General features: G+C 46.4%; 50 protein-coding genes and 1 tRNA gene (2 of these 51 cut by a window edge). 22 read left to right on the top strand and 29 right to left on the bottom strand.

Annotation, left to right across the window (positions count from 1 at the left end; all coding sequences use genetic code 11):
- The 9 genes from WB308_RS00920 to WB308_RS00960 form a co-directional block, all read left to right on the top strand.
- Positions 1-279, top strand: partial view of a hypothetical protein gene (locus WB308_RS00920; protein WP_424188070.1) — the 3' portion only. Its footprint begins 237 nt before the window's first position; the window shows 279 of its 516 coding nt (coding positions 238-516); its start codon lies beyond the left edge, outside the window; it ends in the stop codon at positions 277-279.
- Positions 263-1,078: a PDZ domain-containing protein gene (locus WB308_RS00925; protein WP_424188072.1), complete on the top strand. Its 816-nt coding sequence runs from the start codon at positions 263-265 to the stop codon at positions 1,076-1,078. The genes WB308_RS00920 and WB308_RS00925 overlap by 17 nt, the downstream gene beginning before the upstream one ends.
- Positions 1,062-2,660 carry a secretin N-terminal domain-containing protein gene (locus WB308_RS00930; RefSeq protein WP_424188074.1) on the top strand — a complete coding sequence of 533 codons (1,599 nt, stop codon included), beginning with the start codon at positions 1,062-1,064 and terminating at the stop codon, positions 2,658-2,660. The genes WB308_RS00925 and WB308_RS00930 overlap by 17 nt, the downstream gene beginning before the upstream one ends.
- A 1-nt stretch (position 2,661) precedes the next feature.
- A complete protein-coding gene (locus WB308_RS00935) occupies positions 2,662-4,173 on the top strand; it encodes a GspE/PulE family protein (RefSeq protein WP_424188076.1) in 1,512 nt (503 codons plus the stop codon).
- Positions 4,173-5,390, top strand: a complete 1,218-nt coding sequence (locus WB308_RS00940; protein ID WP_424188078.1) for a type II secretion system F family protein — start codon at positions 4,173-4,175, stop codon at positions 5,388-5,390. The genes WB308_RS00935 and WB308_RS00940 overlap by 1 nt, the downstream gene beginning before the upstream one ends.
- A 93-nt stretch (positions 5,391-5,483) precedes the next feature.
- Positions 5,484-5,915 carry a type II secretion system major pseudopilin GspG gene (gene gspG, locus WB308_RS00945; protein WP_424188080.1) on the top strand — a complete coding sequence of 144 codons (432 nt, stop codon included), beginning with the start codon at positions 5,484-5,486 and terminating at the stop codon, positions 5,913-5,915.
- Positions 5,906-6,454, top strand: a complete 549-nt coding sequence (locus tag WB308_RS00950; RefSeq protein ID WP_424188082.1) for a type II secretion system protein — start codon at positions 5,906-5,908, stop codon at positions 6,452-6,454. Before gspG ends, WB308_RS00950 begins: the two co-directional genes overlap by 10 nt.
- Positions 6,441-6,881, top strand: coding sequence for a type IV pilus modification PilV family protein (locus WB308_RS00955; protein WP_424188084.1), 441 nt, complete (start codon positions 6,441-6,443; stop codon positions 6,879-6,881). Before WB308_RS00950 ends, WB308_RS00955 begins: the two co-directional genes overlap by 14 nt.
- A gap of 1 nt (position 6,882) precedes the next feature.
- Entirely contained in the window at positions 6,883-7,377 is a 495-nt protein-coding gene (locus tag WB308_RS00960) for a prepilin-type N-terminal cleavage/methylation domain-containing protein (protein ID WP_424188086.1), read from the top strand.
- 29 nt (positions 7,378-7,406) lie between these two features.
- On the opposite strand, the gene WB308_RS00965 is transcribed toward WB308_RS00960, so the two are convergent.
- On the bottom strand, positions 7,407-9,599 hold the full coding sequence (locus WB308_RS00965) for a hypothetical protein (RefSeq protein WP_424188088.1): 2,193 nt from the start codon (positions 9,597-9,599) through the stop codon (positions 7,407-7,409).
- A 74-nt stretch (positions 9,600-9,673) separates the two neighbouring features.
- Between WB308_RS00965 and WB308_RS00970 the strand changes: the two genes are divergently transcribed.
- Entirely contained in the window at positions 9,674-10,336 is a 663-nt protein-coding gene (locus tag WB308_RS00970; RefSeq protein WP_424188090.1) for a response regulator transcription factor, read from the top strand.
- Positions 10,337-10,338: 2 nt separating this feature from the next.
- Here WB308_RS00970 and WB308_RS00975 read toward each other — a convergent pair whose 3' ends face one another.
- The 12 genes from WB308_RS00975 to WB308_RS01030 all read right to left on the bottom strand — a co-directional run bounded on the left by WB308_RS00975 (position 10,339) and on the right by WB308_RS01030 (position 27,517).
- Positions 10,339-12,033 carry an ATP-binding protein gene (locus WB308_RS00975; protein ID WP_424188092.1) on the bottom strand — a complete coding sequence of 565 codons (1,695 nt, stop codon included), beginning with the start codon at positions 12,031-12,033 and terminating at the stop codon, positions 10,339-10,341.
- Positions 12,034-12,036: 3 nt separating this feature from the next.
- Entirely contained in the window at positions 12,037-12,456 is a 420-nt protein-coding gene (locus WB308_RS00980) for a hypothetical protein (protein WP_424188094.1), read from the bottom strand.
- A 9-nt stretch (positions 12,457-12,465) separates the two neighbouring features.
- The gene (locus WB308_RS00985; RefSeq protein WP_424188096.1) at positions 12,466-13,449 is read right to left on the bottom strand and encodes a hypothetical protein; all 984 of its coding nucleotides are present in this window, start codon (positions 13,447-13,449) and stop codon (positions 12,466-12,468) included.
- A 71-nt stretch (positions 13,450-13,520) separates the two neighbouring features.
- A complete protein-coding gene (locus WB308_RS00990) occupies positions 13,521-13,946 on the bottom strand; it encodes a lytic transglycosylase domain-containing protein (RefSeq protein ID WP_424188098.1) in 426 nt (141 codons plus the stop codon).
- Between the two features lie 63 nt (positions 13,947-14,009).
- Entirely contained in the window at positions 14,010-14,687 is a 678-nt protein-coding gene (locus WB308_RS00995) for a hypothetical protein (RefSeq protein ID WP_424188100.1), read from the bottom strand.
- A 219-nt stretch (positions 14,688-14,906) separates the two neighbouring features.
- Positions 14,907-16,553, bottom strand: a complete 1,647-nt coding sequence (locus WB308_RS01000) for an ABC transporter substrate-binding protein (RefSeq protein WP_424188102.1) — start codon at positions 16,551-16,553, stop codon at positions 14,907-14,909.
- Positions 16,554-16,719: 166 nt separating this feature from the next.
- Positions 16,720-18,177, bottom strand: a complete 1,458-nt coding sequence (locus WB308_RS01005) for a response regulator (protein ID WP_424188104.1) — start codon at positions 18,175-18,177, stop codon at positions 16,720-16,722.
- Positions 18,178-18,318: 141 nt separating this feature from the next.
- Positions 18,319-24,090, bottom strand: coding sequence for a protein kinase domain-containing protein (locus WB308_RS01010; RefSeq protein WP_424188106.1), 5,772 nt, complete (start codon positions 24,088-24,090; stop codon positions 18,319-18,321).
- 32 nt (positions 24,091-24,122) lie between these two features.
- Complete coding sequence (locus WB308_RS01015; RefSeq protein WP_424188108.1) at positions 24,123-25,556, bottom strand: HD domain-containing phosphohydrolase; 1,434 nt, start codon at positions 25,554-25,556, stop codon at positions 24,123-24,125.
- A complete protein-coding gene (locus WB308_RS01020) occupies positions 25,556-25,852 on the bottom strand; it encodes an ATP-binding protein (RefSeq protein WP_424188110.1) in 297 nt (98 codons plus the stop codon). Before WB308_RS01020 ends, WB308_RS01015 begins: the two co-directional genes overlap by 1 nt.
- A gap of 227 nt (positions 25,853-26,079) precedes the next feature.
- Positions 26,080-26,155 (bottom strand) — tRNA-Ile (locus WB308_RS01025).
- Positions 26,156-26,407: 252 nt separating this feature from the next.
- Positions 26,408-27,517 carry an FtsW/RodA/SpoVE family cell cycle protein gene (locus tag WB308_RS01030; RefSeq protein ID WP_424188112.1) on the bottom strand — a complete coding sequence of 370 codons (1,110 nt, stop codon included), beginning with the start codon at positions 27,515-27,517 and terminating at the stop codon, positions 26,408-26,410.
- A 63-nt stretch (positions 27,518-27,580) separates the two neighbouring features.
- Here WB308_RS01030 and WB308_RS01035 point away from each other — a divergent pair, with 63 nt between their 5' ends.
- The 6 genes from WB308_RS01035 to WB308_RS01060 are packed head-to-tail and all read left to right on the top strand — an operon-like array spanning position 27,581 to position 33,613.
- On the top strand, positions 27,581-28,558 hold the full coding sequence (locus tag WB308_RS01035) for an RluA family pseudouridine synthase (RefSeq protein ID WP_424188114.1): 978 nt from the start codon (positions 27,581-27,583) through the stop codon (positions 28,556-28,558).
- A complete protein-coding gene (locus WB308_RS01040; protein ID WP_424188116.1) occupies positions 28,503-29,756 on the top strand; it encodes a fibronectin type III domain-containing protein in 1,254 nt (417 codons plus the stop codon). Before WB308_RS01035 ends, WB308_RS01040 begins: the two co-directional genes overlap by 56 nt.
- Positions 29,757-29,759: 3 nt before the next feature.
- A complete protein-coding gene (trmB, locus tag WB308_RS01045; RefSeq protein WP_424188118.1) occupies positions 29,760-30,935 on the top strand; it encodes a tRNA (guanosine(46)-N7)-methyltransferase TrmB in 1,176 nt (391 codons plus the stop codon).
- Complete coding sequence (locus tag WB308_RS01050) at positions 30,928-31,599, top strand: cell division ATP-binding protein FtsE (RefSeq protein WP_424188120.1); 672 nt, start codon at positions 30,928-30,930, stop codon at positions 31,597-31,599. The genes trmB and WB308_RS01050 overlap by 8 nt, the downstream gene beginning before the upstream one ends.
- Positions 31,586-32,398: a cell division protein FtsX gene (locus WB308_RS01055; protein ID WP_424188122.1), complete on the top strand. Its 813-nt coding sequence runs from the start codon at positions 31,586-31,588 to the stop codon at positions 32,396-32,398. The genes WB308_RS01050 and WB308_RS01055 overlap by 14 nt, the downstream gene beginning before the upstream one ends.
- Positions 32,399-33,613 (top strand): murein hydrolase activator EnvC family protein, encoded by a 1,215-nt coding sequence (locus tag WB308_RS01060; protein ID WP_424188124.1) that lies wholly within the window; start codon positions 32,399-32,401, stop codon positions 33,611-33,613.
- 85 nt (positions 33,614-33,698) lie between these two features.
- Here WB308_RS01060 and flgH read toward each other — a convergent pair whose 3' ends face one another.
- A complete protein-coding gene (gene flgH / locus WB308_RS01065) occupies positions 33,699-34,415 on the bottom strand; it encodes a flagellar basal body L-ring protein FlgH (RefSeq protein WP_424188126.1) in 717 nt (238 codons plus the stop codon).
- 57 nt (positions 34,416-34,472) lie between these two features.
- Between flgH and WB308_RS01070 the strand changes: the two genes are divergently transcribed.
- Positions 34,473-34,916 (top strand): GatB/YqeY domain-containing protein, encoded by a 444-nt coding sequence (locus tag WB308_RS01070; protein ID WP_424188128.1) that lies wholly within the window; start codon positions 34,473-34,475, stop codon positions 34,914-34,916.
- A gap of 50 nt (positions 34,917-34,966) precedes the next feature.
- Here WB308_RS01070 and WB308_RS01075 read toward each other — a convergent pair whose 3' ends face one another.
- The 5 genes from WB308_RS01075 to WB308_RS01095 all read right to left on the bottom strand — a co-directional run bounded on the left by WB308_RS01075 (position 34,967) and on the right by WB308_RS01095 (position 40,207).
- Entirely contained in the window at positions 34,967-36,985 is a 2,019-nt protein-coding gene (locus WB308_RS01075; protein ID WP_424188130.1) for a diguanylate cyclase, read from the bottom strand.
- 124 nt (positions 36,986-37,109) lie between these two features.
- Positions 37,110-37,895 (bottom strand): indole-3-glycerol phosphate synthase TrpC, encoded by a 786-nt coding sequence (gene trpC / locus WB308_RS01080; RefSeq protein WP_424188132.1) that lies wholly within the window; start codon positions 37,893-37,895, stop codon positions 37,110-37,112.
- Entirely contained in the window at positions 37,895-39,151 is a 1,257-nt protein-coding gene (locus tag WB308_RS01085; protein WP_424188134.1) for a tetratricopeptide repeat protein, read from the bottom strand. Before WB308_RS01085 ends, trpC begins: the two co-directional genes overlap by 1 nt.
- Positions 39,144-39,524, bottom strand: coding sequence for a YkgJ family cysteine cluster protein (locus WB308_RS01090; RefSeq protein WP_424188136.1), 381 nt, complete (start codon positions 39,522-39,524; stop codon positions 39,144-39,146). Before WB308_RS01090 ends, WB308_RS01085 begins: the two co-directional genes overlap by 8 nt.
- Complete coding sequence (locus WB308_RS01095) at positions 39,509-40,207, bottom strand: tRNA1(Val) (adenine(37)-N6)-methyltransferase (protein ID WP_424188138.1); 699 nt, start codon at positions 40,205-40,207, stop codon at positions 39,509-39,511. Before WB308_RS01095 ends, WB308_RS01090 begins: the two co-directional genes overlap by 16 nt.
- A gap of 53 nt (positions 40,208-40,260) precedes the next feature.
- On the opposite strand from WB308_RS01095, the gene kdsB reads away from it, so the two are divergent.
- Together kdsB and WB308_RS01105 are read left to right on the top strand one after the other, a co-directional pair.
- The gene (kdsB, locus tag WB308_RS01100; protein ID WP_424188140.1) at positions 40,261-40,983 is read left to right on the top strand and encodes a 3-deoxy-manno-octulosonate cytidylyltransferase; all 723 of its coding nucleotides are present in this window, start codon (positions 40,261-40,263) and stop codon (positions 40,981-40,983) included.
- 131 nt (positions 40,984-41,114) lie between these two features.
- Positions 41,115-41,783: a response regulator transcription factor gene (locus tag WB308_RS01105; RefSeq protein ID WP_424188142.1), complete on the top strand. Its 669-nt coding sequence runs from the start codon at positions 41,115-41,117 to the stop codon at positions 41,781-41,783.
- On the opposite strand, the gene WB308_RS01110 is transcribed toward WB308_RS01105, so the two are convergent.
- Positions 41,784-42,890, bottom strand: coding sequence for a methyl-accepting chemotaxis protein (locus tag WB308_RS01110; RefSeq protein WP_424188144.1), 1,107 nt, complete (start codon positions 42,888-42,890; stop codon positions 41,784-41,786).
- A gap of 9 nt (positions 42,891-42,899) precedes the next feature.
- Positions 42,900-43,280 (bottom strand): PAS domain-containing protein, encoded by a 381-nt coding sequence (locus tag WB308_RS01115; RefSeq protein ID WP_424188146.1) that lies wholly within the window; start codon positions 43,278-43,280, stop codon positions 42,900-42,902.
- Between the two features lie 282 nt (positions 43,281-43,562).
- Between WB308_RS01115 and WB308_RS01120 the strand changes: the two genes are divergently transcribed.
- A complete protein-coding gene (locus WB308_RS01120; protein WP_424188148.1) occupies positions 43,563-43,904 on the top strand; it encodes an alpha/beta hydrolase in 342 nt (113 codons plus the stop codon).
- Between the two features lie 10 nt (positions 43,905-43,914).
- Here WB308_RS01120 and WB308_RS01125 read toward each other — a convergent pair whose 3' ends face one another.
- The 8 genes from WB308_RS01125 to rpsO all read right to left on the bottom strand — a co-directional run bounded on the left by WB308_RS01125 (position 43,915) and on the right by rpsO (position 55,233).
- Positions 43,915-44,853 (bottom strand): M14 family metallopeptidase, encoded by a 939-nt coding sequence (locus WB308_RS01125; RefSeq protein WP_424188150.1) that lies wholly within the window; start codon positions 44,851-44,853, stop codon positions 43,915-43,917.
- Positions 44,850-45,788, bottom strand: coding sequence for a M14 family metallopeptidase (locus WB308_RS01130; protein ID WP_424188152.1), 939 nt, complete (start codon positions 45,786-45,788; stop codon positions 44,850-44,852). The genes WB308_RS01125 and WB308_RS01130 overlap by 4 nt, the downstream gene beginning before the upstream one ends.
- 8 nt (positions 45,789-45,796) lie before the next feature.
- Positions 45,797-46,498 (bottom strand): alpha-E domain-containing protein, encoded by a 702-nt coding sequence (locus tag WB308_RS01135; protein ID WP_424188154.1) that lies wholly within the window; start codon positions 46,496-46,498, stop codon positions 45,797-45,799.
- Positions 46,495-47,859 (bottom strand): circularly permuted type 2 ATP-grasp protein, encoded by a 1,365-nt coding sequence (locus WB308_RS01140; RefSeq protein WP_424188156.1) that lies wholly within the window; start codon positions 47,857-47,859, stop codon positions 46,495-46,497. The genes WB308_RS01135 and WB308_RS01140 overlap by 4 nt, the downstream gene beginning before the upstream one ends.
- Positions 47,860-47,979: 120 nt before the next feature.
- Positions 47,980-48,873, bottom strand: a complete 894-nt coding sequence (locus WB308_RS01145) for a transglutaminase family protein (RefSeq protein ID WP_424188158.1) — start codon at positions 48,871-48,873, stop codon at positions 47,980-47,982.
- Positions 48,874-48,876: 3 nt separating this feature from the next.
- A complete protein-coding gene (locus WB308_RS01150) occupies positions 48,877-51,342 on the bottom strand; it encodes a circularly permuted type 2 ATP-grasp protein (protein WP_424188186.1) in 2,466 nt (821 codons plus the stop codon).
- 45 nt (positions 51,343-51,387) lie between these two features.
- Complete coding sequence (locus WB308_RS01155) at positions 51,388-54,759, bottom strand: DUF2126 domain-containing protein (protein ID WP_424188160.1); 3,372 nt, start codon at positions 54,757-54,759, stop codon at positions 51,388-51,390.
- A 198-nt stretch (positions 54,760-54,957) separates the two neighbouring features.
- A complete protein-coding gene (rpsO, locus tag WB308_RS01160; RefSeq protein ID WP_424188162.1) occupies positions 54,958-55,233 on the bottom strand; it encodes a 30S ribosomal protein S15 in 276 nt (91 codons plus the stop codon).
- 164 nt (positions 55,234-55,397) lie between these two features.
- Between rpsO and WB308_RS01165 the strand changes: the two genes are divergently transcribed.
- Together WB308_RS01165 and flhA are read left to right on the top strand one after the other, a co-directional pair.
- Positions 55,398-55,802 carry an RrF2 family transcriptional regulator gene (locus WB308_RS01165; protein WP_424188164.1) on the top strand — a complete coding sequence of 135 codons (405 nt, stop codon included), beginning with the start codon at positions 55,398-55,400 and terminating at the stop codon, positions 55,800-55,802.
- Between the two features lie 3 nt (positions 55,803-55,805).
- On the top strand, positions 55,806-57,671 hold the 5' portion of the coding sequence (gene flhA, locus WB308_RS01170) for a flagellar biosynthesis protein FlhA (protein WP_424188166.1). 330 nt of this gene lie beyond the right edge of the window; only the first 1,866 of its 2,196 coding nucleotides appear in the window; its start codon is at positions 55,806-55,808; the stop codon falls past the right edge of the window.

Here is a 57,671-nt window from a genome sequence, read left to right on the forward strand (position 1 = left end):
AACCGTGCGACGATCACAGGGGTCGAATTTAGCGGAGAGTTTTCTTCGCTCTTTCCAGAGGGGATTGAGCATGTGAGTTTTACCTATACGCTGCTGCATCCCCTCACGGTTGCCATCACCGGCGAAGGGGGATTCGGTCCGCTCCAAGGAGAGATCGATTTGACACAAAATCGGCTTACCCTCCTCTTTGAACCCTCTGCGGTAATGCGTTCTTATCCGCTGTTGTTATCCAAGCTGCGCAAATCCGATGAAGGACTGGTCTATGAAACTTCTTTTTAACGACCACACGCTCCGTACGCTGAATCGTGTTGCCCTCCCCATCGTCATCGCGATGAGTATCTCGACAGCCCTTATCCCCTTTTTAAAAAGTACCTCGAGCGAATCTCCTCAAATCGAGGTTCTCCCTTTTTACGATCTCTATCATCTGGGATCGCTGTTTGCCCTCCGCGCGGATGCAAACGGTGTCTCCACGAAAAAAGTGGTCCGTGACGTTCTCACCCCCGTACCGCACCGTCTCAATGCAGTTTACAGCGATGGTTCGCATGCTTTTATTGCAATTAATGATAAAACATCAACAACCTTTGTCGATTACGGCACCCTCTACAAAAATCTGTATCGTCTGGTTGGTATCACCGCATCCAGCGCCATTTTTTCAGCGTACGGAAAACGGATGACCCTCCGATTGGGCGATGAGGGATCGCTTAGTATCAAAGAGAAGGTCACAACCTATGTTCCTGAACAAAATGCCGCAGCTCCGTCCAACTATGTCCTTGAGCGTTCAACGATCGAGCGTTATACCGACAATATGGGTGAAACCTGGAAAAATATCAGCATAGACGAAGTCGTTAAAGAGGGAAAAATCACCGGATTTCGCGTATCGAAAATTACCGAAGGGACCGCTTTTGCTCTTCTCGGGATACAAAAAGGGGATATCATCACTGGTATCGATAATAAGCCTCTAAACTCGTATGCTGCCGCATTTGCGGCTTATCAGAGCGCATTACGCCGTTCAGCTATCAAAATTACTGTTCTACGAAACAACCAGCCAAAGGATCTTGAATATGAAATCAGCCGCTAATCTTTTAATCGTTTTTCTTTTCGCCCTTACTCCGCTTCAAGGCGTCGGAACCTTACAAAATCAAAAAGCCAGTATCGCGATCGACGGAATGGAGTTAAACGATTTTGTCAAATTAGTGGCGAGAATCAGTCATAAAAATATTTTTATGACCGAAGAGCTGAGCGGGAAAATCAGCTACGCCGGAAATCGTCCGATTCGCAAAGAAGAGCTTTTTGGCCTTTTACAGACGACACTTGAAGCGCGTGGAATGACCATGCTCGATTCGGGAGGCGGATATTATTCGATTGTTAAAATTGCCGATGCCGCTACTATGAATGTCCCCTATCTGACCAAAAGTGATATTCCGCAGCTGCAGACCGAAATCCTAAAACTCCACTATGCCGGCGCCGAATCGATGGCACTGAAAATTAAAAACTATTCCAGTAAAAACGGAAAAATCGTCCCTTCCAAAGAGTCCAATTCACTCATCGTAACCGATCTTCCCGCCAATATCCGTACCATGCGTCAGCTCGTAAAAGCCCTCGATGTACGGGATGAAACAACCGCCAATTACACCCACCTGATACAACTCAAAAATGCCGATGCCAAAAACCTCGTCACGACACTCAACACCGTTATTGCCAAAATGACCCTCTCTCCGGGGCAGCAGCCTCCGAGCATTACAAGCGACGATACGACCAATTCACTCATTATCATCTGCAGTGATGATTTGTACACTATCCTTTTACCGACCATCAAAGGTCTCGACGGCGACCGTCAACAAGTGTACGTCAAAGCAAAAATCATCGAAATAAGCGATAACAAAGCTCAAGAAGTCGGGTTAAAATACGGCCTCTCCGGCGGAACTGTCGGATCAAACGGAATGCTTTCGTTTGACTCAAAACTCGGAGATGGAAAAATAGGGGCGATCAATCTGGATCCGCTCCTCCTCTCGAGTATCTCTATGCCGACAATTACGTCAGGGATTGCCCTGGGAGCAAGCATATCGCTGTTGAATACCAATGGAGCCGCCGATATTTTATCCGAGCCCTCTATCTTGTGTATCGATAACCAGGAATCCTCGATCTATGTCGGTAAAACCGAATCGATCAGCTCCGGTACAACCCTCTCGGGCAGCGGACTCTCACAGTCAAGTTATACCCGGCAGGATATCGGTTTGACCCTCAAAATCAAACCCCGACTCTCCAACGACAATAAAGTACTTTTGGCCGTCGAAACCCGCCTCGAAGATATCGATGCATCCAATACAAACCTCCAACTTCCCAGTACTACCAAGCGTGAAGTGAAAACATCCGCAATCGTCAGCAACGGGGAAAGTGTCATTATCGGAGGTTTGATCAAAGATAAATTTGATCGTACGAATACCAAAATTCCTTTCTTGGGAGATATCCCCGTCCTCGGAAATCTCTTTAAAAACAAAGCAACATCTCATGAAAAAATTAATCTTGTCATTATTCTGACCCCTTACATCCTCGATAAAAGCAGCGATTTGGCAACACTTCGTACCCAGCTCGATGAGCTGGATAAAATCCAGCAGCGCTATATCGATGATATCATCAAGAGTGTGAAAGCAGGCAATTAAGATGCTCAATATCCCTCTGCTCAGTGACGTCACTCCCCTCCCCTTGGTTCCCGCCGGGGTAGATCCGTTTGAGACGATACGCAACGGATTGTTATTTGCCACCATTGATTCACACGACTATGCGATCCTCTCATCGCGTGATACGGCCGCAGCCCTCTCGGCCTATAATACCCTCGGGCTGGAACTCCCCCTCGCCCATCTGGAGGATCAGACCTACGAAACCCTCTATCTCAAATTTTTGGAGCTTAAAACCGATCGGGAGATGGCGCGAAACGCATCGCAGGAAGAGCCGTTTGAAGATGAGCTCTCTCTCATCGATTTTCTCAAAAACTCATCGGATTTGCTGACCAGCGAAGAATCAGCCCCGATTATCAAGTTTGTCAATACGATTTTTTATCAGGCGCTCAAGCGGCGTGCCAGTGATATCCATATCGAAACCCATGAAAAAAAAGGGGAAGTCCGTTTCCGTATCGATGGGGTACTCTCCAAACATATCGATCTGGACAAATCGATCATCAATCTCGTCATCAGCCGGATCAAGGTCATTTCCAACCTCGACATCGCGGAGAAGCGTTTGCCGCAAGATGGCCGTACCCAGATAAAAATCGCCGGCAAATCGCTCGATGTGAGGGTTTCGGTATTGCCGACCTATCACGGTGAGCGGGTTGTCATGCGTTTATTGATGCATGCGGCTTCCATACCGGGGCTGGAAGAGCTCGGTTTTAATACGGCAACAACAGCACAATTTTATGAGCTTCTCAAATTTTCGCATGGGATCATTCTCGTGACCGGTCCGACCGGAAGCGGAAAAACGACCACCCTCCACTCCTTCCTTCAAAAGCTCTCGGGGCCTGAGAACAATGTGATGTCCATCGAAGATCCGGTCGAATACGATGCTGAACATGTCAGCCAGATCGCCGTTAATTCCAAAGTCGGCCTCACCTTTGCCGAGGGGCTCCGCTCGATTTTACGCCAGGACCCCGATATTATTCTTGTGGGTGAGATTCGTGACGGTGAAACGGCTCAAATCGCCATTCAAGCCGCGATGACGGGGCACCTCGTCTTCGCAACCCTGCATACGAACAATGCGACCTCGGCGATCACCCGCCTTATCGACATGGGGGTTGATAAGTTTATGGTTACTTCGACCCTTTTAGGAGTGCTGGCTCAGCGCTTGGTACGTAAAGTGTGCTTGGAATGCCGTGAGCTTCAGCTGATAGACCCAAGCGATGCGCGTGATTTAGAGTTGCCCGCAGATACCCTTGTGGCAACGAGTGTCGGATGTCCGGCCTGCGGAGGAACGGGGTATCATGGCCGGATTGCGGTAGGGGAATTGCTGATGATGGATGATAGCGTCCAGGCACTCATGAAACAATGTGATAATGATGTTGAGCTTCGCTCCGGGATGAAAGAGCGTGGAATGCCCTTTTTGGCCGATCAGCTCAAAGAACTTTTACTCCTTAAAGAGACCACGGTCGATGAGATTATCCGCGTCGGTGTTAAAGAGGCATAATGGAATTTGTATATCAAGGGCTTCGCACGGAGGGGACAAAGATCAAAGGGAAGCTCGAAGCATCCTCACTGGATGAAGCCAAGCGGCAACTCAGAGCACAAGGGATCATCTACTCCTCACTCCAAGTGCAGCGAAGCTCACTCTTCGAAGTATTCGGAATATTCGGTACCCGTCCTATCCCTTCTGCTTTACTGACCCGTATCAGCCGTGATTTAGCGGTTTATTTGCGGGCGGGAGTCCCCTTAACCCGCGCCCTTTCACTCCAAGAACGGCAATATCGCCATGAGCCTAAAACGGAGCGTTTTTTTGCTACCTTGATCACGTTGCTGGATGAGGGAAAAAGTTTGTCCGCCGCCCTCGAGGGGCAGAATATCTATAAAATTCCCCCCTTTTATCTGGGAACCCTCCGCGCCAGTGAAGATCGAGGAGTTCTTGCTGCTGTTTTGAGCGAGCTGGCTTCGTACATTCAAGTGGGTGAGCAGATCCGCGCACAGCTGACCAAAGCCTTTATCTATCCGGGCTTTATCGTCGCCGTATCGATTCTGACGGTCTCCTTTATGCTCACCTCCGTTGTACCGAAACTTACCGCAATTTTCGATACGATGGGACAGGAACTGCCGGCTCTTACCCGTGGGGTTTTAGCCTTTTCCTCTTTCTTTGCCGTCTCATGGCCATGGCTCCTTCTCACCTTTGGAGCCCTTATCGTCATGATGGCCCAGGCGCTGCAAAATCGCCCCGTGTTTCGTTATCGCGTTGAGCGGATGCTCCTCTCGCTTCCCCTGATCGGCAAAATCATTCAAACCAGCGATTTGGCACGCTTCTGTGCCGTTGCCTCCCTTTTGATCCGCTCCGGTATCCCGATTGTCAAAGCCATCTCGCTCGCCGGAGCCACCCTCTCCTCCTCCGTTTTAAAAGCCCAATTTGCCTACGGAGCAGAACGGATCGTCGAGGGGGGAAGACTCTCTACCTCCCTTGCATCCGGAGAACACATTGATTTGGATGAAGCGTTTATCGGGGCACTGGCCGTCGGTGAAGAGACGAGCGAACTGCCCACCATGCTCGAGAGTCTTTCCGAGCTCTATATGGAGCGTAACCGTGAAACGATCGGTTTATTTCTCTCCTTACTGGAGCCGATGCTGATTTTAGTGGTAGGGGGAGTCATTGGGGTTATCGTCACCGCAATGCTGCTGCCGATTTTTTCACTGAGTTTGGGCTAAGGGTTCAGTATAATGCCTATAACAGAAAAAGGAAATGAAAATATGAGCACAATCAACACGGAATTATTACCCCATTTAAACACAGGAGATACAATGAAAAATTCTCAAAAACGGAGCGGGTTTACCCTCATTGAAATCATGGTCGTTATTATCATTTTGGGAATGTTGGCGGCATTCGTCATCCCCAATATTACCGGCAAGAGTGAAGAGGCAAAACAAAAGCTGGTGTGCATCCAGATGAAAAGCCTCTCCGAGGGGCTAAAAATGTTTAAAATCGACAACGGTTCTTACCCGACGACCGAAGAAGGTTTGGCGGCGCTGATTGCCAACCCCTCCGAAGAGAGCTATCCCGCGTACAGCAAAAACAGCTATATCGAAGGGAAAAAGCTCCCGAAAGACCCATGGAATCACCCGTATATCTATCTCAATGACGGAACCGCGTTCGACATCGTCTCTTTGGGTGCCGACGGTAAAGAGGGGGGAAGTGATGAAGGGAAGGATCAAAAACTCTCCGAATGTCAGTAACCCTTACCCGTAGAGCTTTTACCCTCATCGAACTCATCATCGTCATCACGATCATGGGGATGGTCGCGAGCTTGGTCAGCTCGCGTCTCTCTAACCTCGAGAACGACACTAGTGTTGTCCTTACCCCCGCGACTCTGAAAAACTATCTCAGTGCTTTACATTCCACCCATCGCCTCGATCTGTTGTGTTATGAAAATTGTACACAATGCGATCTGTGGGAGGGAAAGAAAAAAATTCGTACTTCCCTTGTATTGGAGAATAAAACGCCGATCACGCCCCATCGCTTTAACCGTTACGGCCATCTCATCCCCGCTGATCCAGCCATACGACAAGACTCGGAGGGAATGAGAAACGGATGTTTTCAATTTTCGCTTTACCCGGACGGAACAACGACCCCTCTTATTCTTGAATCGGAAGGACATTTTATTGCCTATACCCCCTTATCCAAAGGTGTCGTCAGCGGCAACGAAGAACAACTGCGTGCAAGGTTGTACGATACGACTCTCATGAATACAGGGAGCTATTATGGCAGCCGCTAGAAGAGGATTCTCCATGATCGAAGTTCTCATGGCGGTCGTTATCGCTTCGATTGCCGGAATGGCGTTGATGGAATCTTCCGCACAGGGACGACGGGCATATGAGACGGCGGTGGCGCATCAAAACACCGCGGAAGCGGTTGCATTGGTCGCCCTCTCTTCGCATGCCATGGGAGGGGTCGGACAAAGCGATGCGGCAACGCTGCTTGCCTCACGCTATCCGATCAACAACTCACGTATTAGTGAAAAGCTCAAAACACATTATTTTATTTTAAAAACCGAACGCTCAACCCGTTGGGACGGATCGAGCGAGGGGAATGCGACACAAAAAGCGATTGCTTCGATCTCTGAAAATGCGATAGAAGAGACGATCATCGAAACCAACGGGGTTACGACCTCCTTATACGGACTTAGCGGAGAGGGGTGGTAATATGCGGCGCGGATTTACTCTGATTGAATTGCTGGTAAGCCTTCTGTTGTTTAGTCTCATCGCCATTTTTTTGTACGGCGGAATCGATCAGATTCGCCTTATGCAGCTTTTTTATACCGAAAAAGGGGAACGGTTCAGTGAGCATGAACGGATACGCTCCCTCTTGTATCGTGATCTCGCGCAGGCCGATACCATGAAAATAGTCGAAGGGGACAGTGAACACACCCTTATCATGTTGGAGCCAACCCGTCAAACACTTCACCAGATTGCCCTCCCCCATGTCGCATGGTTAGTCATGCGCCAAGACAATGCCCTGATTCGTCTCGAATCGGCTGAACCGATCCATCTTCCCCTCGATCCTACCAAATTTTATGGTGTTCACAAAGACACGATTGCAACCGGATGCACGACTTTTCGCGGGTATGAATCGGCTACAGGGCGGTTTGCGGCCCTGTTCTGCGATGATCAGGAAATCATGGTGGAAGTGCCGCGTTAAGGGCTCATTGCAAACCCCGCAGGAGAAAATCAATCCCCGTTTGGACCGTTATGACAGTCGTAACAGGTCACCATCTGACCCGCTTTATAAGTTTTTGTTTTTCCTTCTACACTTAGCGTTCTTGCCGCCCATGTTTTCGAAAGGACACTGCCCCGATAATCAGAACCGTGACACGCGGTACAGCTTGCCTTATTCGCTTCAGCCACTTTTTCATGAGCACTGACGGCAGCTTGCCCTACCGCGTGCATACCGTGGGGACCTTTCGCAAAGCTTGCCGAATCGGTCGGCACCGTTGTATGGCAGGTCGAACACTCCGCAATGGTTCCGGTATGCCCCTGCAGCTGTACACTTTGAACATTGTCATTGGCATGGCTGCTCGGATATTCGGCATGGGTCGAACCGTGGCAGGACTCACACTGCAGATTTCCGTGCCCTTTACTGAATCGGTAGAGCGATTTACCCGTCATCGGCGTATTGGCATTGGTCGCAAATCGTGTATCCAGTGTCGTCCGCAAGGTCGTTCCGCTCGAAAAAACCGTCGTAAAGCGGGCAAAATTTGCGGTAGAGGATCCGTTTCGGTCATGACACTGTTGACAGTTTGGCTGATCGAGCCACCCTTCCCGTGTTGATGATCCGACCGTACTCATGCTGCCGTGGCAGCTTTGACAGTCGATGGCGTTGGAACCATCCGCTTTTTTAGCATTCCCCATCGTACCGCGCAGACACTTCGTAACCGAACCCGGATGGCATTTGTAACACGAATCACGGTTCGTACTGCTATTCATCGAGGTACCCGTATCCGGATCGATCACATTCGCATGTTTCGAATGCAACGCTTCGGTGAGGGGTTTGATACCTGCTTTCAACCCTGTTCCCAAGGCGTTGGATTTGTGGCATGAAGCGCACAAGATCGGCTGCCCCGCATTGGACGTTGCCAACAGCGTACCGCCCGTGTAGGTTCCCCCCATCCCTGCCGTAGCGATTGCATTGGGGTGTTTGTCATCATGCAGTTTCAGGATATTTTTCTTCCAGTCTTTTTCGGCATCCGTATCATTGACCCAACCGGCTGAGGGTTTTGCCGCCGCTACGCTGTTGGAGGCATGACATTTCGTACAGCTCATCTCATCGGAAACGGGAAGCACCACTTTGGTCGTTGCCAGTACATTACCGCCGCTGTCTTTCGCCACCACTTTGACCATTGGATAATAATTTTTGATCCCCTTGTCATCGTATGGGACGACGGGAATCCCTTCGGCTTCCCACCATCCGTGCGTGCTGTTGTACGCCATAGCTTCCGGTGTAGCGCTTTGTGTTTTTTTACCGGTCAATCCGGTATCCATGCCAAAAACGGAACCGAAGAGTTTTTGGATATAGCTCCAGAAATTGGTTTTACCCGAACTCGTCGTATTGATCGATCCCGTAGTATCGGCAACCGCTTCATACGTAATCGTTACCCCGCTTGTGATACTTTTCCCGCTCGTAAGATCTTTATTGATCAGATGGGCGTGAATATTGTTGTACGGAGGGAGGATACTGAACACCGAGTAATCTTTGCCATCCACACAGTGCATCCCCAAATCATTCCAGGCCACCAGCGTATATTTTCCGCTGTTTCCGATATCACTTCCCGTTGTTCCTCCGCCCGTCGTTGTACTCGGCGGGGTATACCCTTTCTCTTTGTTCGACGGAGCATCCGGGGTAAAATTGCTCTTCGCGGTTTCACCGTCAACTTTGAACGCACCGATGAGGGCGGTGACATTATCATCGGTCGTGGCAACCTCATCGAGATCGACACGAGGCTGGGTTTCGAGCGTCTTGACGATGACCGGATCAACCGTGATACCGTTGGTTGCGTTACCGTCACTGTCAAGCGATTGGAGCGTTCGTAAAATGCGGACGACGCGCGCATCGTTCATATCCGCAGTATTGATAATATCGAGCGGGGTTATTTTCCCCTCTTTAGGCTTGGCGGTTCCGACATACAGATTTCCGATGTGGAAGGTAACGCTCTCCCCCTCTTTGTAGGCGAAATTCCCATATCCGTCCGTGATCCCTTTTTGTGTGGCACTTTCAAATTCCAATCCGGATACGGGAGAATCAATGAACGTCGCCGTAGCTACTCCCGTCGGTGTCGTACTGCTATCGCTTCCACCGCCACCGCCGCAACCTGATAAAATGAGGGCGGCCATGGCCGATGATATAAGTCCAATCGCGTGACGCATGTTGACTCCTTTTATGATACTTTTGCCGTTATGGTAAACTACGTTTATGAATTTTTGATGAAAAGGGGTGATCAATGCATATTTTAATTATTGATGATAATGAAGAACTCCTTTTTGCCCTCCGGCAACTTTTGAACGATGCGGCCTATCACGTTGATATTGCCGAAACGCTCCGCAAAGGAGAAATCTCTATTTCCCAAAAAAAATACGATCTGATTTTATTAGACTGGATGCTGCCCGATGGAAGCGGAATCGATCTGCTCACCCGGCTACGCCATGAAAAGATGCTAACCCCTATCTTGCTTTTTTCATCCAAAAAAGAGGTCGAAGAGAAGGTAGAAGCTCTCGATTGCGGAGCCGACGATTATCTGGAAAAACCGTTTTCGAATATCGAACTGTTGGCCAGGATACGTGCCCTTTTACGCCGTGAAAGCAGCCAAAAACAGACGCACCTCGTATTAGGCGGACTGATTATCGATTTTTCTTCGCGGAGCGTCCTTGTGGAGAATGAACCGGTCAAACTCTCCGCAAAAGAGTTTGAGTTGCTGGAATTGCTGGTTCTCAATGCAAACATTGTCTTGACCCGCTATCAAATATCCGAGCATTTGAGTCGAGACTTTGACCATCTGAGTGCGAGCAATATTGTCGATGCCCATATCAAAAATCTCCGCAAAAAGCTCAAAGCCGATGAACTGATACAGACCGTACGCGGAGTGGGCTATATGATTTCCCGCTAACTCTAAAACGTCCTGAAATGAAACGAAGCGCTTGCCCCTTTCCCCTCTCCCGGACTGGTGATCACCAAATCTCCTCTGAGCAAAAGGGCAATCCGTTTGCTGATCGCAAGCCCTAATCCACTTCCCTCCAACGACGTTTGACCGTTACTGCGTACTTGATAAAATTCATCAAACAGATGGGCCAACGATTCGTGTGCGATGCCGCATCCGCTGTCTTTGACCTCCAGCATGTAAATACCTCGGTAGTAACGAAGCGATAGATCTATCGATCCGTGTTCCGTAAATTTGATCGCGTTGGAGAGGAGGTTGATAACCACCTGCCCAAAAAGACGCGGATCGCTTCTAAACACTCCAACAGAAGGCTCAAATTTCGTCGTAATCTGCAGCCCTTTATCCTCCGCCAGAGGGGAAACCAACTCCAACGCCCCCTCGATGAGGGCAATAGGATCGCACTGTGAAAGATGTGGCTCCATTTTCCCCGATTCTGCTTTGGCAAAATCCAAAACATTATTGATCACCCCCAGCAAATGGTGGGCCGAATTTTCGATTTTTCCGAGCGTTTCGTACATCGGTTCGGGGGTTTGCGGCTGTGTCATCAGATATTGTGTCAAACTGAGGATTGATCCTAGCGGTGTCCGCAGCTCATGCGACATAGCGGATAAAAAGGACGATTTGGATCGGAGTGCAGCCTGCGTTTTTCCCAACAATTCGATCCGCTCCATACTCAGGCGCGTGGTCGACATAAGGGCATTAAACGTTTTCGCCATCATCCCCACCTCATCATTTCCCGTCTCAGGAACCGTTTGCCTATAATCCCCCGTCATCGCAATACGCTTCGCCGTATCCGAAAGAGAACGAAGCGGAGTGACAATACGAAGGACAATGATCCATACCAAAAAAGCGATAATGACGAGTCCGATAGCAAATCCGCTCAACAAAAGGGTTTGAAAATGGTACAACAGGGCAAGCGTCTCATTTTTCGGGATGGCAAAATGGAGGACCCACCCCTCCAATATCCCCTCCAGGGTAATCGTATCATGCAAATAGTCCTTGGCATCCGAGAGGGGAGAATCACTTTTATAAAAAGGTGAGAGAGATGCCGGGGGGGTCAACCATCGATAAAAGCTTTGATCACTTTTCAGCTGGAGCGCAAAGTTTTTCAACGGATACGACAGCACCAGATACCCTAAAAAATCGTTCGTATTAAAAGATCCGTAAACCGGTGTAATGAGATACAGATTTTTTCCCAGAAAAAAATACGGCTTTTTATTTTTAACCGCAGGGGCAATAGCATGCGCTTCGGTAAAAGCGGTGTTGATCTGATTGACGTTGGAGGAGGCATAGACGGTAAAATCGGGTCCGACCATAAACAAAGAGATATCTTCCCCCAAATCGTCCCCTTTTTGTTTCAGGAGGCTCGTGATGCGTCTGTCCATATCCCGCACGATCATATCGTCCATCACTTCGAGACGGGACAAGAAAAGGATCTCTTTTTGCAATCTTTCGATATGGGTCTTTAAATCTTTTGCTGCAGATACCGACTGGAGATGAAGAATATCCTGCTCTTTTTTGAGCATGAGCTCCGATTCATACCCCCACAAATACGAGAGCAAAACGATAATAATCACCGCGATACTGCCAAAGAGTGCTAAAAACAGCTTATAAACGATCGGTAAATGATTCCATCGGCGGCTCATCGTTTACTCTTTTGAACGAAAAAGGATTTTGAGATGGTATTTTTGGGCCGTCTCTTCTTCGACATATCCCAGAGTATTCTCTACTTTTGATAAAAATTCAGCAACACTCTCCTGACTCTTAAACACCTTGGGGGTATGATGCCCGAGATAATGGGCACGAAGCCAATGCTGTGCCAGCGTATTTCGCTCTTCTTCCAAAACATTCTGCTCAAAGTGACGGCGCAGCGGATGATCAATCCCCAGATTCAGAGGGATCACTTTTTTATTCCCCAAACGAAACCGTTTCCCCAAATAAATTCCCCGTATCTCCTCAATCTCCAATGCGTCAACACTGAAGTTTTCGCCCGCAGCAACCACCAGGGTTTCCGCTTCCAACTGGAGCAATCCGCCGCAGATCAGCGCAATAAAAAGTGATTTTCGCATCCCCGTCACCTAAAAAAGGAGCGACAAAGAGAAGAGCCAGCGGTTCAAACGGCTCTCCTGATGGGCTTCATATTCCCCCTTTAACGCCACATTACTGAGGGGACGGTAGGTATAGCCTGCAACAACCGTAGTGTCATGGAACCGGGTTAGCGGGGCTTTTTCAACTTCCGTCCGAAGAATGGCATCGTGCTCCGCCCTCCAATGCCAAACCCCCTGCGCGTACACATCGTAAGAGAGTTTATCATCGTCCGTGTCGCGCCGTACAATCGATTCGAAAAGAAAATCCCACCCCTTTTTCTCCATCCTAAACGCACCAAGAGCATACAACGCTTCGTGTGCCGGGAGGTATCGAAAATACCCCCCTCCAAAGCGCCATAACGTCTCTTTCTCCCCCACATCGCAGGCAAACGCATAGTGCCGATCAACCGTAAAATTGTTGTATTCACGATCAATATCAGCGTTGTGCTGCAGCGTCAAGGAGAGACGACGGATCGCACGCTCCGATTGACGCGATTCGTAATGGATACCGGTTGTTAATTTCGGAAAAAAATCTTTGACGAGATTGGGGCTGGAGGTCGTGTCACGCAAGACATTAATGGGCATCTGATTCCAGAATCCGACATCAGAGTTGAATTTTCCGACCCTTAGCTGCTCATTCTCCCCGAAATAATAATCACCGTAAAGCCGCTCGATGTGAAACGTACTATTGCTGCTCTCATCCGCATGGGCACCGAACTCTTTTCGATAGAGATCGGTCGCTTCAAACTCAGCCAGAAAATCATACTGATCAAATTCACCATACGCCAGCAACGCCAGATCATCGATATCGAACACGCGGGAATCTTTCTCGATTCCATAAACGGAGGAGAGATAGCCGCCGATAATGACCGGAGAATCTCCCAATTGAAACCCATCACCAAACGTATACTCCTCACCTTCGAGCAGCGTACACGATAAAACAAAAGCAATCATTATTTTTTTAAGATTATTCATACCGCTATTATACACTCTGCTGCACGACATGAAATTTCTTTGTTAATTGAGAAGGCTTGGCGGGGCGGTAACTATTTAAACGATGCGGTGAGACGGCGAAGCCATTTTTCTTTGTATACGGGCGTTGCAGAGTGATAACGCCCTACCGCTTGGAGATTAAACCCGTGGGTCTTGATATGTTCGGAGAGGAGCCAGCTTCCGACAAAAATATTGACCTTCGGATCAAGGATGTTTTGCTCGTTGATTCCCCACTTCGAAAGGCGTCGCAAATGGGCTGAATTGATTTGCATAAGACCGTAATCAAGCGTTCCGTTGGCATTGCGGTTAAGAGCTTTGGGATTAATACCGCTTTCGATCGTTGCGATTTTTTTGAGCAGCAAAGGGGGAATATTGTAATGCTTTCCCGCTTCGTCGAAATAACCGTCATAGCGATCGGTATTTGCTTGGACCACCGTCGCAGTGACAAAAATAAGCAAAACTAAAAAGCTTTTTTTCATAACTTCAGTTTACCCAACGCGCCATAAACCATAACTGAAATTCTGCCGGATCATGCGGTAAATCTATTTCGCCAGATCGTATTTGTCCGCTTTGGATTTCGCCTCTTGGGCTTTTGATTTTTCTCCCGCGTTTTCATAAATCCCGGATGCTTTTCTGAGATAGTCGGCATCGTGAACCTCTTCCGCATCCAGGATCTTGACGGCATTGATAAAATCGTTGCTTTGCGCAAAACACTCTGCGATCTCTATCGCGTGAGCCTGTTTCGCAAACGGCTCAATACTGTAATAGAGTCCCAATTCATAAACCCTCTTGCGTGTCTCCCGCGCGCGTGAATATTCCGACGCCGCTTCGGTACAATTTCCTTCGTTGACATACCCTTTTATTTTCATGAGTTGCGCGTGATACTGCTTTTGGGTCTCGTTGATGTGTCTGCGTTCGATTTCCGAATAGATCATGACCGCCAAAAATGCACCGATTCCGAGAATCAAAGAAAGTTTTATCAGTATCTTCGACGCAGCGGAAGTTTTTTGCGCATCGGGGTGATAATCATCGGTATAAGCGGATAGGACATCGACATCGGTTGCGACGTCACCGTCGGATACAAAATCAACTTCAGCACCGATCATGGGCCTAATCAAAGATTTGCAGTTGTGAATATCAAAGGGATAGCAATTGCCCTCCTCATCTTCAATAAGTCCGCTTTGGGTATCGCTGTTATACTCTAAGATTATGCCGCGCATAGTGTTATCCTCAGATTTGATGTTTAAAGGTCTTGGTCTGAAGCTGTAGATAAGTGAATTATAGCTTGTATTTGTTATCTTCGATGTAAATAAAAATGGGGGTACTGACTGATTCGGTACCTTAAATCATTTTCATTGTGAGAAGTGTAATGACGAAATAATCCATGTATGGACTGCCACACTTCGTCCATGATCTATCTACACATACCAATATTATTCTCATGCAAATAGCGAGTAACGATTTTTTCCATCTCTTTTAGATTCATACATCGCTTGGTCCGCCTGCCGTACCAAATGATCCGCATCTTGCGCATTAAGAGGGTAGAGAGTGACTCCAATACTTGCCGAAACGTGCACGGTCTCATTCTTTAGAATGATCGGATCGGACGCGGCGCGAAGAAGACGTTCAACAATCGGTTCGAAATCTTTGGGATTTTCCAAATTTCCCAATACGGCAATAAACTCATCACCGCCCATTCGTCCCAGTGTATCTTCTTCGCGAAGCACATCAATCATCCGCTTCGAAATAGCCACTAAAAGCTCATCTCCAACCGCATGCCCATAAGTATCATTAACCGTTTTAAAGCCGTCTAGATCGAGGTATACGACGGCAACAAATCGATCATTGCGACGACTGTGAGCCATGGCGACATTAAGGCGATCAAAGAATAAGAGACGATTTGGCAAATGAGTCAGAGAATCATAATAGGCAATTTCTTCTAGCTCTTTTTGGGATTCTTTTAAACGGATTTCACTCTCTTCAAGCGTTTTTTTGGTCTCTTTTAAGCGTTGATTTAACCACAAAACATAAAGCAAAATACCCAACATAAAGGAGATCAGTACGACACCTGTGACAAAGGCTGAAGTGACCCATTTTGGAAGGCGAGCACTATTTGGGTTATAAATAAAACCTTCCAGCGTAAATCCAGGCTTCACCAAACCTGCCTTGACAAAGGTATCGGCCATATGCTGCCATCGCTCCGGATTCATATGACCCATTTGGATCAAATCAGGGAAAATGAGTTTACGCATCTCTGCGGCTTCAAATTCGAGATGTTCCCGCGATTTTTCAACATGGTATTTACGGATGAGCAGATCAATGATCTCATCGGGATGGTCCATAGCGTATTTCCATCCTCGCAGTGTCGCCCGGCGCATTGCTTCGACCCGTTTTGGATTTTCTTTTAATTCCTGTTCGGTGGTAAAGAAAATATCACTGTAAAAGTCAATACGGTAATTGACGGGATTGATTACGGTATAGGGAATATTTTGCTGTTGCAGAAAAAAGGGTTCATTCGTGAGATAAGAGTTGAATGCATCCACTTTTCCCGAAATCAAATCATTGAGATCGTAACTGCTGGAGCGAAGGTCAATGTCGGAGGGTTTGACCCCTTCATCCAAGAACATGGTCAAAAAGTCTGAATCTTCGGTGCGATTCATCAGCATCACTTTTTTTCCGATGAGATCATGTACCGTATTGATCCCAGAGTCCTTGCGTGCCAGCAGTACCGACGGAGAGTGCTGAAAAATGGATGCCAAAGCGACAAGCGGTTTTCCCTGCAATCGATTGAGAAGAACTTCACTATTCCCCTCCCCATACTGGGCTTTGCCTGCAAGAACTTCACTTACCGGCTGATGTTTCGGATCGCCTGCGACCAATTGAACGTTTAGACCCTCTTCTTTGTAAAATCCCTTCTCGAGAGCGGCATAATAACCGGCAAACTGGAATTGGTGGTGCCATCGCAGCTGCAGACGAACGATATTATCATTGGCTTGCGCACAACTCATCAAGCCGATGGCCAAAATCAAAAGAAACAATCGGAAAAGGTAAGTTAATGGAGATAAAAAGCTTGGAGAATAATTCATACCGGTGTTACTTTCTAAAATGACATATATAAACAAAGATAATCATTCTAGCATAAAATACTTCATAAGCGTTACGCGCCACAGCTGATTCATGTTTTTGGGAACTCCTAAAAATCAGTTTTAGAATAACTAATATTCTATTGAAATCTTTCTTTCACTCTTGAGGCTATTGCTTCGGAAGTTTGATACTAAATAATGTTTCCTGACCTTCACTGCTGACTTCCAACAACCCCTTGCAATGATCTTCAATGATCATTTTACTCATGTAAAGGCCCAATCCGGTACCATTCTTTTTATTTTTAGTCGTAAAGTACGGTGTAAAAAGCTTATTAACTAAATCCGTTGAGATTCCTCCTGCCTTATCATGGACCTTGATAATACCGTATTCCTCATCGTGATCGACGGTGATTGTGATTGTGTAATACCTATTATTTTCTTCACAGGCATCAACCGAGTTTTTCAGCAAGGTGATGAGAACCTGAAGTACTTCATTATAAAACGTCTTGAGTATAACATCATCTCTAATAATCTCATGCACTTCAATACCCTTATCTTTAAAGGTATGGTCTAAAAGGCTAATTGCATGATGTATTAATTTGGAGAATGTAACGTCCTCTTTTTCTTTATTAGGACTCGACAAATCTCTATAGTCCGAAATTGTTTGTGACAAATGAACACATTGCTGCTCAATTTTTATCAAATTGTCTATCAGAGCAAAATCCCCCTGCTCTTTCATCAGCTCTTTGAGGCGTATCTGTGCTGCAATTGCATTAATAATCGACAATGGCTGGCGCCATTGATGTGCGATCATGGAAATCATCTCTCCCAATTGTGCTTGGCGAGCTTGCATTTTAAATAATTTTTCTTCTTCAAGCTTTTCAGTTATATCGCGTGCAATCAATATCATTTTATTTGGATCCGTACCAAAACGTGAAAGCGTCATATCAAGGTATTTAGTCTTATTTAAATTGTTTCCCAGCAATAAGGAGCACTCCATCCTTGTAGACCCTTCAGATGCAGAAGTTAAATAATGCAAAAAATCATTTCCTCGACATTCAAAATGATACGTCGAATTAAGAATATTCATTCCGATGAATTCATTTTTTGTCGTTTCAAACAGCTTCGAAGCCATATCATTACAGTCAACCACAAAATTGTTTTTTAAAATAATTATTGCTTCATAAACCGACGAGCACACCGTACGATAAAACTGTTCGGAGTCATATCTAAGTTTACCTAGTTTTACGGCACCATCGATTCTTGCCACCAATTCAGCAGCATGAAGAGGTTTAGTGAGATAGTCATCCGCGCCTGCAAGTATTGCTTCCATTTTAGCATCTTGACCTGCACATGCTGACACTAAAATTATGGGTAACGTAGCCGTCATTTGATTGCTGCGAAGCGTTTGCAGCAAACCAAGTCCATCCAACCCCGGCATTATCACATCGCTCAATAGTAAATCCGGCAGAGTCTCTTTGCAAAAATCGAGCGCTTGGTTTCCATCTGAGACTGTTTTAACACAGTACCCCACATGCTCAAGCAGTCTTGAGATAGACTCTCTTGTATCCATATCGTCATCCGCGAAAAGTATCAATCCTTTCGTCTGCTCTTGGGTTAGATTCATAATTAATTCACTTTCATTATATTAAAGATGACTACAGATTATTTAATAAAGGGCATAACCTATTATTTGAAAGATTTTGTATATTGCATTCATCTCTCATTTTTTTACGTATCCTAAGAATGATATTTTTTAATATTTAGATCATTTACACTCTTGAATCGGAATTCTAATGATAAATTTTGCCCCTTTTTGGGTATTTTCTATTTTTATCGTTCCGTGACAATGATTCTCAACGACGGTTTTACACATATAGAGTCCCAAGCCGGTCCCCGTATGGCTTTTCGTCGAAACATACGGTAGAAAAATCGTATCCATCAAAATCGGATCAATTCCGCCGGCATTATCTTCAACGCTGATAATCACCTCTCCCTCTTGCTGGTCCGTCATAATCATCAGCTCAGGGGAGACAGTGCTCCGCTCTTCAAATACGTCTTGTGCATTTTTAAAAAGATTCAACATCACCTGGACCAGTTCGTTTTCGAATATTCTGTATTGATGATCGTTGCTATGTGTCTGATGGACCGCAATTTTATTTTGTATCAACGAATGTTCGATAAGGTTGAGGGTTTTAGAAAATACCGTAGCGCTGGTAGTGGCAACAGCCTGTTTATCCGGTTTAAAAAAATCCCGAAAATCGGTGATCGTACGCGATAAGTACTGTATTTGTAATTCGATCGCATCGATACTCTCCACAAAATCTTCCATAGTCGCTTTTTGAAGGAAAATATTGATCCTTTCCCGGCCTAAATAAGCGCTCATGATCGTCAGCGGCTGGCGCCACTGGTGGGCGATCATGGAAAGCATCTCTCCCATTTGAGCCTGCCGTGTCTGCATCAAGAAGAGCTTGTCTTTAATATTGCGTTCGGTGACATCTTCTTGGATCGTCACGAAATTGACAATCTCGCCATGGGTATCAAATATCGGAAAAATCGTCGACTCACAATCGCGGTGCTCACCATTTTTCATCCGGTTAACCATGGTACTGCGCCATATCTCTTTTTCAAGGGAAATGGTATTCCAAAGCTCCCGGTAAAAAGAATCAGAATGAACGCCGGATCGGAAAATATTCATATTTTGGCCAATCAGTTCATGTTGAAAATATCCCGTCATATTGAGACATTGTTTGTTGACGTATTCAATAGAACCGTCTATGTCGGTGATAATAGTGGTATAGGGGTTTTGGTCCACGACCTGTGACAGCTGGCTGATCAGCGCCTCTGAATGTTTTAACTCCGTGATATCCTGAATCGTTCCGGACATCTTTTGGTGTTCCCCCTCCCAAAATACCTCCGCACGCTGATGGACGAATTTAATCTTACCGGCTGCCGTCACAATACGGTGAGTGACATCATAATAGTGCTGTCCGCTCATCGCTTTTTCAAATGCATCCAGTACTATCATTTCATCTTCAGGATGGAGATGGCGCATAAACCAATTGTCATCAATACTCATTTCAAACGGTTCAAGGTCATAAATACGATACGTCTCCGCCGACCATACTATCTCATCAGTCGCTCTATTGTATTGCCAGCTCCCTATATGCGCTATCTGCTGTGCCTTATTGAGACTCTTCTCGTTAATTTTAAGTGACTCATAAAGAGATGCATTTTTGTAAATAATCGCCGATTGTGTCAACAAAAGACGTAACGTCTGAACCGTATCGGGGCTTAGAGGTGTCACTACATCACGGTTTTCAATATATAAAGCTCCCTGGACGGAGCCTTCTATCATCGCAATAGTGACAAAACACGAAGCCGGTCTGTGTTGTCGGATATATTCGTCGTATTGGAACATTCCACTCTCAGCCGGGTTCTCCAGAGTGATATTCTTTTTCATATTGATAGCATGGGACAGGACATGTTGCGGGACGAAGGTTGTTTCGTTCAGCGGTTTATTGAAAAATTCAATTTCCCCATTTTTAAAATCGATGCCGGCACTTTTGTAAAAATCTTCTCCATCTTTAAACATCAAAACAGCTCTGCTGGCGGTCGCATTTTCCAAAATTATTTTCAGTAACGTCGTCACAAGTTCATCCGTGTTCATCACTTGCGAAATGGCTTGAAATGATTTCAACAGACTCTGGAAGTTAGCGGGTTCTGATTTCATAAAAGAGCTGTTTGATGAGCTTTCCATCATATTTGACACGGATACGGTAGGGATGATATATTTCTCTTTTAGCCGCTTTGCCGCTTCATACGCTCCCCACTGATTCAGTCCGACAACGGCTTCATTGAAATACGAATGGCTCATCTCCGGATAGGAGAGTTTTTTCCAATACCGCCCCGCGCATACATTGCCCATTGCAATGAAAAACGGATTTTTACTTTTTCGGGCCTCTTTTAATGTCTCATCATAGGCCTTTGCCACATTCCAATGGTTATCATCCGATTTTATCCGCTCTGCTTTAAGAAGCAATTTCCAAAATTTATAATTGGCCGGTGCAGCCTTGGAATAGGAGTCGCACGCTAAGAGATCTCCGTTTAAAAGTGCCGTTTCGGCATCGCTCAAAGGGATTCGTTTGTTTAGCAGAAGCAATGCACGCAAATAATGGAGTCTGATATTCGGAAACATGATCACTTCATTCGAACTGTAATGGACAAAATATTCTAAAAACTTGTAGGCTTTTTTCCATTCACCTTCGATAAAACAGGTTTGCGCTTTAAGGATACCATACCAGGCCAAACCGGGGTAAAAATGTTCCGATTCCCATAATGCGATCGCTTTTTCTTCTGCTGCGAAATCCTGAGCATACGGATCTTGCAGGTAGCGCACCGTATTGGTCAAAACCTGAAATACAGCGATCATTTTGGTATCACCGGATCTCAGAATAAAGGTCTGCTCTCTAATGATATTTTGACGAAGATTTTCCAACGATTCACCGGCAAGAAAATCGGAAAAATGCATTAAAAAATTAGCCCAGGTTCCAAATATGATATCTCCGTTCATTTTGCTTTGTTGAAGACTTTTTTGATACAAAGCAACATTCGAGGAGAGCGGTTTTATGTAGGGATTAATAAAGTTGGCAAAAAAATTGTGAACTTTCGGAAGCATACTCTTGTCATTAAGTTCATGATTGAGTTTTAGTGAGACTATACCGAACCGATACCCCTGCGTATACTCCCCTTTTGAAACCATTGAGGCTCCGTAAAGGACATACCCAAAGGACGATTCACTCGAATTGCCAAAACGGAAAGAGAGATCGATGATATTTAAATAAGCCCATTGCATCCATTCGATATCAGCAAGGTAAAAAGCAGCTTCCCAGTAATCGACCAGTAACGATAGTATTTTTTGTTTTTGCTGATTTTGCAATATTGGCAGTTTGACTATCTCGTCCGGAGTACCGTAAAGGGGATTGTTTTTGATTTTTCGGTCCAGCTTTTCCACTATTTTATGGAGCTCATTATCTGCATTCGGAATTTGCAGTCCAAGCTCTTTTAATAAATTATCGCCGAACTCGATCAACTCATTAAAATGGCTCCCTTTTGTTACGCAGATGTTTTTCAGCAATGTGAAACACATCAGTCTCTCATTTATGTTTTTGGCTTTTGCCATCAGCAGTACGGTATGCGTATACGCATCGTTATGCAATGCATTTAGATATAGGGTCTTACCTTTGAGTAATTGATAATGAAATGTCAAAGCCCGTTCATTTCCCCATGATCGCTCGTGGAATAAATGGGTATCGATCCATCTGACATGCTCCATGGCTAGCGCATAGGAGTTGTTTTTGATCATTTCATCAAGTGCCTGTACATTCAATTTATAAAGTCTGGAAGGGAAATGGCCGATATCGTACCCATGGTTGAGGTGATGCGTTATGGCGACAGCATTGGCTTTGTTTTTCTCCTTGGAAATCCGTTCGAGATAGTGGCCTATCTCTTTATGAATCTCTTTTTTAACATTCTTCTCGATCGAGGAGAAAACGAACTGATGGATTTGGTCATGAACAAACTGATACTCTCTTCCCAATAGTTCGATGAACCCTTTTTCTTCCAGATCTTCCAACAAATGGTTCGGTTGTCCCAAAAAATCCATAATAGTCAGGGTAAGGCCTAAATCGTTACGATTGCCCAATATGGCCAAATACTGCAGATATAATTGTTCCGCAGCGTCCAAAAGAGAAAATTGCGCATTGATAATCGTGACGATATTAATACTAGCACTGTAGGATTTTAGATGTTCAAGGGAGTAATTCCATTTGCCGTTCTCATATCGTAATCCGTTCGAATCAATCAGGTGATGGAGAAATGTTTTGATATAAAACGGATTACCGTTTGTTTTTTTATAGATGAGCGATGCGAAATTTTGAGTCTGTTCACTCTTCTCATGCAAAAATTCATACAAGATAGTATTGATATCTTGCTCATTGAGAGGCAAAAGATGAAAAGCATAGCACTCAAAACGTGATTTGTTATCAATCGTCTCTATTAATTTACCAATACCGTCTATTTCATTGTCGCGGTAACTCGCGATAAAATGAAGATTAGGATTGCTGATTTCAAGAATCGATTTTTGTATCACTTCTACCGATGCCGAATCTGCCCACTGCAGGTCATCCATAAACAAAATCAAAGGTGCCTCGGCCGTTACTATGTGGGTAAAAAAATCTTCAAGGGCATAAGGGAGTTGATTGCTGATCTCTTCGGATGAATGGCATGGCTGATCGGAAGGCAACGGAAAAATTTCGCATAATTCAGGGAAGACTTGACACAAAACCTGAATACTGTTCGGATGAATTTTGAACTCTTTTTTTCCCTGAGTATGGTTTTTAAGATAGAGATGAAACTGCGAAAAAATCTGCTTGAATATATGATAAGGAGCAGCCGTTTGATATTGTTCAAACTTCCCTTTGAAAATACGGAATCCGCCGGTATTGATATAGGTGAAAAACTCTTCTATCAAACGGGTTTTCCCCACCCCTGAGCTCCCCGATACCAGCATCTTTACCGAACTGCCCGAAAGGGCTTTTTCGGCCGCTTGCCTAAGCAGCGATATCTCTTTTTCCCTGCCGAAAAGTCGTTCGCCGAATTTGAATAAAGGACGATCCTGGGTCGCAATCACGAACTCTTCAATCCCCCCTGAGCGTTTAAACAATTGGCGGCACTGTTTCAAATCATACACAATGGCATCATCGCTTTGGTAGCGTCTGTCCGGCTGTTTCTCAATCAGTTTTTCGACAATGTTCGATAGGACGAGCGGTATGGTATCCTTGAGCCCATGAAGAGGAACGGGGTCTAAGGCGATTTGCTTGTGAATCAGTTCATACCGATCTTTTGCATCAAAAGGCAATCGTCCGGAGAAGAGATGGTACAGCGTCATCCCGAAACTGTAAAAATCGGTTCTGTGATCGATTTTTTGCTTGGTCCGGCCCGTCTGTTCCGGTGACATATACAACAGGTTCCCGGATGTTCCGACATTGACATCGTTATTAAAACGGTAATGGTCGTCGTAAATCGAATAGCCGAAATCGATTATCTGGACGGCTTTTGTTTTCGGGTTATAGATGACATTTTTAGGATTGATATCGGCATGGATAATATGTTTTTGGTGCAAATAGCGGATAGTATCGGCAACATCGATTGCAATATCGAGTGATTCATCCAGCCCAAAGCACCCCTCCTGAAGAAAATTGAACAAAGAATCCCCGCCGATGTCTTCGAAAATGTGTATATATCTCGATCGGATATCAACTTCATTGACCATCTTGATAATTTTCGATGACTTTAACGTCGAAAGGATCTGATATTCATTAACGAATTGCGCTATATTGTGATCATCCTGCACGCTTTGTTTGAGCATTTTGATAATAACGCTTTGTTTTGTCGAGAGGTGAGTAGCTCTATACACCACGGTGGTAAGATTTTCATGTAAGGTATCTATGATTTGATATTGGCTGCTGAACGTTGTCAAAAGGTCTCCTAAACCAAAAAAAAATTATATTGTCAATCAGTGAACTCTTTTGAAATCGCAATAAAAGTATCAATATTCGCCATAAATATATCAACGAGATCCGGATCAAAATGTTTGGCCCGTTCATTAACGATATATTCGATAATTTGTTCCATCGGCCACGCCTTTTTATAAACACGTACACAGCTTAAGGCATCGAAAACATCCGCTAATGCGGTGATTCTACCGTAAATATGAATATCTTCCCTCGATAAAGCCCGAGGATATCCCGAGCCATCCCATTTTTCATGGTGTTCACGGGCAATGATCGCTGCGGCTTGAAGCAAAGGGCGCTTAGAATTTTTAAGGATATCATAGCCGATAGAACTGTGTTTTTTCATTATGTTATATTCTTCTGGATCAAGTTTACCGGGTTTGAGAAGAATTGAATCAGGAATACCTATTTTACCGATATCATGCATCGGTGATGCACTGTAAATGAGCGTTGCATCTTCATCGTTTAAGCCGTAAAGTTCCGCAAGGAGTCTCGAATATTTCGAGACCCTCCGAACGTGATTACCTGTTTCGTTGGAACGGGTTTCGCCGATTTCACCGAGGAGATTGAGCATTTCATGCTGCGTATTCCATATCTCTTCGTTCAGGTTATGCATCTGTGTCACATCGTAGCTGATACTGATAAACTCCAATATATGACCGAATTCATCCAATATCGGTTTAATCGTCGTGTCGGTAATATAATGGGTCCCATCTTTTTTTAAATTTTTGATCGTACCGTGCCATATTTTTTTGTCCAAAATGGTCTGCCATAAATGCTCATAAAAATGGGGCGGAGTCTCCTCATGACGGATAATGTTATGGCCGTATCGGATCATATCGTCTTTGCCGTAACCGCTGGTATTGCAAAAAGCATCGTTGACGTAGGTAATATTTCCTTGTAAGTCCGTTTTTGAAACGATCATCGATACGTCAACGATCTCTTTGTATTGTTCCAGAAGGGTTGACTGATGAATGAGATCTTGTTTGAGATGTGCCGTAAACTCTTCAACTTTTCGGGCATTGTAGATATTTTGGGATACCGTGTAGAGTGTCTGGATCATATTATCGGTTTTCATCGGTTTTAGAATGAACTGCGCGACACCGTTATTGATCAGTTCAAGCAAATAACTGCTGTCTTCGCATGCAGAAGTGACAATGACGCTTTGTAAAGGGTCGATCTCTTTGATCTTTTGGATCATAGCGACTCCATTCATCTCCGGCATCAATATATCGGTGATTACCAAGTCATAGCTCTTTTCTTGATAAAGGGCCAATCCTTCCTTTCCATTGCTGGCGGTTTCAACAACGGAAAATATGCTCGAAAAAAGCATGGCCGTATTTTCCCGTATCAGTTCTTCGTCTTCGACATATAAAACTCTCATCCCTTCCGCATAGAGGGTCAGTTTTTTTAGAATATCTTTAACGTGCATTATTGTTTACTCTCCAATGGCAGTTTGATGGTAAAAATAGCATATACGCCGTTGCTGCTTGCATAGATCGATCCATGGCAATGTCCTTCAAGAATCATTTTACTCATATGAAGCCCTATGCCCGTACCCTTATCTTGATCTTTTGTTGTGAAATACGGAAGAAATATCTTCTCTAAGATTTCAGCAGATATCCCTTCTGCATTATCAAGAATTGCTATGTTACCGTATTTTCCGTCATTGTCAATACAAATTAATATTTTTTTGTGTTGAATAACCTTTTCTTCAAATGTGTCCAACGCATTTGAAAAAAAGAGCTATCAAGACATGAAGTACTTTATTACGGTAGGAGAAAAGTACTGGATCGTCCTTTACTTTGTAGAAAAACTACATTAAGAACTTAGATGATATGAAATAAAAAAAGGGTATTAGAGGCTAATTAGCGTTAAAAATGCCTATTTTAGGCAGCTACATAAGGTTAAATAGAGAATATTAGAGGAGATTAGAGGAGATTATTTTGATGAGGTGGTGGGTCAAGCAGGATTTGAACCTGCGACAACCCCGTTATGAGCGGGGGGCTCTAACCACTGAACTATTGACCCGTTTGAGGAGCGCCATTATAAACGTTCTTTAATTAGACTGACCTTACATACCTTTTTCATAAGGCGTAAGGTTAGTCTTCTCTCGCATCCGAAAGATGCGGGTAGCTTTAGGGGGATGTACGGGTGAAAAGCGCCAAAAATGCCAACTGCTTGGCTTTTTTAGCTTTGGAACCCATGCCGATGTACGAAAGTACCGGCTGGGTGTCCCTGCCACTTTGCGAGCTTTGCTCGAAAAGTGTGTAACAACTATTACTATAAAAAGCTTTTTTTACCGGTATCGCCGTAAAGATATCGAAACCGATAAGCGACAAGGTTTTCCATGATGGCCAAAAGGACCATGAAATTGACGAAACTGCTCCCGCCGTAGCTAAACATCGGCAGAGGAACCCCCACGACGGGGGCGACTCCGATCGTCATGGCGATGTTGACCGCCATATAGATGAAAAAGAGGAGCGACAGCCCCCCTGCGACGACTTTGATATAGTAATCTTCGGTCCAAAAGGCAATAATCATCAGATGGATGATCAACGCCGCATACAGGGAGATGAGCAAAAACGCTCCGAAAAAACCGAACCGCTCGACGACGTAGGCAAAGATAAAGTCACTCGATGCGATGGGGAGGAATTTCATCTGCGTTTGGGTGGCGTCTTCTTTGTCTTTTCCGAAAAATCCCCCTGAGCCTACGGCGATAATCGACTGCTCGACGTGATAGCTCGGTTTTTCACCGACAAAATCATACAAACGCTGCTTTTGGTAATCATGCAGCTGGGTATAAATGAGCGGCAGAGAGATGACGAACGTAACCGCCAACCCGATCCAGATTTTCCACTTCACCCCGGCGATAAATAAAATCCCAAACCCTAACAAGGCCAAAACGGTGGCGGTTCCCAAATCGGGTTCTTTGGCAATCAGGAAAAACGGCAAAAGGATAAAAAACGAGAGTTTTATAAATGCTTTCAATCCGTAGCCCTCACGCGGAGGGGGATTGCGGCTGATGAGATAGGCGAGCATCAGGACAAAGGCAGGTTTAATCAGCTCGGAGGGCTGAAGGGTGAAATGGATAAACGGAATCTCAATCCACCGCTTGGCCCCCAGTCGGGAGTGTCCTACAAACTCTACGGCAATGAGGAGCAGAATGCTCCCCCAGTATGCTATCGGAATCATCCATAACATCTTCCGGACAGGAAGGAGAAAAAGGGTGATAAAAACACCGATTCCGACCGAAACATAAACGAAATGTTTTTGTCCCAAGGTGGGGTGGATTTCGTAAATCAGCCAACCTGAAGTAAAAACAAGCGGAATCAATAAAATAATGGTTATGAAATCAAAGTGTGCTAAAATTCGTCGATCAATATTGAGCACTACGGTCCTTCTTTTTTTGCTAATTGTAGCACAGCAGAGTTCTAATCACACCTATGGAGACCTATGAGACAAGAAGAATCTATCTTTACCACCGATGCGGCGGTTCGTCTGGACGTTTTTTTAACCCAGCAGCTGGGGCAGACGCGCAACCAAATCGCACAGCTCATCGAACAGGAGTGCGTTAGCGTAGACGGTAAAGCAACCGCTAAATCAGGGTTAAAACTCAAACCAAATCAAACGGTTCATATCCGCTTCCCGGAGCAAAAATCGACTCCGGCGCAGGAGATCGATTTCGAGGTCGAAATTTTGTTTGAAGATGAGGATATTCTCGTCATCAACAAACCCAGTTCCCTCACCGTCCACCCCGCACCGAGTGTCAAAGAGGCGACCCTCGTCGATTGGCTCAAACACAAAGGGATCGCCCTCTCGACCCTCAGCGGTGAAGAGCGTCACGGAATCGTCCACCGACTCGACCGCGGAACGAGCGGGGCGATGGTCATCGCCAAAAACAACGAAGCGCATGAAGCCCTTTCGCTCCAGCTTCAAGACAAAACGATGGGACGTTTTTATTTGGCCGTCATCACCCCTCCGATGAAAGAGGAGATCACCATCATTGACCGCCCTATCGGACGGAGCGCACACAACCGTCTCAAAATGGCTATCAATGAGATGGGTAAAAGTGCCAAAACCGAGTTTCGCAAACTTCTCCCCAGCCATGACGAGACCGAAGAGCTGATCGTGTGCAAGCTCTACAGCGGACGGACCCATCAAATACGGGTCCATTTGGAGTCCATCAGCCGCCATATTCTCGGCGATCATCTCTACGGAACCTCGGCCAAAAGCGATAAAATGGAACGTATCTTGCTTCATGCCTATGTCCTCTATTTCACCCATCCGACGACGAAAAAGAGGGTTCACTTTACCGCTTCACTCGATCGTGTGATGGAAGATTATTTAAATAAACATTTTGATCCAAAGGAATACAATGAACTCATCGATCCGATACGCATTGAGCGTCTCTTTAGCACTGAGTCTCTTTAGCGGCTGTGCCCCTCAGCCCACACCGCCTAAAACCGTTACGATTGATTCATCTCTCCCTACCCCCTCGATGAATGGATTTATCGCCGACATCACTTCGGTCGCGTTTGAGTGGAAACCTCTAAGTGATCCGAGAGTAACAGGGTATTACGTCTATCGCAACACTCCGGGTGCCGAGGATCAGAAGCTTCAGCGCATCGCAACGATTGAGAGCCGTTTTGCCACCCATTATGTCGATCATGATCTCAAGCCGGGGAGTGAGTACCAATACCGTTTTGCGGCCATTACCAAAGAGGGAAGCGAATCGGTTGCGAGTGAAACGATGCTCGTCGCCACACAGCCGATGATCGCCCCCGTCAGCTTTTTCCAGTCGGTCGGCAATATGCCCCGCAGCGCCAAGCTCCTCTGGCGTCCCCATCCGAACGGGAAAATCAACGGCTACCTTATCGAACGGCAAAATGCAACCGACCAAAAATGGTCCGAAATCGCTACGATTGCAGGGCGTTTAAATGCCGAATTCATCGATACGGAACTAAAAGACGGTCAAGTCTACTTTTACCGCATCAAAGCCACCACGTTTGACAAACTCTCAACCGAACCGAGTGAAATAACCAAAGTGGTCACAAAACCGCTCCCTCCGGAGATCAAAAATATCACCAGCACCAATAATCTCCCCCGTGCCATTACCTTGGGGTGGGAAGCAAGCATGATCAATGATTTGAGTCACTACAACATCTATCGCTCCACCTCGCCAAAGGGTCCGTTTGATTACCACGTTAAACTTGATACAACTACGTTTACCGATACGATTACCGAAGACGGAAAATTCTATTTTTACAAAATAACGGCGGTTGATAAAGATGGCCTTGAGAGTCCTCTCTCCGCAGTAGCTACCCAGGGTTCTACCCTCCCTAAACCGCAAACACCGATCAAGTATGAGGGAAAAATACTCAACAAAGCCGCAGAACTGGAATGGAGCAATAACGATCCGCGTACCGTCTCGTATACCGTCGTCAAAACAACCAAAACCAGCTGGATCAGCCGCGAAAGTGTCGATATCAACAATATCACCGACACCCGTTTCCGCGATACCGATATCAAACCCGATACGGGCTATCTTTACGAAATCATGAGTGTCGATAAAAACGGTATCCGTTCCCTTCCGACACCCGCGATTGAACTCAGTTTCGAGGCAAAGTAGAGTATGCCGCATTTACACATCGAATCCTTTAAACCTCTCTCCCTTCCCGCACAATGCGGTGATGTAGAGTTTCTTTTTCAAGCCGACTACAAAGACGGGCGCGAGGGAGCTTTGATCGCGACACGCTACAAAGAGAGAGAATTCTTTCTGGTTCATAAAAAAGGGGAAACCAAAGAACTGTTGAAAAGCGATAAAATTACCCGCCCTTCCCCCAATTTTTTGATTAAACATGCGTTGTTGGCGTATGCGAAGTGTTCCGGTTCCGTCATTATCGACTCAAACGTCGACAATGCTCCCGAAAATACCCATCTCAAAACCCATGATGCCCTGAAATCGATCTCTTTTTTTGCCGACAACTTCCCGCGTGATCGGGAAGTACGGATCGAAATCGGATTCGGCTCGGCGCGTCACCTCCTCCATCAGGCTGCCGCCAATCCCGATATTTTGTTTATCGGGCTTGAGATTCACAAACCTTCGATTGAGCAGGCACTGAAGCAGATCGTTATCCAAAATCTTACCAACGTAATGATCCTTGATTACGATGCACGGCTTTTTTTGGAATTTGTCCCCTCCAATATCGTCGGTAAAATTTACGTCCATTTTCCGGTGCCGTGGGATAAAAAGCCTCACCGCCGTGTCATTTCGGAAGCTTTTCTAAAAGAATCCGAGCGGGTATTAAAGATCGGCGGGACGTTAGAACTTCGTACCGACAGCGAAAACTATTACCGGTTTGCCCTCGAGACCTTCAGTTCTCCTGCCAAAAGCCGCTTCGACGTTCGTAAAAACCAGGAGATCGCAATCAGCAGTAAATACGAAGACCGCTGGAAGAAAATGGAGAAAAACATCTATGATGTGACGTTCACTTCTGAAGTGGAAAGTCCTGAGCCTGATATGGTCGGGGACTTTTCGTTCTCGTCTCCTGTGGTAGAGGGGAGCATTGTTGATCGCCTCTCCAAAGAGACCTATAAACGCGAATGGGGGTTCATCCATGTTGAACGAATCTTTACCGTCGGTGAAAACGGTCGAATGATCCGCTTAGCGATGGGGAGCTTCGATCGCCCCGAAAGTACCTATGTACTGATCGAAAACGGCTCTGTCCGCTATTTCCCGTCTCTTCCGGTCCGCTCTAGCGCGAACCTCAAAGCCCACATCTTACTAGACGAGCTGCTGCATGGATAAAGTCATTATTGCCGAAAATCTCTCTCTTTCGTACAAAGAGTTTGAAACGATCATTTCCAAGGCCAACTTCTCAATCGATGCGGGAAGTTTCGTATTTATCACCGGAGCGAGCGGAAGCGGAAAATCAACCCTCCTGAAATCGTTTTACGGTGCCATTGAACCCCGAGCCGGCCACCTTATGGTAGGGGGAGTCAAAATGAGCCGTATCAGTACCTCCAAACTCAATTTTCTCCGCCGCCACATCGGTGTCGTGTTCCAAGATTACAAGCTGATCAAAGAGTGGACGATCGAGAAAAACGTCATGCTCCCCCTCATTATTTCCGGATACACCAAAGATGTGAGCAGTGCTCAGGTACAAAAACTTCTCGGTCACGTCAAACTGAATCATCAAGCGGGGAAATATCCTCCGGAACTGAGCGGCGGGGAACAGCAGCGTGTCGCTATGGCCCGCGCCCTTGCACATAATCCGATTCTGATTTTAGCCGATGAGCCGACGGGAAATCTGGATGAATACTCATCTCAGGTGATATGGAATCTGCTTGAGGGGGCAAATACCCAGCTCAAAACGACTGTTGTTGTTGTGACCCATAATATCCCCTCCTCCATCACCGTACCTTACACACATTACCATATCGAGATGGGGAATATCCATGAAATCTCTTAAAAATCATATATCGCTCATTATCGCCCTCTTTACCGTTTTGTTTTCAGTTCAAATCTATGTAGCCGTCGATCGGACGATCGCAGCTTATGAGGATCGGCTTAAAAACGATTATTCCATTATCGTCGTTGCCAACAAAAGCCTAACCCCTGCTGAGTTCAAAGCGATGGATTCAATCATCGAAAGAAGCGACGCCATCGCAACGGATCAGGTTTTAGAGCGGCTCAAAGGGGAGATGAGCAAAAAAAATCTTGATTTGCTCAAACTCACCCTTCCGAAGTTTTACCGCATCTATCTGAGCCGTTTCCCGACTCCGTATGAGATTGAAAAACTTCAAAAACGGCTTCAGAAACACTCTGCCATTGAACGGGTGGAAGGGTATGCCCAAACGCATGACACCGTCTATAAGCTGATGCTTTTGTTTAAAGACGTGGTACAGATTTTCTCTATCGCCATCGCAGCGGTCACCTCGCTTCTTATCCTCAAAGAGATGCGTTTATGGCAGTTCCAGCATGCTGATAGGATGTCGATTATGGCCCTATTCGGTGCACCGGTTTGGCTTCGTTCCGCCGTCTTGTTTCGTCTTGCAATCGTCGATGCCATTATCGCCACGATTATCGTGTGCCTTGCCTTTTTTGTCATTGAGCAATACGGCTGGATGGATCTCCTGCTGCAAACTGTAGGGATCAATATCGAACTTTTCGATTTCGTAAACGATGCCTTGCGCTCCCTTCTGATCGCATTGGGTGTATCGATTGTATTGACCCTTACAATCGTCATCGGAAACAGTGAAGAGGAATAGATGAAAATTTCCCTCTCCTTGTTAGCGATCTCTTTGATCGCGGTTTCGCTGCATGGTGCTAAAATCGATGAAAAGATTCAACACACATCGAAAAAATTGATTGAAACCAAACAAACCTTTTCAAGCATTACGGCAAAACTCGAAGCAACCGCATCTAAAATCATGCAACAAAAGCAGATCATCGGAACGCAGCAGCAAAAGATCAGCACCCTCGTGGATGAACTCAAATCCAAAGAGAATATTTATCAATCCAACAAAATGACCTTAAGCCAACTGGAAGCGCAGCAAACCCTTTTGACGAAAACCCAGAATGATATTGAACAGCGTCTCGTATTTGCCATCGCACGCAATACCTCCATCTCTTTATTGATCAATGATGACCGTGCGAAAGAGGCCGATGCCATCATTACCGAAGAGGCCCTCAAGCTGCATCTTAAACAGATCAATCAGGAGATCAAAGAGCTCAACACCCTTTTCGTCGAAAACAATGCCAAAATAGCCGGACTCTCTTCGCAGACAACCCTCCTCAAAAAGTCCATCGCTATCATCGATCAGGAAAAAAATAAAGTTCTTGAAACCAAAAAAGAGAATGAAAAAGCAATTGCAGCACTCGAACACGAAAAAGAGAAATATAAAAAATCGTTAAATAAAATCCTTAATCAGCAGCGCTCATTGCAAAACACCCTTGCCAGTCTCAATATTATCAAACGTGAATCCCTTAAACCCAAAAAAGCTCCCCCTCCTCTCGTAGCCCAAAAGCCGGGATCAAAACCGGTTCCGGCGAATGTCAAACAAGCAATTTCCGACTACCGTCCCTCGAATATTGCCGGATATGCAGGTGAGCGGAGTATTTCGCCGTTGGATGGATATATTGTTACCAAACGCTTCGGCCCGTACACCGATCCGGTTTACGGGATTAAAATCTTTAATGACTCGGTATCGCTTCGTCCAACATCTGCCGATGCCAAAGTCAAATCGGTTCTTAACGGCAAAGTCATCTTTGCCAAACCGACCGCCATGCTCGAAAATGTCGTTATTATCGAACACGATAACGGACTGCATTCGATTTATGCCCATCTTGACAAGATTGCCCCTACGGTAGAGGTAGGAAAACGGCTGAAACAAGGCTCTATTATCGGACGTGTGGGAAGAGAGTTGATGTTTCAGGTAACACAGCGAAATGCCCATATCGATCCATTGCAAATGATCCGCTAAGTAATCTATACCCGTTCGTGGTGAGCTCGTCGAACCATGAACACTTCACCCTTCGACTGGCTCAGGGCGAACGGGATAAACGTAATCAAAACGGCCAGACCGCCCCTACCATCTTACTCGCCCATCCTTGATTCACCGAACGGTCGACATCCCCTTCATTCGCGTAGAGGATTTTAGCATCGGAGATTTTAGAGGAATTAATCTGGTTATTTTGATCGATATCATACGGCCGGATCACTCCGCTAAGCTGCATGACCTGTTTTTGGTCATCCACCATGATCTCACGGCGTCCGGAGATAAAATAGTTTCCGTTTGCCATCACTTTTACAATCCGTGAGGATACGGTTGTCGTGAATGAGGCATTTTTCGTAGACGATCCCGATCCCGCGTAATCCGAAGTCGATCCTGCAGAAAACCCGATCCCGGCCACGCCATTTAGTTTATTGACGGCGGAACTGACGGCTGAATTTTGCCCGGTTGAGCTGAACAATCCTCCGTTAAGCCCCAGTGTATCGGCTTCGGTCAGTGCTTTATTCGCTTTATTGGAACTGGTTGCCCGTTCAGAGATAACAACCGTTACAATATCATTGACATGCATCGCTTTATGGTCGGAAAAAAGAGGACTGTCTCCCTGACCGAACAGACTCCCCCGTGCCACAAAACTGTTCTCTTCTTCGCGTGAGGGCATCTCTTCGACGTATTTGGGTGGGGTAAACGCGATTTCAGGCTCAGTAAGACGCGCCGTACAACCGCTCAACAACAAGGTTGCCGAAAGAATCGATAAATAAAGTGGTGTCCGCATTGTCCCATCCGAGTCATATTTAGCTATAATAAGCAAAAATAGTTCCAAAGGATATCTATGAGTTTAAAAGAACAAATCAATAATGACATCAAAACAGCTATGAAAGAAAAAAATGCTCCGCTGCGTGATGCTTTACGTCTCCTCACCAGTGCCATGAAACAAATCGAAGTGGATGAGCGCAAAGAGCTCAGTGATGATGATATTATCAAAATCATCCAAAAACAGGTCAAACAGCGTAATGATGCGATGACCCAGTACCGTGAAGCAGGGCGTGAAGATTTGTACGAAAAAGAAGCCTCAGAAGCGGCTATTTTTGAAACCTATTTGCCGAAGCAGCTCAGTGATGAAGAGTTAGAGAGTGCTCTGCGCACCATCATTACTGAATCAGGAGCCGCATCCATGAAAGATATCGGTCGAGTTATGGGTGCCGCCTCCAAAACACTCGGCGCTTCAGCGGACGGTAAACGGATCAACGAATGCGCCAAAAAGCTTCTAAGCTAACACAATAAGCCCCCCGAGCGGGCCAACACCGTTGGCTCCCCATGGTTTCCTCATACCAGTGGATGCGGTTTGCCGAAATGGTACCCCTGCGCGTAATCAACGCCAATCTCTTTGAGGACGTTCAATGTCTCTTCATCCTCTACGTATTCCGCAATGGTTTTCTTTCCGAACTCCTGCGCAATTCCATTGATGTGTTTGACAAAAATACGGTCTTTATCATTGACCGTGATATTTTTGACAAACTCGCCGTCGATTTTAATGTATTCCGTATCAAAATATTTCAGGTAAACAAACGACGAGAATCCCGAACCGAAATCATCCAGTGCAAACGAGATTCCTACCCCCTGCATCTCTTCGATAATCTCCATGAGTGCCTTGACGTTATGGATCGCTTCACGTTCAAGGATTTCGATCGTTATCCCCTCTTTGAGCTGTTGAGGACTGCGAGAGTAATGAGATTCAATCAACTCGACGTAATTGCCGTTGAAAAGGCTGTTTGTTGAGAGATTGAAAAAGAACTTTTTCTCCCAAAGGCCAAGCTCTTCACGGGTTTTAAGCCCTTTGCTCAGAATGATATCGTCGATTCTGCAGGCCATCCCGAGCCGCTCCGCCACTTCGATGAACTGCCCCGCTGCCATATAGCGATCCCCTTCACGTATGCGGGCCAATACCTCATAGCCGAACAGCTCGCCGCTCATAACATCGTAGATCGGCTGAACAAACGGCTCTACCCTATCTTCATCGATCGCCCGGCGAAGGAACTCCCCTTTTTTCTGAATCTCCGTAGCCATCTCCTGATCACTTTGATCAGCGCGGGCAATCGTATTTTTACCGGAGCGCTTCGCTTTGTACATGGCCAGATCCGACCCGGTCAGCAATGCCTCTATGTTCTCCCCCTGCTCAGGATATTCGGCGATACCGAAACTCGCCGTCAACGTAATCTGATCTACCATCAGCGAAATTGCTGTCGACTCGAGCTTTGAGCGGAGCTTTTCAACTACCGCGAACCCCTCCTCAAATGCCGTCTGAGGTAAAATAACCGCAAACTCGTCTCCGCCAAGACGGGCCAAAATATCGGCATTGCGCAGGTTCGAACCAAAGATCTCAGTTACCTCTTTTAGAACCAAGTCTCCCGCCGCATGACCGTAGGTATCGTTCACGTATTTGAAATTATCCAAATCGATCATCAGGATGGTAAATTTTTGGTTATGACGGAGAGAGCGTTTGATTTCATACGAGAGAAACTCTTCGAATTTTCGGCGGTTATACAATCCGGTGAGGTAATCACGATCGGAGAGGTGCTGAAGTTTCTCATAATAGTCCTGGATCGAATCGAGCATCCGGTTGACATAACTCTCGATGTTTTTGACTTCCAGAATTTTGGTCTTTAGACTCACCCGTTTGCCCATGTCGTTTTTATTGATAATCTCTTGGATCATCCCTATAAACTGTTTAAGAGGCTGTACAAGGAGGGCATTGAGACGGAAATAAAGGATAGCGAAGATAAGGACCGTGAAAAGGACAAAAAAGACAATGAAAGAGTTGACCATCGTCGTCAACGAAATTTTGAGGTTCGCAACCGGGAAGCGGACATCGATAACACCGTTGATATCCCCTAAGCGTGCATTGGTATGACAGCTAAGGCACTCTTGTTTGACAACGATCGGATAGAGGTAGCGGATCTCTTCATCACCCGTTAATATCTCTTCTCCCTGCATCGCTTTGGCAACGAAGGGATCATGATTTCGGGCATCCTGATCTTGCTTGCGCTCTCCGAACAGTTCGGCCACGATAGGGCTGCGGTAGGCATTGATCCGCATGTTCGGTTCAACTTTATTGAGCCGGAGAATGATCGCATCGAGCTCTTCTTTGCTCCACCCTTTTTCCATGGCAGAATAAAGAGCTTCAAATGCCATGCGGCTCGTTTTACGGGCATCGACCCGGGCCAGTTCATCAATCGCCCGCTGTTTAATGTACACGCCGTATAAAAATGCTACCGCCAAACTTGTTACCAAAGAGATGATGACGGTTTTGGCTATCAGACGTTTATAGGTCGTGTAGGCTTTCATTGTACGTATACCTTGTAGGTGAAATATGGCAATTATATCGTCACATTCTTAAAGTATAAATATAATGATTATTTTTTATCTAAAATACAAAACTTAACTCTTTTTGTGATAAAAATATGATTTTCTACCCGTTTTTGAGGGTTCGGATAGCGGCCTCCACATCGTCCTGGCGCATCAGCGACTCACCGACCAAAAAGGCATCGACTCCCGCTTTATTTAAATCTTCCAGTTGTCCGTGTTCATAAATCCCGCTTTCCGCGACGATAATCTTACCGTTCGGGATAAGGGGGATCAGATCATAACTCAGATTCATGTTCATCTCAAATGTCTGAAGGTTACGGTGGTTAATCCCGATGATATCGGCCCCGGCGTAAATCGCTTTGGTCAGTTCCGCTTTATCGTGGATCTCTACCAGTGCTTCCATCCCCAAATGACGGGTATAGTTCAGAAGTTCTTTCAGTTCGTCTTTGGAGAGTGCCGCCGCGATCAATAAGACGAAATCAGCCCCGTATACCAACGCTTCAAGGAGCTGGTATTTGGAAACAATAAAATCTTTACGTAATAGCGGAATACTGACGTAACGGCGGATTTCCGCCAAATAATCGAGATTTCCCTGAAAAAAATGGGGTTCGGTAAGGATCGAAATGGCATTCGCGCCGCCTCGCTCATACGCTTGGGCGATAGCTACGGGATCGAAATCTTCGCGGATTACCCCTTTTGACGGAGAGGCTTTTTTCACCTCAGAGATGATACGGTACGGTTCCTCGGGGGTGGAGGTCAAAAAGGGGCGGACGTCACGGGGAGCACGGGCATTGAACGCCAACGAGCGTCCCAACCACTCCATACTGAACTTGGCTTCGCGCTCTTTTAAATCTTCTTTGGTTTTTTTGATGATGTCGTCTAAAATCATTAATTTTTCTCCTTAGTTTTACACTTCTCTATTGCTTTGAGATGATCTTTTACCTCTTGTTCGTCTGTTCCGATCATCGATTCAACCTGCCGGATCAAGCGTGATGCTTCGATACATTCACCCTGTTTGTAGTGGCCCCATGCCAACGAGTCAAGATAAAACGGTGAGTCGGGCTGTTTTTCAAGAGCACGGCGGACATAGCCCATCCCCTCCCTCACGTTGATGTCATGATCGATCATCAAATAGCCTAAATAATTTAGATAGAGGGGCTCTTCCAAATCCGTGGAGGCTTTTTTTAAGCCATCCACTACATCGGCGATCAATGCCGGATCATTACGGTTGCTGCTCCCTTCGTATCTGAAAACGGCACTTTGTGCGAGATACAAAGGGTTGTCTTCACGTTCATAGAGCGTTTGAGCCAGAGAAGAAGCTTTGTCAAACGCTTTGACTTTTACATACAGATCGAGCAGGAGGGGATCATTCAAATGTGATTTTTCAAGCAATGCCGTCATTTTCGAAACATCCTGCTGATACAAATAAATCTTGAGAGCCTCATCGGCAGATGAAGGTTCTCCGTAAGCATCGTACGTTTGCTCATAGATGCGCGCCGCATCATTTAATGCCCCGCTGTCCGCATATAATCCACCCAAACGCTTCCCTATAATTTGGCTGTTGCCGTGGGTTCCAATATGCTCTTTTAGAAACTTGATCGCTTCGCTCTTTTCACCCAGTTGTACGTATTGGATCAGGGCTATCCGATCCGCGGTCGTTTCATCGAAACTCAGCGCATACGCTTTTTTAAGAATTGCCACACCCCCCGCATAATCCCCGAGCTTTAAACGCGATTCGGCATACAAGAGATAATCCGATGTTTTTTTGCTCTTTTCGCTGAGGGTGAGTGCTTTTTGCGAAGCTTCTCCCAAATTCCCCTCTTTGAGCAGAGCTATAATCTCGAAACGCTTCAGCATTTCATCCTCGGGAGATTTTGATAGTTCTGCTGCCGTCACTTTCGAGAGTGTTTTGATATCGTTGGCGTGTTCCAACATTTGCAAAGACTGATAGAGATACTCTTTTTTGGAGGTTTGTTTATACAATTCGGCAAAAAAACCGGAGGCTTGATGGTGCTTCTGGCGCATTTGCGCATCGAGGGCATAAAGGGAAAAAGTATCTTCCAATACCTTGGCGTTTTGCATTGTCTTAGGTGCGGCATCGGCAAGAGCAAAGAGCATCGCCGCTATCGATAACATTTTAATCATGGATAATCCCCGGGCATTCGGCTTTGAGCTCATCGACGCGGTGGCGAAAGTAATCCCAAAACGGAAACGTTCGGCACTGCAAAGGACGTGCTTGGTAAATACTACACCCGTTTTGTGAACGATCAAAAAACACGCAGTCATACGAGCCGTTCACTTTTTTCTCTTTGAGTGAAAATCGAAACCCTTCTTTGCGTAAATGAGTGCGGCGAAACTCCCCTTCTTCCATTTCCAAGAGCTTCGCGATAGCAGTAATCTCGGTAACGGAGACGAAAATATTTCCGCTCTCTCCGGTACAGCAGTTTCCCCCGCATTTGGCGCAGGCGGAGGGGTCAAACGCATAGCTAAAACCTTCTTGTGTCATGTATTCGGACATTTGATACTGTGCACCTTTGCTTTATCGTAAATCGCCTGCACTGCAGGGGTATAACTCTCATCCGAAAACGTGATTAACGGAGGGAGAACATTCAACATCGAGCGGCTGTTTTTTTTCAGATGGAGCATCACCAGTGTGCTGGGACGATCCTCTTTTGAATGGACGAATTGTACATCAACGACTCTTAATCCCGAGAGGGAACACGCACCGCAAAGCTGTACAAATTGACGCGCATCGTAACAGATTGCCGCTTCGCCGTTAGATTTGAGGAGTTTGGCTATTTTAGTGATAAACGGCTCAATCGGCAGATGGACGTTATAGCGTGCCTGATGGAGGATCGGATTTTCAGAGCGTGCAACGTTCTCATGGTAAAACGGAGGATTCGATACGATCCAGTCATAACTGCCGTGATTTCCCAACTCTAGAAAATCCCCCTCGTGCAGCGTGTAGCCGATGTGATTGATCGCCGCATTTCGGCGGGCAAATTCAGCGTACAGCGGCTGTTTTTCGACCGATTCGAGTGTAATCTCCGGAAAATCGCGCCCCACCAAAAGCCCCACGATACCGCTCCCCGCACCGACATCGAGTACCTTTCCACGCGGGGCGAATCGGGAGATAAACCCGTACAGCAATATCGAATCGCTGTTGTAACAATAGCCTCCGTTGGGCTGATAAAGAAGCAATTGAATCCCTTTGGGTTATAATTTAATAATTATATCGTTTACGAGGTTTACTAATGATTATTATCCCTGCCCGTCTCGCTTCTACCCGCTTTCCCGAAAAAGTTCTCGCCGACATCGGCGGTCTGCCGATGGTGATCCGCACCGCCAAACGGGTCGAGTCAATCGACCGTGTCGTCGTCGCGTGCGATGATGAAAAAATCCTCGACATCTGCGCCGCTCACGGTGTCGAAGCACGCCTCACTTCTACCACCCATAAAAGCGGAACCGACCGTATCAATGAATGCGCTCAGATCATCGATGTCCCCGATGACGAGCTCATTATCAACGTCCAGGCGGACGAGCCGTTTATCGAAACGGAGGTACTCGAGCTCCTGATCGAGCGTCTCAACACCCTCAAAGCTGGGAATGCACCGTTCATCATGGGGAGCTGTTACAACGCGATTAATACCGAATCGGCACAAGACCCCAACCTCGTCAAAGTGATCACCGACGTCGATCATAACGCGATCTATTTCTCCCGCTCACCGATTCCGTTCAACCGCAGCGGGGAAGCCAACTATTTCGGACATATCGGGATTTACGGATTTACGAAAAAATCACTCCACGATTTCTGTTCCCTCGGTGAAGCACCGCTCGAAGACATCGAAAAACTCGAACAACTCCGTGCCCTCTATCACGGCAAAAAAATCTCGATGGTCAAAGTCGCGAGCGCAGGATTCGGGATCGATACAGTGGAAGATTTGGAGCGAGCGAAGAAGATTTTCGGGATGGAATGATCCCGAGACAACAGACGTGTGTTACATCGAATAACCGTGAATATTTCTTTGGATCGAGAGAAAACGAAAATCGACCACTATACTTTAAAGATAAATAAGTAATAATAATCCATTCCAAAAATAAGCGATTCATGATTTATCCAATTCTTTATGTCGAAGACGATGATACGACACGCGATGTGATGAGTGCCATTTTAAATCATCATTTTAACGAGGTTTATACCGCTTCAAACGGGATAGAGGGGTGGGATCTCTACCTAAAAATCCGCCCTCTCGTGTTGATCGTCGATATGAAAATGCCCAAGCTCGGCGGGATTGACCTGATTCAAAAAATTCGTCAAACCGATAATGAGATCTTTATCATCGTTGCCTCCGCCCATTCGGACAAAGAAGATTTGATCTCTTCCATCCACCTCAACGTCAACCGTTATTTTATCAAACCCATCAATGCCAAAGAGGTCATAGCCCAGATCAATGAAGCACTCCGGAAATACAAAGAGGGGGATCACCCTCTTCTCATGGCTCTGACCCCTCTTTTTTCGTACGATTTAAAAAATAAAATCCTCTACAAAGAGGGTCACCCTTTCAAAATAACCAAAATCGAAAATCAAATCCTGTGGCTGCTCCTCAAAAATCGGAATCGGCCGGTCAGTTACAGCCAGTTTGAACATGCGATATGGAATGAGTTTTCCATGACCAAGTATGCGCTGAGAACCCATATCATGCAGTTACGAAAAAAACTGGAAAATCAGATCACCATACAGAACCTTTCGGGTGAAGGGTATCTGCTGGTGCTCTAATCAGAGCAGCTGATCCATAGCGTGAAGCAGTTCGTCCATCTTACCATCGACCGTTCCCACGTATCGGGTCAAATCCATCATCTCGTCCATATTGCGGTTAAGCTCTTGACTGTTATCATTGATTGACTGGATCAGAATATTGATCGTTGCGGAGGTCTCCGCCAAGCTTTTTTGAGTCCGTTCGGCAAGTTTGCGTACTTCATCGGCAACAACGGCGAATCCTCGGCCATGTTCCCCGGCACGCGCAGCCTCGATCGCCGCATTGAGGGCCAGTAGATTCGTCTGATCGGCGATATCCCCGATCGTGGTGAGAATTTGCTTGGTCTCCTGAGCATTTCCGGCAAGCGACTGGAGATTACCCGAGAGTTCATGTTCTTTATTCGCCACTGAATGAATCCGTTCAACGGTCGAGTTGATCATCGTGTTCAGTTCGACAAATTGGTTGGTACGAAGCGTTTCAATCGTCGTTTGCAACTGCTTGGTATTGTTGTTCAATACCTCTTTGGCCACATTGTTTTGATCCTCCATCGACTGCAAAGCGGCACCCAAATCATTAATTTTATGTAACATTTGTGCCATTTTCCCTTCAACGTCGATACTCGTTCGAGCGGAAAATTTCCCTTCGCTCAGTGCTTCGAGGACCTGTATCGCTTTGTCCAGATTTTTTTCGGTCGAATCGAGCATGTGGTTCATGGTTTTCCGCAACAAATGGACATGGGGGGTTTTACTGTCGCTGGCAACGCGGCACGCATAGTGTCCACGACTCACTTTGTCCGCAAGAAGGACCATCTCTCCGGCTACTTTCGTATCTTGGATCAATATCTCTTCGTGCTTTTTCGCCAGCTGATTGATTTTATCTTCCAAGCTCCCCGCAGAGGCTTCAATCGGTTCTAAACGATTACGCTTAAACTGCAGCAATGCCATAAAGCGATCCAAATGGCCGATGAGTTGATCGTTCGTTCCCGATCGAATAGCAACCATAGCAATCGAAAAGGCGGCAAGGAGAAGAATACCGACAACCGACCATTTGCTCTCCATGCTCAGTTGCATAATCGCGGCAAGAACGGCAAAAAGAATCACAATACTAATTTTTAATGATACATTCATCTATTTTCCTTAACGCATAGTCTGATACAGTTTTTCAGCCGCGGCAATCTCTTCAGGCGAAGCTTTGCGGCGACACGACATGTATCCCCCCTCGCCGTTTCCGCACTCGATATTGGGATAAACCGTGGCATAGACCCAATAAAAGCCGCCGTTTTTCGTCCCGTTTTTGACGTATCCCGTCCACACTTTACCTGACTTTACCGTTTCCCATAAATCTCTAAAAGCGGCTTTGGGCATATCTCTATGACGGACAATATTATGGGGCTGACCGATCAACTCTTCCAATGTATATCCCGCTATTTTGCAAAAATCCTCATTTGCAAACAGTATTTTCCCTTTTGAATCTGTCTGCGATACCAAAAAATCGGTGTCGGCAAGTACATGTTCCATCAACTATCTCTCCTCAATCCATTCGATTTTTTTCTCTTTTAAACTATCGTTCTTCTCACACTAGTGGGCGTAAATACCCGTGTGAAATGTTAAACAAGCAGACGATAATTCTATATCTTATCCATAGATAATAGAGAAAAAATAAAGAAAATATACGCTAATCCAGAAAGGGGTACAAATTTTCAAATGCGGAGTTCGTAATCGTTCGCTTACGCATATGAGTGCTATACTATTGCTATGTTTGAAGCGTACAATGGTTCTATTGAACCATAAGGAGAAATAATGTCACTCATCGAAACTTTTACCGATTACGTTCTCAACCGCAAAAATCTCAAAGAGTATGTGGAAGTTCGTAAAACGATCAATGAACGGGGGGAATTCAACGATGCCAAACTGATTCAGGCCGAAGAGAATCTCCAACGTTTAAAAAATGAAGAACCGGAGATTTATGAGGGGATGTACGAAACATTGGCCAAAATTTACGCCCGCAATGCAGGTCTCTCCATCGAATACCCGATCGATTTTATCCGGCAAATTCTCAAAATGTACAAAGATACGCACACCCCTGCGCAGGTGTACGAAGAGTATAAACGGGTGCTAGAGCATTATCATCACGATGTTTGATGCATTAGCTTTATTCTTTTGACGCTACCGACGCAATCCGAAAAGCGATTGAATTTTGGAAAATGAGGGGATGGGCATACTGACAGGTAACGACGCCGTCGATCGGAGCAATAATCTTTTCAAGCTTTTCACCGCTGAGTGCATCCGTGATTCGTCCCAAAGTATCCCCTTTCTCAATCGTCGTACCGCAGAGGACTGCCGAATCAAAAATACCTGCACGGGACGCTTTGAGTACCGTAATATTGTCCGGTTCAATGATATTGCTTTGAAATCCCTCAAAGAGCGGTAAATTGAGCATGCCGCGCTTTGCCATAAACCGTACCAAAGCCCCGTGAACCTCACTGCTGCTGCTTTGATCGATTGTACCATTTTTCCCAAATACGACAGAGAGGGCTTTTGTCTCCCATAACTGCCAGTTGTATTGGAGCATAACGGTCTCAATCGGGCTGTGACGACGATGATGGATAAAACGCATCCCTAAATCTTTTGCCGTATCCATATCCTCATACCCGCTTTGAATCAGTTTTACATACGGTATACACATCCCCTGATCACGCCGTCCTTCTAAAATAATACCGTAGTCGTATCCTTGAAGCGATGCAAACAGCTTTGCGGCAATCCGCTGCGTCGTCTCCCCCTGAGCATATCCGGGGAACATCATATTGATGTCGGTTTTGTCCAAAGGCCAAAAAGTCTCTCCCATATTCAACGCATAGGTATTGACGGCCGGAATGACCAAAATTTTGCCAATAATTTTCCCCTCTTCCTCTTTTTGACGTAAAAAATCGACGAGGCGGGACGCAACGTAGAGCTGGTTGATATGATCGCCGCTCATCGCACCGACAATCGCAACAGAGGGTCCCTCGGAATCCTCACCGAATAAAAATCCATCGACTTTCAGCGGAGCACGATTGGGTGATTTAAAGTTCAGTATTTCAATGCGTTTCATCCGTTTTCTCCAAATATCCGTCCCACTAACGATCCTTCATAGACAATCGGATAGGCTCTTAGGGTAAAGAGTATCCCTCCGATCGGGGCAATGACTTCATCGAGGATCACACCGCTCAGAGGATCGACGATCTGCCCCACAATCGAACCTTTTTCAATCATCTGACAATGCTCGATTGAGGGGACGAACAATCCGGGAGACGAAGCATTGAGATACGCCACTTCCCCCACATGTGATTGGATCGGCATTCTCACATCCAGCGGTTCAATCGCTAAAAACCCTTCGCACGCCATCAGATTTAAGAGTCCGTCGAGAAGTTGATGACCGTACGCTTTGCCCAGACGCATCCCCACCCCCATCTCGACAACGAGAGTTTTGGTTCCCAGCGTATTCATTGCATGGGCAAACGTCGATTCAAGAACGGTAACGGCATCATGAACCCATACGAAATCGATGTTGAGCTTGTTGGCCAACGGGACAAGACTCTTTTCTTGGGATTTGGCGATCCGCACTTGGGGAATTTCGCGTAAAAAAACATTACTGGAATGAATATCGATCGCGATTTCGGACCCTTTCATTGCATTCACGACCCCATCGGCGATCTGAGCGGGGAGAAAATCGTTTTTGCTTCCGGGAAAGATGCGGTTCAAATCGACATCGTAAAACGGTACGGAGCGGGTGATACTGTCAAGGCCCAGAGAGTTGATCGCCGGATAAATATCGATGGTAGCGATGATCTTGTCGGGATTGGCGCGAAGCCACTCCCCCAGGAGAAAACAGACATACTGCCCTTCCAACTCATCGCCATGTATACCGCTGACAATCGAGATACGCTTGATGGTTTCTCCGCTTTTAGGAATATATCGGCATCGTTGAATCCGAAACTGTTCTCCTACCGGCAAATCGATCGAGAATACCTCTTCTATAACACCCACATTTTCTCCTATTGCGCTTGCGTTTGCGTCAGTTCCAAAGGACATGAAGTATCCTGAATCACCTTATTAACCACATTGTTTACAGAAGCAAGCACCTTGGAGAGGTCTGAAGTGGTCACTCTGAGGGGTTGATAATAGCGGTTAAGCCGTCTGGCAATCACATTCATCCCTTCCAGCTCGGCATTGACCAAATCGATCCCCTCATACAATCGTAAAATGAGATCGAACCGCTCGATCTGCTGACCAAGTCGAATAAAGTTATAGGCTTTCGGTCGCCCGAGCTCGGAAGAAAAAATTCCCAAAATAAGGGCGAATTCATCAATAATCTCTTCCAAACGAGTGGGACTGACCACATGATCCCGTCCGGAAACAATCTGGTTGTGAATCTTATTAAGCGTTGCAAAACCCCGCTCATCGAGTAAATGGCGGATTTCTATGGCATTTTCACGGGCCCAGCCGATAATCGATTCGATACTTCCGCCCTGGGTTCCGTAAACCCCCTGTTTCAAAAAATCGAGGGCATTTTTATACTCAATTTTGACTCCCAGTTTGGCGTAAAGCTTCCGTCCGTCATCCAAATCCCGATCGATAACGTTGTCATAGCTTTTCACTAACTCTTTCAGCATGGTTTCGGCACGCTGAACGTAGCGGCCGAACCAGTAGAGGCGTTGCGCCGTATTCACCGAAATGGCTACACCGTTTGTCATCATAATTCCACCACCCATGTATCTTTAAATCCGCCCCCTTGAGAGGAGTTAACCAAATAATTCCCCTCTTCCATTGCATAACGGGTAAGTCCCCCCATACTCACAGAGATTTTCTCACCGTGAATCACATACGCGCGTAAATCGGCTTTACGAGGAACAATCCCCCCTTCCATCATACAGGGCAGGTCATAAAACTCGATTACCTCTTGAGCGATAAAACGTCGCGGATCGGCAAGGATCATATCAATAATTTCCGTCCGTTGTTCAGGAGTCAGCCGATTTCCGAATAATACGCCATACCCTCCCGCTTCGGCAACATCTTTAATGACGAGTTTATCGATATTGGCAAGGACATATTCGCGATCTTTCTCATAATAGGGCAAATACGTCGGTGCATTGGAGAGAATTGGCTCTTCGTCCAGATAATACTTCACCATTTGGGGAACAAAATAATAAATCCCTTTATCATCCGCTACCCCGTTACCGATACTGTTCATAATCGCTACATTACCCGCACGGTATGCCTTCGTGATCCCTTTCACCCCGATCAAGCTCTCCGGTTCAAATTCTTCGGGATCCAAAAAATCATCATCAAGACGTCGATAAATCGCTCCGACACGAAGACGCTCACCGTTGTACGCACGTAAAAAGACCTCATCGTTCTCCACAATCAGATCTTCACCCAGCGCGAGTGTCGCTCCGGTGATCTTGGCAAGATAACTGTGTTCATAATAGGCCGAGTTGTACCGCCCCGGAGTCAGAACAACATTAAGTCCTCCAGTATTGACGTAATCCATCGCAGCTCTGAGTTCATCGCCGTAGTGTTTAATCTTCGAGATTTTCATCGATTCAAAAAACTCCGGATAGGTGTGGCGAAACGCACGCCGAATCGTCAGCGGATAGCTGACACCGCTGGGGACGCGGAGATTGTCTTCGAGGATGATCCATTTACCGCTCACGGCATCTTTAACCAAATCGATACCGCTGATATGGGTACGGACTGCTTTCGAGGGGACGACCCCCATAAATTCCGGTAAAAAACCTTTTGCCGAATCGACATACTCGCGCGGTACGATTCCGTCAGCCAATATTTTTTGATCGGTATAGATGTCATTGAGAAACGCATTGAGGGCTTTGACCCTCTGTATAATTCCCGCTTCCAAATCATCAAACTCGGCCTTCGGGATAATACGGGGAATCATATCAAAAGGAAAAGAACGTTCAATAAAATTTCCCTCTTTAAAGAGGTTGAAATTCACCGCATTGGCTTCTAAAAAATCTTTAAACTCGGAAACTTTGGTTTGATCTACACTATCGAAGATATCATAAAACTTTTGTAATTCCGGACACACTGGTTCAAGCATCGGCACCCCTTAATCTTTAGGACTAATTCAATCATATCCTAAAGTCATCTCAAGGGCTGCTTAAAAAAAATGCAATTACCGATTTAACTTGAAAAACAGAACAAAAAGAGGTATAAAAGGCTACTCCTCGCGGGAAACATCGACCATAACCCCCAAATGGCTCGAACCGCTTCCGCTCACTACCCCTTGCATCGGAGAGATATCGCCGTAATCACGCCCGTATCCCAAAAGTATGTGTTGATCCAACGGTACCATATTGTTGGTCGGATCAAAATCAAACCACCCAAAACCGGGGAAGAAAACCGAAAACCAGGCATGAGAGGCATCAGAACCGAAGAGTTTTTCTGCCCCTTCGGGGGGAGTCGTCTCAATATACCCGCTCATATAACGAACACACAGTCCGGCTCCCCGCAATGCACTCAGAGCAAAATGGGCGAAATCCTGACATACCCCTTTCTTCTGAGCAAAAACCGTCTCGACAGGGGTACTGAGATCGCTAAAACCGCTGACAAAAGCAAAATCGGAAAATATCCGATTCATAAACTCTAAAACCCCTTCGTACAAAGAGCGTTCCGGTTTGATCGATTCCAGAACATAATTCAAAATATCGACCGATGCAATCGGCAAGAGAGGACTTTTTAGGGTAAATTGTTTCGCTTCGATGATTTCAGGAGTCAGAAACATCATCCGCTCCTGCGCCTGAGCATAGGTCAGACCATGCACCCTCCGACGATTTTCCTGGAGCGTTTCCATAGCGTCAAAATCAATTTTTACCCGTGATTGTGCTACAACATTGAGCACGGTATGCGGTTCACGCACCAAAAGATGGTGGAGATGATTTCCGAAAAAGTCGTCATATCCTTCTATCTCTGCCGCAGCCGGTTCAATGGTCAAATCGAAATTGAGAACTTCCTGGATCGCCGTATTACGCGGCTGAAGACGAATCAGGTTATGACTAAAGCCGGCTTCATGCTGATAAAAAAAGCGGGTGCTGTGGTAAATCGTATATATCATCGGTTACTCGTCATAATGGGCAAAATAGGTTTTGGAGATCTCGCTGGAAGCTAATAGCAGTCGTTCAGAGAGTGAAGAGAGGAGTGATTCGAGTTCGCTTCGCAGATACTCATCCTCCGGCAATGCGCAAAGGGTATCGATTTTACTGAGCCGTATCATCGAAAACGCTTCAAAAATAGGCTCCTCGTATCGGCTGAGATAGGTGGCATTTTTGAATTTCGGCAACTGCGGGAGGATTTTCAGCAATCCGTCAATCTCGCTAATAAGGGATTTTGGAAAGTTGATATCCAGCAACAAAAATTCAATGACATTGCGCATCTCGAACGAAGAACGGTAACGAGCACGGTAAGCGTTTAGACTCTCACACGTCGTAAGCAGTGTCTCTAAGATTTCGTATTCACTCACAACATCGTGCACGGGAATCAGCAGTGCTCTCGCTTTGGAGATAAGCAGCTGCGAACGCTCAAGTCGCGCACCGATCTCATACAATACAGAGCCTTGATCGGCGAATAGAGACTCCTGTATCAACTCTTTATACGCCATCATCTGCATCAGGAGCTTATCAAGGTTGTGTATCATAAATCGGGGAAACGGTTTTTCTTCATTGCAGAATTGATTCCATTCCCGGCTTAGGCGTTCATAAATACGCGACGCTTCGAGAGGGAGAAGACTTTTGGCATACGTATTGGCATTGGAGAGCATGGTCATAATCTGAGCCAAACTCCCTACCCGCGATCCATTAAAACTTACCGACGCTATCTCATCAAACGGGGCTGCCGCAACCTCTTCATCCAAAAATCCAGGATAGGTCATCGTTACATGGGTGAGCGCTTTGGTCAGGAGCGATTGGGTTTGCGTGCTGGAGAGATGATCGTAGCGCGAAGCATTGGTCATGTATTTTAGAACGGTTCGGATCATCCGCGCGGTAATGATAGAGCGCATAACGTACCGTCCGAGCCAGAAAAGGTTCTCGGCACGGAGACTCGGAATATTTTCAAAAGAGTTCTCAGTGAGGGTTCGGGTTTGAAACGTCGGACTCAAAGGGACGCTTTGAGACTTTCCGAGTACCCACAAATCTTTACTACTTCCCCCGAATTGGTTCGATACCATCAGAGAATCATTGTTCGCCCCGACCCGCACCAAAGCCCCCGGCATCAACGTATAGGTATCTTCACGTGCAATCGTATAGGCACGGATAACCGCTTTGCGTGGTTCAATCGACTCTTTTACGAGTGACGGACACGTTGCGAACTCCACCTCCTCTTGCCCGACATAGCGATGGGGTTGACCCAAAATCTCTATACGGAGGGCTTTAAGTTCTTTTTTGGTGAGCGTTTTACCCACATAGGTATGTTTTTCACCCGTTCGATCAATCGTTTTAATGATGAGGCGTTCCAAATTCTCCAATACATACTCTTGCTCTTTGCTCTGACCGCACCACCATGTGGCAATTTGAGGGAGAATAAGCTCTTCATCAAGAAAATAACGAGCTAAATGGGACATAAAGGGATTGAGTCCGAGGTTCTCCAACACGCCGCTTCCCAGGGGGTTGATCATCGCTACGCCGCCGGATCGGATCGAATGCACTAAACCCACGACACCCAGCTGAGAATCGGCTCGGAGTTCCAACGGATCGCAATACGTCTCATCCACACGACGTAAAATCGTATCGATACGGCGAAGTCCTTTGAGACTTTTGAGCCATACGGCTCCATTTTTGGCAAGTAAATCCTGCCCTTGAACCAAGGTAAGCCCCAAAAAAGAACTCAGATAGGCATGTTCAAAATAGGTTTCATTGTGCGGTCCGGGAGATAAAAAGACATTGAGAGGATCAAAATTTCTCTCATTCGTTTGAAAAAGAGATTTAAACGTTTCAAAAAAATCGTACAGCCGTTGAACCGAAATCCCTTCAAACAGCCCCTGCATCACGCTGTTCATCGTAAGACGGTTTTCGATTGCGTATCCAAGTCCCGAGGGGGCTTGGGTACGATCATTAATCACCCATAACTTTCCGTCCGGTCCCCGTGCCATATCGGCGGCATAAATGCTCAAACGCATTTTCATTCCGTGCATTTCCCGCATAAAACCGCTGTGAGCGTAAATAACTTCCATCGGAATGATCCCGTCACGAATTGCCTTTTGCTCTCCGTAAATGTCTTGCAACAGGAGATTAAAGAGTTTGCACCGCTGTTTCAGCCCCTCTTCGACAACACGCCACTCCTCCTCTTCGACCAGCAACGGAATGGGGTCAAGTTTCCACGGGCGGTTTAATCCCCCCGGATCGTTGTAAACATTATAGGTAACGTCATTATCTTCGAGACGCCAATCGATCTCTTTTTGTTTGGCGCGGAGCTGATCGAGCCCTATTCTCTCAAGATTCGCCTTTAACACTTCCCAATGGGAACGGATATTTTTATCCTCATCCACCATTTCATCGTACGAAGAGTTTTGAGAATAGCGTTGAAACATAGAATCCAATCCGGTTACCTTTTTGATAAAGTAACGGATTTTACCCTATTGTGCATTAGGACTCCATTTTCGGCGTAAATCGAGGGTATGCGGATATTCTAACGACCCCGGTAATTCCTGATAACTAAAGGTTTTTTGTTTCGGATGGGCTAATACTTTACGTGAAGTCCCCTCTTCTCCCATCAGTTCCTGCGCTCGGATCATCGGTTCATGCACCTCTTCGATCTCCCCTTGGGTATGTCCGAATCCCCAATAACGGCTGATACGGCGTGATTGCGCTTCGAGCGTGTTCACGGGGAATGTATCGTAGGCACGTCCTCCCGGATGGGCGATGAAATAGGTAAACCCTCCCATGGAACGGCGGTTCCACGTGTCGACAATGTCAAACACGAGAGGCGTATCCACCCCGATCGTCGGGTGCAATGCCGACCACGGCTGCCATGCGCGGTATCGTACTCCTGAGACGTATTCACCCTCGACCCCCGTAGAGACGAGAGGTACCCGTACCCCATTGCAGGTGAGCACATAGCGCTCACTCACAAAATCACGTACCCGAACCTGTACACGCTCTAGCGAAGAATCAACATAACGGGCAGTTCCTTGTGAGCTTGATTCTTCTCCCAATACATTCCATGGCTCGATCCCTCCGCGCAATTCGCAGTGAATCCCCTCGATCGTACTCATCCCATACAATGGAAAACGGAACTCGAAAAATGGATTAAACCAGTCAGTTTCAAACCCGTATCCCTCGGAGCGTAAAAACTCAACGATATCACGGATATCTTCACGTACGTAATGTTCGATCAAGAATTTATCATGGAGCTGTGTCCCCCAGCGTACCAGTTTATGACGATAGGGTTTTTTCCAAAAGAGCGCTACGAGAGTACGGACCAACAACATCTGCATCAGCGACATTTGCGCATGCGGCGGCATTTCAAACCCTCGTAGTTCCAAAATCCCCAACCGTCCCGTCGAGGAGTCGGGAGAATAGAGTTTATCGATACAAAACTCGCTTCGGTGGGTATTTCCCGTCAAATCGGTGAGCATATGACGGAAGAGACGGTCGGTAAGCCAAAACGGAACCTCTCCCCCTTCAGGGATTTGGTTAAACGCGATTTCCAGTTCGTAGAGATTTTCCAGCCGTCCCTCATCGACACGGGGTGCCTGAGAGGTAGGTCCGATAAACTGCCCTGAGAAAAGATACGAAAGACTCGGATGGTGCTGCCAAAAGGTGATCAAAGAACGTAACAGCTCAGGATTACGAAGCAATGGGCTGTCGCTCGGGGTAATCCCCCCAATCGTGACATGATTGCCTCCTCCGGTACCGGATTGTTTACCGTCTTGCATAAACTTAAGTGTCCCCAAACGGGATTGATGCGCCTCTTCGTAGAGGGTGTCGATTACCCCCGTGAGTTCCTTCCAGCTCGAAGTGGGATGGATGTTGACCTCGATCACACCCGGATCGGGAGTAACCCGCATTTTTTCGAGACGCAGATCGTTTGGAGGCTCATACCCCTCGATCATCACCGCCATATTCAAAGCCTCTGCCGTCTCTTCGATCGAAGCGATCAGATCCAAAAAGGCTTCGGTGTTGGTGATGGGGGGGAGAAAAATAAAAAGTTTCGATTCGCGGATTTCGACACTGATGGCCGTTCGGACAAAAGTCTCATAATCGGTTGTTTTTTTCGTCGATTTTTTTACTTTTGCCGCACGTTCTTTGACCGCGCTGTGATACTCCCCGAGTGAGGGAAATGCACCGAATAGATCGGGTTCGAAGCTCTGTTCCAGTTCGATATGCGGTTTGTGGGTCAGCGAATCGAGCGGTAGCCGTAATCCGACAGGAGAGGTTCCCGGTGCTAGAAAGAGCTGCGCACGTCTGAACTCCCATCGGCAGGTAATCCAGCGCGTTGTCCCCCAGTTCAAAGGGAGGACAAAACCGGCCGGTTTATCGATCCCACTGGAGAGGCTCTCCGCCAAAGCTCGCCGTTCTAACGAATCTTTCAGCGTTGCTTTGAGCGGATCGACATCGACCGGCAGCAACGATTCTTGGAGCAGTGCTACGAGGGGATCGTTGTAGGCATCGTAAATATTTTTATCGCTGATCCCCAGATTCAAACACAGTTTGGCCAAAAACTTCCGCGCATCCTGAGGGGTGTAATCGAATGTCTGATCCAAACTCGCCAGTAAATCGGGATTGTTCCAAATCGGCTGTCCGTCTTTGCGCCAAATAATCGTAGACATCCATCGTGGCAACGGCTCACCCGGATACCATTTCCCCTGCGCGTGGTGAAGCAACCCCCCTTTGCCGAAGGTTTTCAGTAATCGTCTGGAGAGGACATTCGCCAACTCTCGTTTGTGCGGGCCGTCCGCTTCGGTGTTCCATTCGGGTGATTCCATATCATCGATCGAGACGAATGTCGGTTCCCCCCCCATCGTAAGACGGACGTCGTTCTCTTGCAGCTCTTTATCGACTTGGTATCCCAGTGCATCGATCGCTTCCCACTGTTCGGCACGGTACGGTTTCGTCACGCGGGGAGATTCAAATACCCGCGTCACCGTGTTGGAGTAGGTAAATTCCACTTCGCATTTGTCCATCCCCCCCTCGACCGGAGCGGCACTCTCAGGATTCGGGGTACACGCCAGCGGTATATGCCCCTCTGCGGCAAACAACCCGCTCGTCGCATCCAGCCCGATCCATCCCGCACCCGGGATATAAACCTCCGTCCACGCATGCAGATCGGTAAAATCCTCGCTCGGGCCGCTGGGGCCGTCGAGTGAAGCAACATCGGCGGAGAGTTGCACGAGATATCCCGACACAAACCGCGCCGCAAGCCCCAGATGGCGAAGCACCTGCACAAAAAGCCATGCAAAATCGCGGCACGATCCCAACTTATTCCCCAGCGTCACTTCACACGTCTGAACCCCCGGTTCGAGGCGGATAGTATAGTTGAGATACTTATGGATTGCCATGTTGAGTTCTACGAGGAAATCGTTAATATTTCGCTCTTTCAGATCGAGGGTTTTGAGAAACTTTTTGAGTTTTTTCCCCTCTTCCGTGATCTCTAAATACGGAGAAAGCTCTTTTTTGAGCTCCTTTTTATACTTAAAAGGAAAATTGGTCGCATACTCTTCAACAAAAAAATCAAACGGGTTGATACTCACCAACTCCGCCAGCACCTCTACATCTATGGAGAGTTCTATTGTCTTTTCAGGGAAAACGATCCGTGCCAGGTAATTGCCAAACGGATCTTGCTGCCAGTTGATGAAATGATCATCAGGCTTGATGTTGAGCGAATAGGCCTCAATAGGGGTACGGCTGTGAGGAGCGGGACGGAGGCGGATCACATGGGGAGAAAGATTGATAGGACGATCAAAAGCATAATGGGTTTTGTGAGAGAGGGCAACTTTGAGCGACATCGGATTCCTTTGCGCATACGTAAATATCAGCAAGGATAACACACTTTACAACCATTTGGAGAACAAAGATTGTATATTTATCAGACAAACACCTATTTCGAGTGTTTCAGATTTTACCGTTGATAATGATTCTAATAAGGAAAAAAGCGGATGAAGAAGAGCTGAAGATTCCCCGAAAATCGGGGAAGAGAAAACAATTTAGATGTTGTCGCGAATACCGAGATCAGCAACCAATTTGTTGTAGCTTTCGCGGTTTGTACGTTTCAAGTAACGCATCAAACGACGACGTTGACCAACAAGTTTCAAAAGACCAAGACGTGATGAGTGGTCTTTTTTGAATGTTTTAAGGTGTTCAGTAAGGTCTGCAATACGTGTTGAAAGGAGTGCAATTTGCACTTCACTTGAACCTGTATCCCCTTCTGTTTTTTGGAATTGCTTGATGATTTGCGCTTTTTTCGCCGTATCTAAAGCCATAATAGCCTCCTGATGGGTATATAAATTTACCTTGAAAAACAATCTTTTCTAAGATAGGGTCGGAATTATAGCCAAAAATATCCTGTTTTGCGGTAAAAACATCCGCAAGTAGCCTCTAATAATTTTTAGCTATAATAACCTTTTGATTACCGGAGGAGTGTGCTATGTTAATGACCCGTGCCAGCGAATATGCCCTATTATCGCTTATCGTTTTGGCTAAAGCAGGTCGCGCTTTGGATGCAGACACGTTGTCTCGTGAACTCGATATCTCTAAAAGCTTTTTAGCCAAGATCCTCCAATCCTTAGCACGACAGGGAATTTTAAACTCGTACAAAGGGGTCAACGGAGGTTTCGAACTTGCCCGTCATTCTCGAGACATTACCGTTCTTGAAGTTATGGAAGCGGCGGAGGGGAAAAGCCCTGCCGTATTCAGCTGTTCCCCCTCTGCCGATGATTGTCCCTCCAACAAAGCACTCAGTTGCGGACTTTGGCCTTTTTTAAATCGATTACAGGGGAAAGTGGACGCTTTTTTAGGCACGCTGACTCTCGAAGCCATTTTAGAAGAGTAATGCTTGGCTAAAGCGAAAAACAAGTCACCCGGCGTCAAAACCGTTCTTTCGGCACTGTTCGCATCACGCGACCTGAGTGTCGTCTTTTTTGTTATGGCTATTTTGGCGATTATCATCGTCCCGCTGCCGAGTGCACTCCTTGATTTGCTGCTCGCAGTGGTTATCGCCATATCGGTGCTTATATTACTCATCTCACTTTACATACCCAAACCAACCGATTTAACGACCTTTCCGACACTTTTACTGGTTATCACCCTTTTTCGCCTCTCTCTGAATATCGCGACGACGAGGATGATCCTCAGCCACGGGCATGAAGGGCCCGAGGCAGTCAGTGACATTATCACCAGTTTCGGAAATTTCGTTGTCGGCGGAAATCTTGTTATCGGAATTATTATCTTTAGCATTCTGGTTTTGATCAACTTCATGGTTATCACCAAAGGTTCGGGACGCGTTGCCGAAGTTGCGGCACGTTTTACCCTCGATGCGATGCCCGGGAAGCAGATGGCGATCGATGCCGATCTCAACAGCGGACTTATCGACGAAGCCGAGGCTAAACGGCGTCGTGCGGAGATCTTGCAGGATGCCAACTTTTACGGAGCAATGGACGGTTCGAGCAAGTTTATCAAAGGGGACGCGGTTGCGGGGATTATCATCACCCTCATCAATATCATCGGCGGCTTTTTGATCGGCATTTTTCAGTTTGATCTCGATGTGGGTTCCAGTGCCACAACCTATACCCTTCTCACCATCGGGGACGGCCTCGTTTCGCAAATTCCGGCCCTTATTATCTCTACGGCTGCGGGTATTATGATTACCCGCGGTTCGAGCGATACCGGCGGAAATTTCGCTGAGGGAAGCATCAACCAACTTATGGGAAATGCCCGTATTATGATCATCGTCGGATTCATCATGCTCCTCTTCGCGGCGGTTCCGGGATTACCGACCCTCTCGATGGGATTTATAGGGCTTATCTTCGCCGGGCTGGGCTACGCACTTTATAAATATGAAAGAGGGGAACTCGTCCTCACCTCCGCCCCTTCCGTTATGAAAAAAGGCTCTCCTGCAGGTGCGGAGGGAACACCGTTGGGTGAAGGGGGAACACCCGCAGCCCCTCGCCGAAAAACCAACGAGGAGATCGCCAAAGAGGAAGAAGCGGCTCTTGAAGATATCCTTAAAATCGAAATGCTGGAACTCACTCTGGGGTATCAGCTTATTCGTCTCGCCGACAGTGCCCAGGGGGGAGATTTGTTGGAACGTATCCGCAGTATGCGGCGCAAAATTGCTTCCGATTTCGGCTTTTTGATGCCGCAGGTACGTATCCGTGACAACCTTCACCTTAAACCGACCCAGTACGAAATCCTCCTCAAAGGGGTCAATATCGGGGATGGATTTATCCAACCGGATCGTTTTTTAGCCATGGACAGCGGTATGGCGATGAGTGAGATCGAGGGAGAACCGACCAAAGAACCGGCATTCGGGTTGGACGCATTTTGGATTCTCCCGGAACACAAAGAAGATGCTATTATCAATGGCTATACCGTCGTCGATCCCGCTACCGTCATCTCGACGCACATGAGCGAACTGGTGAAAAAATACGCCGAAGAACTTCTCACCCGCCAAGAAACCCAATCCTTGATTGAGAAGATCAAAAACGACTATCCGGTGGTGGTGGATGATCTTCTTAAGGTGGCCAATATCGGTCTTATCCAACGTGTTTTTAAAGCGCTCTTGCACGAGCGGATTCCGCTTAAAGATATGATTACCATCCTGGAGACTATGGCCGATGTCGCGGAATACACCAAAAGCGTCGATACGATAACCGAACACGTCCGTGCCAAACTCTCCCGCATCATAACGCAGCTCTACACC

It is taken from the genome of Sulfuricurvum sp. (assembly GCF_049587615.1).
Classification (GTDB): Bacteria; Campylobacterota; Campylobacteria; order Campylobacterales; family Sulfurimonadaceae; genus Sulfuricurvum.

Coding starts and splice junctions, on each gene's coding strand:
- WB308_RS00925 (WP_424188072.1), top strand. CDS start 263: ATGAAACTTCTTTTTAACGACCACACGCTCCGTACGCTGAATCGTGTT.
- WB308_RS00930 (WP_424188074.1), top strand. CDS start 1,062: ATGAAATCAGCCGCTAATCTTTTAATCGTTTTTCTTTTCGCCCTTACT.
- WB308_RS00935 (WP_424188076.1), top strand. CDS start 2,662: ATGCTCAATATCCCTCTGCTCAGTGACGTCACTCCCCTCCCCTTGGTT.
- WB308_RS00940 (WP_424188078.1), top strand. CDS start 4,173: ATGGAATTTGTATATCAAGGGCTTCGCACGGAGGGGACAAAGATCAAA.
- gspG (WP_424188080.1), top strand. CDS start 5,484: ATGAAAAATTCTCAAAAACGGAGCGGGTTTACCCTCATTGAAATCATG.
- WB308_RS00950 (WP_424188082.1), top strand. CDS start 5,906: ATGTCAGTAACCCTTACCCGTAGAGCTTTTACCCTCATCGAACTCATC.
- WB308_RS00955 (WP_424188084.1), top strand. CDS start 6,441: ATGGCAGCCGCTAGAAGAGGATTCTCCATGATCGAAGTTCTCATGGCG.
- WB308_RS00960 (WP_424188086.1), top strand. CDS start 6,883: ATGCGGCGCGGATTTACTCTGATTGAATTGCTGGTAAGCCTTCTGTTG.
- WB308_RS00965 (WP_424188088.1), bottom strand. CDS start 9,599: ATGCGTCACGCGATTGGACTTATATCATCGGCCATGGCCGCCCTCATT.
- WB308_RS00970 (WP_424188090.1), top strand. CDS start 9,674: ATGCATATTTTAATTATTGATGATAATGAAGAACTCCTTTTTGCCCTC.
- WB308_RS00975 (WP_424188092.1), bottom strand. CDS start 12,033: ATGAGCCGCCGATGGAATCATTTACCGATCGTTTATAAGCTGTTTTTA.
- WB308_RS00980 (WP_424188094.1), bottom strand. CDS start 12,456: ATGCGAAAATCACTTTTTATTGCGCTGATCTGCGGCGGATTGCTCCAG.
- WB308_RS00985 (WP_424188096.1), bottom strand. CDS start 13,449: ATGAATAATCTTAAAAAAATAATGATTGCTTTTGTTTTATCGTGTACG.
- WB308_RS00990 (WP_424188098.1), bottom strand. CDS start 13,946: ATGAAAAAAAGCTTTTTAGTTTTGCTTATTTTTGTCACTGCGACGGTG.
- WB308_RS00995 (WP_424188100.1), bottom strand. CDS start 14,687: ATGCGCGGCATAATCTTAGAGTATAACAGCGATACCCAAAGCGGACTT.
- WB308_RS01000 (WP_424188102.1), bottom strand. CDS start 16,553: ATGAATTATTCTCCAAGCTTTTTATCTCCATTAACTTACCTTTTCCGA.
- WB308_RS01005 (WP_424188104.1), bottom strand. CDS start 18,177: ATGAATCTAACCCAAGAGCAGACGAAAGGATTGATACTTTTCGCGGAT.
- WB308_RS01015 (WP_424188108.1), bottom strand. CDS start 25,556: ATGCACGTTAAAGATATTCTAAAAAAACTGACCCTCTATGCGGAAGGG.
- WB308_RS01035 (WP_424188114.1), top strand. CDS start 27,581: ATGAGACAAGAAGAATCTATCTTTACCACCGATGCGGCGGTTCGTCTG.
- WB308_RS01040 (WP_424188116.1), top strand. CDS start 28,503: ATGAACTCATCGATCCGATACGCATTGAGCGTCTCTTTAGCACTGAGT.
- trmB (WP_424188118.1), top strand. CDS start 29,760: ATGCCGCATTTACACATCGAATCCTTTAAACCTCTCTCCCTTCCCGCA.
- WB308_RS01050 (WP_424188120.1), top strand. CDS start 30,928: ATGGATAAAGTCATTATTGCCGAAAATCTCTCTCTTTCGTACAAAGAG.
- WB308_RS01055 (WP_424188122.1), top strand. CDS start 31,586: ATGAAATCTCTTAAAAATCATATATCGCTCATTATCGCCCTCTTTACC.
- WB308_RS01060 (WP_424188124.1), top strand. CDS start 32,399: ATGAAAATTTCCCTCTCCTTGTTAGCGATCTCTTTGATCGCGGTTTCG.
- flgH (WP_424188126.1), bottom strand. CDS start 34,415: ATGCGGACACCACTTTATTTATCGATTCTTTCGGCAACCTTGTTGTTG.
- WB308_RS01070 (WP_424188128.1), top strand. CDS start 34,473: ATGAGTTTAAAAGAACAAATCAATAATGACATCAAAACAGCTATGAAA.
- WB308_RS01075 (WP_424188130.1), bottom strand. CDS start 36,985: ATGAAAGCCTACACGACCTATAAACGTCTGATAGCCAAAACCGTCATC.
- trpC (WP_424188132.1), bottom strand. CDS start 37,895: ATGATTTTAGACGACATCATCAAAAAAACCAAAGAAGATTTAAAAGAG.
- WB308_RS01085 (WP_424188134.1), bottom strand. CDS start 39,151: ATGATTAAAATGTTATCGATAGCGGCGATGCTCTTTGCTCTTGCCGAT.
- WB308_RS01090 (WP_424188136.1), bottom strand. CDS start 39,524: ATGTCCGAATACATGACACAAGAAGGTTTTAGCTATGCGTTTGACCCC.
- kdsB (WP_424188140.1), top strand. CDS start 40,261: ATGATTATTATCCCTGCCCGTCTCGCTTCTACCCGCTTTCCCGAAAAA.
- WB308_RS01105 (WP_424188142.1), top strand. CDS start 41,115: ATGATTTATCCAATTCTTTATGTCGAAGACGATGATACGACACGCGAT.
- WB308_RS01110 (WP_424188144.1), bottom strand. CDS start 42,890: ATGAATGTATCATTAAAAATTAGTATTGTGATTCTTTTTGCCGTTCTT.
- WB308_RS01115 (WP_424188146.1), bottom strand. CDS start 43,280: ATGGAACATGTACTTGCCGACACCGATTTTTTGGTATCGCAGACAGAT.
- WB308_RS01120 (WP_424188148.1), top strand. CDS start 43,563: ATGTCACTCATCGAAACTTTTACCGATTACGTTCTCAACCGCAAAAAT.
- WB308_RS01125 (WP_424188150.1), bottom strand. CDS start 44,853: ATGAAACGCATTGAAATACTGAACTTTAAATCACCCAATCGTGCTCCG.
- WB308_RS01135 (WP_424188154.1), bottom strand. CDS start 46,498: ATGATGACAAACGGTGTAGCCATTTCGGTGAATACGGCGCAACGCCTC.
- WB308_RS01140 (WP_424188156.1), bottom strand. CDS start 47,859: ATGCTTGAACCAGTGTGTCCGGAATTACAAAAGTTTTATGATATCTTC.
- WB308_RS01145 (WP_424188158.1), bottom strand. CDS start 48,873: ATGATATATACGATTTACCACAGCACCCGCTTTTTTTATCAGCATGAA.
- WB308_RS01150 (WP_424188186.1), bottom strand. CDS start 51,342: ATGTTTCAACGCTATTCTCAAAACTCTTCGTACGATGAAATGGTGGAT.
- WB308_RS01155 (WP_424188160.1), bottom strand. CDS start 54,759: ATGTCGCTCAAAGTTGCCCTCTCTCACAAAACCCATTATGCTTTTGAT.
- rpsO (WP_424188162.1), bottom strand. CDS start 55,233: ATGGCTTTAGATACGGCGAAAAAAGCGCAAATCATCAAGCAATTCCAA.
- WB308_RS01165 (WP_424188164.1), top strand. CDS start 55,398: ATGTTAATGACCCGTGCCAGCGAATATGCCCTATTATCGCTTATCGTT.